Origin of the sequence: Psychrobacter sp. PP-21, assembly GCF_033790785.1 — a bacterium.
Classification (GTDB): Bacteria; Pseudomonadota; Gammaproteobacteria; order Pseudomonadales; family Moraxellaceae; genus Psychrobacter.
This window is the reverse complement of the sequence record NZ_JAMYEB010000016.1, coordinates 1-56,749: the sequence shown is the minus strand read 5'-3', so window position 1 is coordinate 56,749 and position 56,749 is coordinate 1. Positions and strand designations below refer to the sequence as shown.

Genomic DNA, 56,749 nt, shown 5'->3' with positions numbered 1-56,749 from the left:
GATACAGTCAATGTTCAAGGTTACGATTTTGAAGTAACTGAATTTTTTGAAATAAAGGGTAGTAACTTTGATGCAACGCAGGCGCAAGTCGTGGTATCCAAAAACGGTCGTGAAGTGGCGAAACTGAATCCAGAAAAGCGTACTTATATCATTAGCACTATGCCGACCACTGAGGCGGCCATTGATGCTAGCCTAATGCGCGATGTTTATGTCGCACTGGGCGAACCTATTGCCGATGGTAGTAACCAATGGGCATTAAGGATTTATGTAAAACCATTAATTCGTTGGATATGGCTCGGCGCTATTATTATGGCATTGGGTGGTCTGCTGAGTATGCTTGATAGGCGCTATCGTCTCAAAACATCCAAGACCCCTGCACAAATTGCAGCGAGTAAGTCAGGCTTTACGACGGTTACTGATTTAGATGTTAAAAGCACTACTAATAACACGACACTAATAGGGGAGAAGCAAAATGACTAAGTCTAATCATTTTTCCGAGCAACCCCCTGAAACAAAAGGTAATCGAACAATGAAAAAAAGCCAAATTAGAATATGGTTTTTGATCCCGCTGATCATCTTTGCTGCTGTTATGGTTATGCTTTATTTTCGTTTGGGGCAGCCGACTGAAATCGTAACCAATACCGCGCTTGAACGCCCAGTACCAGCGTTTGAGCTGCCATTGTTGTCCGATACCAGTCGGATCATGACCAATGACAACTTACCTGATGAGCCCTTTTTGATGAATATTTGGGGCTCTTGGTGCCCAACTTGCGTTATTGAGCATCCTTTTTTGATGCAGCTAGAGGAGCGTGGTGTCAATCTGGTTGGCGTGAATTATAAAGACGATATCGGTGATGCGCTCAGCTATCTCAACCGAGGCGGTGATCCCTTTTCGATGTCTATTCAGGATTTGTCCGGCCAGTTTGCCTTGGACTTAGGGTTGACGGGTGCGCCTGAGACTTTCACTGTCGATGGTGAAGGCGTTATTCGCCAGCACATTGTTGGTGAGATTAACGAGAGTAACTGGCAAGATCGTATTGAGCCTTGCTTAACGGTACTCAATGATGCCAATGATAATAACGTCAGTCCAGATGCGATTCAGGTTGAAGAGGTGTGCAAATGATAGCCCGTTCAATAAAGGCCGTTACGATAAAAGTAGCGAGCTTAATACTTGCCTGTCTCCTAAGTGTGACCAGCTATGCGGCGATAGAGGTATATGATTTTGACTCTGCACAACAAGAAGCCCAATATCGAGGGCTAATCGAAGAGCTACGTTGCCCGAAATGCCAAAACCAAAACTTGGCAGGTTCTGATGCGCCGATTGCCCAAGACTTAAAGCAAAAAGTCTATGATTTGATTAAAGACAGACGTAGTGATGCGGAAATCCGGGATTATATGCAAGAGCGCTACGGCGATTTTATCAGCTACAAGCCGCCTGTACGTCCATCGACATGGATTTTATGGTTTTTTCCGCCATTGCTACTGATCGTATTATTGATAGGGTGGTTTTGGCAAAGTAAACGCCGCCAAGTTGTCGCCCGTGGCCAAAACGGCGTTACAGTGAACAGTACTGCTGCCTTGACCTCTGCGGAAAAGGCTGAGCTTGATCGTCTATTATCGCAAGCTGAGAATGTCGACCACGATATTACTAGCATAGAGGACAAAAAATGACTCTATTTTCTACTTTTGGCTTATTTGTAGCTCTAAGCTTGCTGATTGCTCTTATATTTGCGCTAATTGCTATTATGCCATGGCTACGAGCACCGCGTTTGCAGTCCAAACCAATAGACAATCAACTGCTAGATATTAATGTTGCAGTATTTCGCGAACGTTTAGCTGAGCTACAAACAGATAAAGACAGCGGTACTATTAATAATAGCCATTATCAAAATCAAAAGCTGGAACTGGAGCGTCAGCTATTGGATGCCCAGCGTGAAGTCACGCCGATGGTCACCCCTGGTATCAAAAGCCGCTTGATCCTCATGGTTTGGGTGCCTGTATTGGCTGCGCTGGCGTATCTGATGGTGGGTGACCGAACGCCTGTGTTTGATCTGTGGACGGCCGAAGACAAGGTCGGAAAAGTCGCTGATGACTTGTTGACTGGCAAAATCGATCAGCCACCTGTATGGGCAATCGAAAACGGCCAGCAGCTTATCAGCGCGATGCAGACCAACGTTTATCGTCATGCCGATGATCCTGATCGCTGGATGCGTTTGTCAGAGCTGTTTTTATCGCTTGAAGCTACCGACTCAGCGATTGAAGCTTTGTCACGCGCTTACCGTCTGTCACCAGACAATGAAGAGATTGCGACCACTTATGCGCAGATTAGCTTTTTTGCCAATAAAGGTCAGCTTGATGCCAGTAGCCGCCGTGTATTACAAGATGTCCTTGCCAAAAATCCACAGCATGAAGGTGCGCAGATGCTAATGGCAATGGGTGAGGCACGTGGTAGTAACTTTGCCCAAGCGCAAGGTTGGATTAAACGCTTACAAGGCAGCATTGTGGCCAAACCAGGTGATCATACTAAAGCTTTAGCAAGCTTAGATGAGTTAAGCAACTACGTTAGCACGCAAGAAAAGCAAGCGCTAGAAGGTATTGACGTGACAGTGAAAATTAACGCTAATTTATTACCGTTAGTGAAAGCTGATGATGTGTTGTTTGTAGCGATACGTGATGTGAAAGGGGGCCCTCCGTTTGCCGCCAAACGTTTACCCATTAGTATTATCAAGCAAGGTGAGGCTAGTATCCGCTTAAGCAATCTTGATGCGATGATGCCAGATCGCACGTTAAATTCAGCTCGTAGTGACAAAACTCAGTTAGCAGTCGTTGCTCGTATTAGTCATAGCGGTAATGCCATAGCAGAATCAGGCGACTTATCGGGTAATCCTATAATGATTAGCGTTGAACAGACTCAGGTTAATGTTGAAATCAATCAACAGATTCCCTAATAAAAAATTATTACCGTAAGTTTCATAATACCAGAGCGGTAAGTGGAGCCGTTTATGAAAGTGGCGCGATTAATAATCGTATACCAAAAACATATACGTTTAACATTGTTCATTGTATAAACATAGATAAAGGAAACAACTATGACTGAATCTACCGACAGATTAGATAGTACTAAATTGAATAGCGTTGAATCGGCTAGTACTAATATTGCTGACAAGAAGGTACCTATAGCTGTGAGTAGTACTCATCAATCGATTGACTCTAAAACCATAAATCATACGCCTAAAGCTATGTACGTGACTTCAGGCAACTCAATAACACCTAAAGATAAGTTGGACAAAATACCAAAAATGGTTGCCAATGGCAGTCGCGCTTTTATCTGGTATTTGTTGGCGATAATGGTATTAATACTTGATCAATGGACTAAGTGGTTGGCCCAAACCACATTAGCGTTCAATGACCCCGTACCGGTCATTGAACCATTTCTCAACTGGACACTCGCTTATAACTATGGGGCAGCATTTAGCTTTTTAGCCAACGCTGGCGGTTGGCAGAAATGGTTTTTCTCAGGCGTAGCTTTTGTAATGGCTATCTTTTTAACGGTTTATTTAATCAAAGCGCCACGTGCAGCCAAGCTATTATCTATGGGGTTGGCCTTAATGCTTGGTGGTGCGATTGGCAACTTAATCGATCGTTTAAGAATTGGTAAAGTGGTTGACTTTATCCATGTGCATTATGCTGATGTCTGGAATTATCCTCTTTTCAATGTTGCAGATATAGGTGTCTGTGTCGGTGTCGCATTGATTATAATTGACATGATATTTTTAGAAAGTAAGCGTAATAAATAAGCACATTGATGCCGATTATCACAAACAAAATGAACTAGCGTCGTATTCACTCTATACGGAAAAATACTTTTTATACTTGAGTATGTTTATAAAATGTGAACTGGAAGGTAATGTTACTTAGACAGGCTGGGCATTTGATGTATAGTGTCATTTGCATTTCACTATTTATCAATTTCTCAGCCTGTTTTTTTTCAGCCTACTTTTTGAACCACCACCCGGATATAAATGTAACTATGAATAAAACAACTTTTAAAATATCGAAGATGGACTGCCCTTCGGAGGAAAACCTAATCCGAATGAAATTAGAGGGCCACTCGAATATTGAACATCTTGAGTTCGACATTCCTAACCGTCAATTAACTGTGTTTCATCATGACAATATAGAAGGGATAGAGACTGCTATTCATGACCTAAAATTAGGAGACACCCTACTCTCGACCGAAACCATTGACCCCTCTGATCCCAACAATAATTTTAAAATTGATGCTGACTCTAGTCACAAAAAAGATGCTGAGCAAAGAAAGCTACTATGGATAGTGCTGGTCATTAACTTTGCTTTCTTTATTATTGAAATGAGCACGGGACTGATTTCTCGTTCGATGGGGTTGGTCGCCGACAGCTTAGATATGTTAGCAGATAGCTTGGTGTACGGAATTAGCTTATTTGCGGTCGGTGGAACGGTCATTAAGAAAAAACGGATTGCTAGAATTGCCGGATATTTTCAAATTACGCTAGCGATTCTTGGTTTTTTAGAAGTACTAAGACGTTTCTTTGGCAATGAGCAGTTACCTGACTTTTCTACCATGATAGTCATATCGATTCTTGCGCTAATTGCAAACTTGATTTGCCTCTATTTACTACAAAAATCGAAAAGCAAAGAAGGAGAAGAAGCCCATATGCAAGCCAGTATGATTTTCACTTCAAACGATGTGATTATCAATTTAGGGGTAATTGTTGCAGGGATTTTGGTTAATTGGTTACACTCTAGTACGCCTGATTTGATTATTGGTAGCATCGTATTTGCTTTAGTTATTCAGGGCGCCTTTAGAATATTGAAGTTGAGTAAGTAGCCAAGCCTAATAACTGAAGCAAATAGCTCAAGTAAGTAGCTTAATTAAACCGCTAAGTGTAAAGTAACTGGGTTTGAAGCAAATAAACATCATAAGGATATGAGACCTCAAGCAATGATTGAACAAACTTTAAATCTAGTCACCACCAAAGACCATCAGCAAGTTGCCGTTTGGCGAATAATAGATGATGAAGTCTTTGATAAGAATCTGGTGGTGGTCAACTAATTTAGGACACTAATAAAATTCAAACCTACATCGCCATTACTTATAACCCTGAGTCGAGAACGGATAATAATTATAAGCGTTGGGGCAACTTTTATGACCGCCAAGATCTGTTAGTAGGTGACGAGTTGTGTCAGGTGGTTAATTTTCAGAGACCTTCCTAAATTTTGTGTAAGTATTTAATCTAAACGTCAGTTACACAGAATCTGGGATGGTCTCTCGTATTCTTTGGTTGCCACCCTACAGCCCTGATCTAAATCCCATTGAAAAGAAGTGGGCACAGGCAAAATTTCTACGTCAAGGCTGGATGGAGAATAATCTACCTAAGCTGTTTCATGATATGGGTTGTATCTCTTTTATTCTAGACTGACTATAGTTAACTATCATATTATTATGAATCGAACAATTTAGACTAGATCCTTAATATCTATATCCAATGCATCGCAAATATCATAGGCCTTTTTGAGAGTGACATTCTTCTCTCCACGCTCGATATTTCCCATATAACTTCGATCAATATCTGCCATCTCTGCCAGCACTTCTTGAGATATTCCTTTGCTTCTGCGCACATCACGGATACGCTTTCCAAAGGCTATCATGCGTTCATCTGTCTTCATCTCACCAACCACTGCTAAAAATAGCAATACTCACAGTGGTGGGCTATAATATCCACGGGATATAGTCGGTATTATGAGGTGAGTATGAAAACAAAACTAGAGTATCAGCCAGATATAACAGAAACTAATAAGCTGATCTGTGAGAGGTACTGGTTAAGAGAAGGCGATAAACGAAGTGGTTTTATATATACCTGTAAAGAAATAGGTCAAGAGTTTGATGTTAAGCATCAGGATATACCTAGTATCGTTAAAATAAATGCTCATCTTGTCGTACTAGACTGCCAATGCATAGACTGCGGTACAACTAAGATTTGCTATACTCGCTCACTGAACCGCCCCGGGATTGTCGGAGACTCAACATTCTGAGAGAATACGACAATGAAAAGACAAACCTACACTCCTGAGATTAAAGAACGCGCCGTTCGCATGCTGATTGAAGCGTCGAGCGACTATCCTTCTACATGGTCAGCCATTCAAGCCATAGCGTCAAAGATTGGCTGTACGCCTGAGACACTGCGATCCTGGCATAAAAAGCACATAGACCAAACCATTCCCGCCTCAGTGCAGGCTCAAAGTGACAAAGAGCGTATCAAAGAGCTTGAACGCGAATGCAGAGAGCTCAAGCAAGCCAATGAGATTATACGTAAGGCTGCTGGTCTTGAAGCCCAGGCGGAGAAGGGCCGTCCACCCAGATAATGGTTCAGTTTATTGATGACTATAGAGGTAGTTATGGGGTCGAGCTGATTTGTAGAGTACTACCGATTGCCCCGTCAACCTATCACCGTGCTAAAGACCTAGAGTGCTGCCCTGAAAGGCGTTCACTGCGCAGTCAGCATGACGACTACTATCTCAGCGAGATTAAACGCATCTGGCAGGACAGCAAATGCCGCTATGGTGCTCGCAAAGTCTGGCGGCAGATGAAGGCAGATGGCATTTATATCGCACGCTGCACCGTCGAGCGTTTAATGAGTCAGCACGGCTTACAAGGTGTCTGGCGCGGTAAGGGTAAGATTACCACCAACAGCCGTGACGACCAAAAGCGTGCTGACGACTTGGTCAATCGTAACTTTAATGCCCATCGTCCTAATCAGCTGTGGGTTGCAGATTTTACTTATATCAAGACATTGAGCGGCTGGGTTTATACCGCTTTTATTATTGATGTATTTGCTCGCGCTATTGTCGGCTGGAAAGTATCGAATCGTATGAACACGGATATGGTAATGGCGGCATTAAATCAAGCGATAACAGATAGAAACAATCCCAAAGATGTCATTCATCACAGTGATCGAGGGGTTCAGTACTTATCTATTCGCTATACCGATAAGATGACGGACTCTGGCGTGATTGCTTCTGTTGGTACAACAGGCGATTCATACGACAATGCATTGGCTGAAACGGTCAATGGGCTTTACAAGTCTGAGGTGATTCATTATTTAAAGCAGAACTGGACTGGTGTGAACGATGTTGAACTGGCAACCCTTGAGTGGGTGGATTGGTTCAACAAGAAGCGTCTACATAGCACGATTGGATATGTGTCACCCTTTGAGTTTGAAAAGCGGTATTATGATAATTTAACCCTGTCAGGCATCGCTGCCTGACTCAAGTAGATCAGCCTCCGATATAGTCGGGGCGGTTCACACAGCTAACTCGATTGGATCTTATTAGATGGCGGTGTGATGATTGCAGGGCGGCGCTTGAAAAAAGAATGGATCAAGAGTACTTAGAGTATCGTCTTAAACAAGACCGTTTAGCAGAAGAAAAGAGACAGACCGCTCTAGAGTACATCAATCAATGCCGAAGCATTCAATTAAGCAGTATTCCTTCAGTCACTGAGCTTAACGATGTGGATAAACTTCTACTCGCAGCGACTGTAGAGAGCCTAGGGGCAGATAATATAAGGAATACAGTCTCTCTACGTGACAATTTATCATTACCTTTATCACCGTTCTCTAAATTAGATGAAGAGATACTACAGCATCTTTTTAACCGAAATCTGCTCATACTCGCTTCTGAAAATAGCTACGAATACGTAACTATCAACGAAGAAAAAGAGCTAGAGATAGATTTCTATCAAGCGATCTTTGAGTTTGCTTATAGTATTGAGAATCTTACTAAAATCTTGATAAACGCTAAATCTCAGAAAAATACCAGTGCTCTAGTAGCGAATGATCAATTTAAGAACTGGTGTGAAAAGTTACAGCTAGGAGAGTGTTTAAGCTACCTGATTACTAGGTCAAGATTGAACTATCTAGCACCGCCTATTGGCGAAAAGCTAATTAGTATTCTCAGATCATGTTTAGCTGAATGCTCTGTATCAACCATGCATTATATCATTTGGAAGTCTGTGGAAAATGCTGCTGCATACGTGCAAAAACCAGGTATTACTCGAAAACATGCTTCAAATTCTGTTTCTGGTAATATAGAGAGAGTATTCAATAAAATATACAGTGGTAGTTGGAGTCACAATAAATCTTTTCGCGATGCTAGCCACCCTCAGTCTGCAATGGCCAAAATATTTTTTGATTATGTATTTGCAGTAGATGATGGTGGTTTTCACCATACTCTTGATGAGCTATTCAGCCCATATAGGTCCCAAAAAACTTTAGAGCAAGTAAGTTACGCAACTCTAGGAGATGCTAGAAGTACGAATTATTCAGTCACAATAGCTCTTGATATTAAACAATCATGATTTACCGATGTCTAAATCACTAATACAATTAAATCAGCCGAATAAGACATAGCAATGAGAGAAAGATTGTCTAGATAGAAGACTATCTGACTTGCTGAACAATTTTATTACTACTGATAGGAGCTAGTATGGAAGATTCTAAATTTGAAGCATCGATTACCGATGATCGTCCTATCCTCGTTAGCAAACAAGAAATAGAAAAGCGCCGCCGCATTAACTTTGATACTTTGGGCAGCTTCGCAGTCGATAATATTCCTATTAACCCAGATACTCAGCACATCTTTCAAGACTTTGAGGAAGGTAAAATTGCAACTAGCAAGGAAGTAAAAGCTTTGCTACATGCTCACTATACTAAGATAGCGCTCGAAGATAATTAGCTCTTATAGTTTGAGCCCGACGTTGCTAAGCTATTATAGTATTGCTTTTCACAGCCAGTATCGAAAGATGAAACATAATTAATTGTGCTATTCAATCATATTTATCAAATCATTTCACCTATGTAAGATTACTAGTCCAGTATCACTAACTCTCGTCCAGCCATCTCCGAAATAAAGAATAACTATTCTGCCCACAAACATAATAATGCTATAGCTAGTCAGCTTATTCGCTTAGTGAATAGATAAGCATTAAGACCTAATATCACCGTGGTGAATTACATCCTTGGGTCTGCTTCTATCTACACTCGCGTGCTTTAATATTACCATCATTATATCCGTGTTCATATGATTCGATATCTTGCAACTGACAATACTATGTGCAAAGACGTTAATGATAAACATGAATAGCAGAAAACTACTTTTACTTCTACCTATCTGACATAGATAAAATCTACTGGATTAGAGGATGGTACGATTGATCAAAAGTAACCATTAATAGATAGACGTAGCGAAGCGCATCATGTCCGCGTTTATAGCTTAGATAGGATGATATTAGAAAGAATGCTTCTGAAGATGTGAAAGATACCTGAAAAACTTAATTGTTATGATACCTAATTGATAGAACGACCATTATCTTTTGGATAGGTAAAAGTGATTTGTTCTGATAGGTTGTAATAATCACCGAAGTGATAGTTTTAATTTAGATGCCTACAAATAATATAGCGATGTACACTATTAGAATAAGAGGTTTCTAGCATGTCAACCTATAAGGAGATGTGTGGATTTCATGCAAAGCACTTGCAAAAAAACCATGGGCGAATTCGATTCTGGCAGGTTGATTACCCTGAATAGGGAAGTATTCAGGCTCACTATTACTACGGACCAACATAACCTGCTGCTCACTGAACAATGTATTGAATAGACTTATCAGCCAATCAGTAGCTGCACGCTCGCTATCAGTCGCTTCTACTGCTTGACGACCGTACTCAAGATTGATGCTAGACAGTTTTTGCCACTGACGTTTCCATTCTTTTAAGCATTTATTACTGTCAGAACATTCTGACTTAGTAGATGTTTTTGCTAGGTCGCTGTTTTGCTGAGTAATGCGCTCGACAAGTACATTAACGTCAATAGAAGAAAGTAAGTTAGAAAAATCAGTTGTGTTGTTAGACAGATCCATAAATAAAATATTGACTCAATAAACACTAAAAAATAGGCACCAAGAACAGAAAGATTATCTGAATGAAAAAGGAGCAAGTATAGAGACTTAGATAGGTTTTCTGTCAAAAAATATTAACATACTACCGCTAGCGTAGCCTGATACTTTCCGTTAGTATGGCAGGCAATATTATACACCGTTTTTATGAATGAGGCCTCGCATGTCAAGCACTTCAGAAACTAAGCCGTCAGCACCTTACGCTGACAATAAAAAAGCGTCCGTATCTACTAGCATGCCTGATCATATTTCATTAGATAAGTGGGCTGACACGGGTTATGAGTGGTCAGGAGAGGTTGATCCAAAACTATTTGATCGTCTTGCTACTACACTAAGTACAGAGCATGAACAATCACATATTCAGTTGAATGCGACGCTTTATCGCCGCAATAATGTTTTGCATCTGGCATTCACTTTGGTAGGTGATGTCTGGTTGACGTGTCAACGTTGTCTACAGCCAATTGCGATAGACTTGTCTGATGACTACGATATTGCGCTACTTGAAAACGATAGCCAAGTACGCTTGGTCAATGATGAGCAAGATTACTTGTTGCTCGATGAAATCGTCACTGAGCAATCTCCTGAGCGATTATTACCATTCAAAAAACTGGTAGAAGATGAGATTTTGCTCAAAACACCAATGGCGCCAAAACATGACGACTGTGAAATGTCAGTTGAGCAGTTCGGCGAGCTACCAGAAGAAGAAGAAACCGAAAATCCTTTTGCAGCTTTGGCTTCATTAAAAGGCAAATTATAAATACAGAATTGACTTGCTAGATGTATTTATTGAGCCTTTTGTCGGCTTTGCACAGAAGAGTGCAAGGCAGGGCTTTATTAATTCAATAAACATGCGTATAATGTCCGGTTTATTGCATTCGAGCAACCTGTTGCGTGCTGATAGAAGCTGACTAGGTAAATTTTTCATAAATTTCAGACATAGTTAGCGCTTTATGTAGGTAACAATTTATTTAACTAATGATGCTTAAGACTTAGGTTGTTATGATTATATAGCCTCTGTCAGTATCGACTAAAGCTGAATTTTAAGCTTATCCCTTTTAAGTATAGGAGCTATATCATGGCTGTTCAAAAAAGTCGTAAAAGCCGTTCTCGTCGTGACATGCGCCGTTCACATCACCGTATGGAAATTGCTGAACTAAGCGTAGACGCTACTACTGGTGAAAAACATCGTCGTCATCACATGACTAAAGATGGTTTCTATCGTGGCCGTCAGCTATTTAAAGTAAGTCAAGACGCCTAAGACATTGACTCTATGATAATTCGAGCAAAGCAGTGATAGTACTGGTGACTGTCATTGTTTTGCCTGATTATTATTAGTCAATAAGCTTCGAGCTAAAAAAGCCAAGTTATTTCGCTATCATATATTATGTGGCTGGATAACTTGGCTTTTTGTTATTTATGACTCTAATCATTACCTAAACGAGCTTCTGTTCCTAGTAGATAATAGAGCATGATAATGTCATTAGTCTTTTGGTTCGCACAGCGCTTCACTATCATCGCTTGATACGCATCCGCTATGATAATGGCTTGCGTCAGTGTATAGTTTACTGACAATCCGTTGTCGTAGACAGGTAGTCGAAGTAGCGGCTTTGTATAACATCTAATAATATAATAAACCCCATTGTTTTTAGGGATATTCTAATCAGATAAGGAATATTGGTTATGGCTTCTGTACCCGATATGGTAAAAAAGCAACCCGCTCGTATCGCGGTTATTTTTCCTGGTCAAGGATCTCAAGCCGTCTCAATGACAAGTGAGCTTGCTGAAACTTACCCAGAGATACGTGATACGTTTACCGAAGCGAGTGAGGCGCTTGGTGAGGATTTGTGGGCAATCTGTCAAGATGAAGATAAACTCAATCAAACTCAATACACTCAGCCAGCGCTATTGACAGCTAGCATTGCTATTTGGCGTGTTTTACAACAACAACTAAAAGAAACGCCTTGTTATTTAGCGGGGCATTCTCTTGGCGAATATAGCGCGTTATGTGCTGCCAATGTGATATCGCTTGGTGATGCCGTGACCTTAGTACATAAGCGTGGTCAGTTGATGCAAGAGGCTGTTGTAGGGGTTGATACTGCTATGGCTGCCGTATTAGGACTTGAAGACAATAGAGTCGAAAACCTATGTGAGCAAGCAACAGAACATGTTGAAGCTGCTGTAGTTGGTGCTGCTAATTTTAATAGTCCAGGGCAAGTGGTTATTTCGGGTAATGCTGCGGGCGTCAACGCTGTTATCGACAAAGTAAAAAATACTGGCAAAAAATCTGTGCCCCTAAAGGTAAGTGTGCCATCTCATTGCGCACTGATGGAACCTGCAAGTAATGCCTTAGCTGAGATATTAGCAGAGATTAAATTTGATCAGGCTACTATCCCTGTGATTCAAAATCGCCATGCGCGTGTTGAGACCAGTGCAGCGGGCATCAAGCAAGCCTTAACTGAACAGCTAAGTGAACCTGTATTGTGGTCAAAAACCATGCAAGAGTTGGCTGACAAACAAATTAATATATTAATCGAGTGTGGCAGTGGTAATGTCCTCAGCAATTTGGCGAAGCGTCAAGCACAGCCGATCGCAAGCTATCCGACTGACAAGCCTGCCCGTCTAGAAAAATTATTAGAGGTGTTATTATGAGCCGTACGATTACATTAGTGACTGGTGCTAGCCGCGGTATTGGAAAGGCAGTTGCTAAACGCTTTGCGAAAGAAGGACATTTCGTCATTGGCACAGCCACTACAGAGAAAGGTGCTGAGCTGATTGATGATTATCTTCACGATACTGGCGGTATTGGCCGTGTTTTAGATGTACGTGATACTGCCCAAATTGATAAACTGTTTGAAGAGATCGAAAGCGTTTACGGTGCGGTACAGGTACTCGTCAACAACGCAGGTATCACCCAAGATGGTCTACTGATGCGTATGAAAGATGAAGACTGGGAAAACGTCATCGATACCAATTTGACATCAGTATACCGTATGAGTAAGCGTGCAGTACGTGGCATGATGAAAGCACGTCGTGGTCGCATTATCAATATAACCTCCGTCGTCGCTCAAATGGGCAATGCAGGTCAATCTAACTATGCTGCGACCAAAGCCGGTGTAGAAGGGTTCAGCCGTACGCTTGCACGTGAAATCGGTTCACGCCAAGTGACTATCAATTGTGTGGCACCAGGTTTGATCGAAACGGATATGACAGATGAGCTTGATGAGCGCCTATTGAACTCTATGCTAGATGCTGTTCCTATCAGCCGTCTTGGCCAGCCAGAAGACATTGCAGCAGCCGTACATTTCTTAGCCAGCGATGAGGCCAGCTATATCACAGGTGCTGTTATTCCTGTCAATGGTGGCATGTATATGTAGGCGTTACACAGTTATAATAAAAAACTGTGTGAACGAGTGTAAACTATAATAAAGGGTGCTATAATGACGGATACTTTTGAGTCAAAGCCCTGTATGATAGCAGGGCTTTATTAGACATCAGACAGACTGTACACTATGTCATAGAGTACTCAGACAGCAATGCTGATCTGGCAAATACATTTTATATACCATGCTATAAAGCTTAGATTAAGCGCTATAGCAGTTTATCAAAAATAATAGATGATAACGGAGTGATCTATATGAGTAATGATATCGAACTAAGAGTAAAAGCAGCAGTAGCTGAGCAATTAGGTATGAATGTTGAAGACATCAACAATGATGCTTCGTTCATGGAAGACTTAGGTGCAGATTCATTGGACCTAGTTGAACTGGTTATGTCTTTTGAAAGTGATTTTGGTATCACTATTCCTGATGAAGATTCTGCAGAATTGACTACTGTTCAAAAAGCAATCGATTACGTACAAGCTCAGCTATAATTTGCTATACAGTTGATAGTTTTGTGATGCCGCTTATCTTATAGATAGGCGGTTTTTTTATGCGTCTGTTCTTCTTTATATGCTGACTATGCTAGATATACTGGTTTTCATATGTATGAACTTTGGACTACTAAGTTGTATTAACATAAGCTACGTCAATCCAACATTACTCAACATACTCTTACTATTTACTTTATTCTCCTTTGTCTATACTCATCATGGTAATTAGGAATAGAGCAAGACAATGCTTTATTACACATCATCAAAAAAACAACGATGAATAATAAAAATTTAAGGAGTAGTTATATGGGTATGTTCAGTTTCGCAAAGGATATCGGTGACAAGATTTTTAACCGTGATGACGAAAAGCATGACGCAAAATCTGAAACCAAAGCAGATGCTAATACACCAGTTCAAAGCAGTGAGCCTTCAGCACAGTCAGTTGCTAACATCTTGCTACGTCGTATTCAGCAGCAAAACCTAAATATCAGCAATCTAAAAATCAAATATAATGGTTCTACAGATACTGCAGAGATTAGTGGTAATGCTAAGACTCAAGCTGATCGCGAAAAAGCCATCATCGCTATTGGTAATGTGCAGAACGTCGCAAAAGTTATTGACAATATCGACATCGAAGAAGATGCGCCTGAATCAACCATGTATACCGTAAAGTCTGGCGATAGTTTATCTAAAATTGCTAAAGATGTTTATGGCGAATCTGGTGATTATATGAAAATATTCGAAGCCAACAAGCCAATGCTATCTGATCCAGACAAAATTTATCCAGGTCAAGTACTACGCATTCCTAAGCCATAATTCTCAAAAGTGCTTAGAGATTGAGTAGAGTCGACTAAATATAAAAAAGCCTCTCATGTTTAAGAGGCTTTTTTTGTGGATTTCTATCAGATCAAATAATGAGTTCACATATTTATTCGTATCTATGAAGTGGTTAGCTCGCTATTAGGATTTAATTTTTTATACTGCTCATCCAATGCCCATTCGATATGTTCGTCGAGCATAGCATTATGTATAGTCAACTTAGATTTCAGTTGCTCAACCACTTCCAAACTAGCATTGGCGTTGCCCAAACCAATCGCGATATTACGCAAAAAATTGATATAGCCTGTGCGTCTAAGGGGACTACCTTGTGTATTTTTTAAAAAGTCCGCTTCCTGCCATTGCCATAATTCAAGCAAACTGCTGTTATCAAGACCATGTCTTGGCGCGAAGTCCTCGACGGTAGTAAGGTTGGCATAACGATTCCATGGGCATATCAGCTGGCAATCGTCACAGCCGAACACCCGATTGCCGATTGCACGTCGGTACTTAGTATCGATAATACCATCGTGTTCAATCGTTAAATAAGAGATACAGGCAGATGCATTGAGCTCATAAGGCGCGATAATCGCTTGGGTGGGGCATATATCAATACAAGCGCTGCAACTACCACAGTGTTCTTTGACAGGCTCATCATCAGGTAACTCAAGGCTCAAAAATAACTCACCCAGTACAAAGAATGAGCCAGCTTGTTTGTTGATCAATAACGTATGCTTGCCTGTCCAGCCAAGACCTGTAGCATCTGCGATAGGTCGCTCAAATATAGGTGCAGAATCGCTAAAAGGTCTAAAAACAAACTCGTTTTCTGCACCGATACCTAGATGTTGCCATTCAGGAAGCATTGCTTCTATATTCAAGGCCAATTGCTTCAAGCGGCTACGCATTGTCTTATGATAGTCACGACCTCTAGCGTACCGCGCGACGATACCTTGATTGGGATGATCGTTGTCCGTAACAGCACGCGGCGTCGGTGCCTGAGTGAGATAATCCATTCGTACACTGATAATGGTCTTTGCACCATCTACTAACTCCTCAGGATGAGCACGCAGATGGTGGTTGTTATGCATGAACTGTAATTGACCCTCATAGCCTTTACCGAGCCATTGCTGTAACTGTTCAATTTGCTTAGTAAACAAAGGGTGGTGGACAGATAGAAATCCACAGTCAGCAAACCCTAGTGCTTGTGCTTGCGCTTTGATCCATTGCTTAACATCTGCTGTGGTTGAAAATACATAGGCGTCGCTAATGGCAATCTTGTTTTTATCAGTATGCATAGATATAGACGCTTATTTGGTTCGATTGGATGTTTTGTGTTTGATCATGAGTGATGGGTATACCGATATGATAAGCCAGTGAGTGACGAGCGCAAGTATAAAAGAAAATAAACCTACAGTCATATCGATACATAAGTCGATATTAGCTTTTGCTAAGCTAGTACGAAATATAAGAAAAGACCAGTAGAGGACATAAAATGAAAAATCAAACCATTATATTACCCATAAAAAACACAAAACCTGTGGCACTGTATAGTAGCAAGCAAGTATACGCGATGGAGCAAGCATGGTTTGCAGAAGGGTATGATAGCTTTGGGCTAATGAAACAAGCCGCTTGGCAGATGACGCAACGGATAGAGCAACTGCATGAGCAAAAATACTTTGAAAACAGTCACCCCAATATTCATATTTATCATCATGATACTTGTCCGCATCGGGCATGCATCTGGGTAGGAAAGGGTAATAATGGCGGGGACGGCTGGCTCATTGCTCATTACTTGCAGCAAGCAGGCTGGCAAGTCAAAGTAATCACTGTCGGTTTTGATAAAAGTGATCTTGCCATAAACAATCAGGCAGTAATTGCTAATCACAAAAATAGTGACACTAGTAGCATAACTGATGCTACCAAAGCGCTACAGATAGCCTTATCTGCCAATTGCAACTATCAACGTTTTGAAGAGATCCATAATCGTCAAGATAGTTCAAACGAGAGTATCTTATCTGCGGATATGCATATCGATGCTCTCTTTGGTATTGGACTTGACCGTGCGCCAGAAGGTATCTACAAAGAAGCGATTAATACTTTTAATGATAGTACGCAACGACATAAAGCATTAGCAGTGGCAGTCGATATTCCAAGTGGGTTGGTGGCCTCTACTGGTGAGGTATTTGACCGCGTTGCGATACAAGCTGATGTGACTTTGTGTCTGATAGCACGCAAGTTCGGTCTGCATACCAAAGATGGTATGGATTATAGTGGAAAAGTCACTGATATACCGCTCATACCTTATGAGTTGACTCGACCACAAGAAGCTAGCAACCATACCATAGCCAATGAAAGCACGAGCCCAGCATCTGAACCCATTGCTATACTGTTAAAGGCTGCACATAGTATGCATGCACGCCGTCAAAACAGTTATAAAGGCAGCTATGGTCATGCGCTTGTCATTGGCGGAAATCGTATCGATGGCTCACAAGGTATGGGCGGTGCCGCGATACTCGCTGCGTCTAGTACAATGGCTACTGGTGCTGGAAAGATAACGGTTGCCTGTCATGAGGCTTTTCATGGTGCATTATTAACCTCGTTGCCAGATGCCATGACCATTAATTTGCACGATGCAGATAGTGTGAAGACCTTAATAAAACAAGCCAGCGTCATTGCTATCGGTATGGGATTAGGCCGTGACGAAAAAGCAAAAGCACTATTCATCGATTATATAAAGGCAGCTATAGAGTATGAAAAATCAATAGTGATTGATGCCGACGGGCTTTATCATTTAGCATCACTGCATATGGACAGTCATGAACTGGTAAAAGAGCTACGAGAATATAGCTCAAATCATCGAGTATGCATGACACCGCATAGTGGCGAAGCGGCTAGGTTACTTGATCAAAAAATCAGCAAGGTAGAGCGTGATAGACTGCAAGCTATAACACAGTGCGCTAAGGTTTATGGTGGTGACTGGGTACTAAAGGGAGCAGGGTCATTAGTGTTGGAGCAAAAATCAGGGCGAAAGCAGGTATACGTCTGCAATGCTGGAAACGCTGGTATGGCAACGGCTGGCATGGGTGATGTATTATCTGGTGTGACTGCTGGATTGTTGGCGCAGCAGGACTTAGTATCAGCGTCGCGCAGCTTGCATCAAGCAGTACTTATACATGGGTTTGCAGGGGATGTGTTGGTCAACCAAACGGGCGATTGTTATAGTAACAATATGCTATTGGTCGGACAGCGAGGGCTACAAGCTCAAGATATGCCAGCAGCCCTTCGCCATGTTATGCAGCTGATGATAGTTGAGTAATCATCGCTACAAAAACTAGGTCGTAGCGCTATCACAGTACTGATTGATTGCTTGTTGTACGCGCTCACGTTTTAGCTCAATTTCACGTCCATCTAAATATTGACGTTTGCCATCTGCATCCATTTCATAGATACGTCCGCCAACATTTAGGTTGGTTAGGTTATTGCGCAGCGATTGACAGCGCTGGGCATTGGCCTGTGCTTCTTGTTCTTTGATACGCGCCTCAAGAGCGGCTACACGCTGCTCTTCTGCCGTTTGGGTATTATTACTTTGGCTGGCATCTGTTTTGCCTGCCATTTCTCCAGCGTTATTTTGTCTGCCGTCACTACGAAACTCAATCAATTCGATGTTTTTGCCATTCTGCGGAGCATGCTGGCTATACTTGACTTCACCATGCGCACCAATGGATTTATATACCTGAATAGCCTGACTGGCATTCATAGACAGCATTAGCATACACGCAGTGCTCGTTAGCAGTTTGGCAGCAGTAGTGATTATAGATGCATATGCCATAGTGGCAATCCTCTTGTTTGGTAGTAACAGATAGGTATAAGGTTAAATATAACATTTGAGTATGTTATTGATAGTAATAACACACCGACTTTTGATTTTAGCAAAAAATACTTATCAATGTATATTATTTAATAACTAATAGTTAGGTATAGGGTTTAGAAGTTTTTCTTGACAATAGGGCCTAAACCATCGAATATAAGAGCAGTTGATTGGTCAGTGAGCGGCTTTTATGATATTGCCGTGGCACTTGTGAATGCAGACTACGGGTTACTTATCGGTAGCTTACGCAGTTTTATTTCCTTTGTGATCATGATTAGCAGACGTAGTGGTCAAGCGACTACTAACCGCTAATCATCGTCTCCGGACTTATCTGTCTACAATGACTAAGATAAACTTATTATTTAAAATGTACTATATGTGATTCTATCAGTTGTGTTAAACGTAAGGTAAGTACAGGGTTTTTAAAATCTATCGTAAGGGTCAATACGCTTGCGAGACAGCCAAATTATTGGCTATAGAATTTATCTTATTTGTTTATACCTATACGGCTGTATCAATGAATTTGTCATCAGTGCTTGCTTGTATTCACTTGCAATAATAAGCCTCTTTTTTAGATGCATTCGTATCTTGTCACTGTATATCGATAAACGTTCATCACAAAGCTGACCTTAAATACATTGCTGTGTTTGAGTGATTTGTTGTTTTTAAAAACAACGTAACTCAATACATTAGGCAAATATTCTTGATATGGACAAGAATTGGCAATCGTTTTACGACTTTAGAAGTAATGCCTACATGGATTCTCTCTCCTCATAAAATACTGCAAATTCTCGCCGCAAAAAAAGGTGATGACAGTGACGCAAACCACGCAAAGTCCGAATATGACGGGACATACCCAAACGGGTAATGCCGCCAAAAATTTTGAAGAAAAGCAACAACGTCTCGCAGAGGGCAGTGCAGAGCCTGTAATGCTATCGGGCGCTGAAATGCTGGTACAAGCGCTGACTGACGAAGGTGTCGAATACATCTTTGGTTATCCAGGTGGTGCTGTTCTACACATTTATGATGCGCTGTTTCAGCAAGAAGCCGTTGAACACATTCTAGTACGCCACGAGCAGGCTGCGGGTCACATGGCAGATGCTTATTCACGAGTGACTGGCAATACTGGTGTGGTGCTCGCAACATCAGGTCCTGGTGCAACCAATACCGTTACTGCAATTGCTACTGCCTTTATGGACTCAGTACCGATGGTAGTGATTTCAGGTCAGGTACCAAGTAGCCTAATTGGCGAAGATGCTTTCCAAGAAACAGATATGGTTGGGGTGTCACGCCCTATCGTTAAGCATAGCTTCCAAGTACGCCATGCTAGCGAAATTCCTATGATTGTCAAAAAGGCATTCCATATTGCGCAGTCTGGACGTCCAGGTCCTGTGGTTATCGATGTGCCAAAAGACATGACCGCCCCTAGCGAAAAACATGCCTATGAGTACCCAGAAGAGGTGTTTATACGTTCGTATCAGCCTTCGCTCAAAGGCCATAGTGGTCAGATCAAAAAGGCGGTTGAGACGTTGCTCGCTGCGCAGCGCCCAGTAGTGTATGCAGGTGGCGGCGTGATCTGGAGTAAAGCGCATGAAGAGTTGACTGACCTTGCTCATCGTCTAAATCTGCCAGTGACCAATACGTTGATGGGTCTGGGCACTTTCCCGGGCTCAGATGAGCAGTTCTTAGGCATGCTCGGTATGCACGGTACCTATGAAGCCAACATGAGTATGCATCATGCGGATGTTATTTTGGCAGTCGGTGCACGTTTTGATGATCGTGTGACCAATAACGTCAAAAAATTCTGTCCTAATGCGACTATTATTCATATTGATATCGATCCCGCTTCGATTTCAAAAACCATTCTGGCGCATATTCCTATCGTAGGCGATGTGAAGTCGGTCTTAACGGACATGCTAGAGATTGTTGGTCAGGACAAGCAGCTAGAGCAACACGCATTGCTAGACTGGTGGTCACAGATTAATGAGTGGCGTAAGCGCCATGGTCTGCGTTATGACACCAGTACAGACAATGGTATCAAGCCACAAAGCGCGGTACAGGCTCTAGATAAAGTGACTAACAGTAACGCTATTATTACCAGTGACGTCGGTCAGCATCAGATGTTTGCAGCACTTTACTACACATACAATGAGCCTCGTCAGTGGTTGAACTCAGGTGGTCTAGGTACCATGGGTGTGGGATTACCATATGCGATGGCAGCAAAGCTTGCTAACCCTGAGCGTGATGTCGTTTGTATCACAGGTGAAGGCTCTATTCAGATGAATATCCAAGAGCTATCAACTTGCCTACAATATAATTTGCCAGTAAAAATCCTAAACCTAAATAACGCCCAGTTAGGCATGGTGAAGCAGTGGCAGGACATGTTGTATGAAGGTCGCCACGCCCAGTCTTACATGAACTCATTACCAGACTTTGTCAAATTGGCTGAAAGTTATGGTCACGTTGGTATCAAGATCACTGACCCTGCGACTATGGAAGCGCAATTGGCAGAAGCCATGGCAATGAAAGACAAACTGGTATTTATCGATATTTATGTCGATCGTAATGAGCATGTATATCCAATGCAAATCGCTGGACAGGCAATGCGTGACATGTGGTTAACAAAAGGGGAGCGTACCTAATGCAACAACAACATCTGATTTCGGTATTGATGGAAAACGAAGCGGGTTCGTTGTCGCGGCTAGTCGGCTTGTTCTCACAGCGTGGCTACAATATCGAAACGCTAAACGTCGCACCTACTGATGATCCAAGCATCTCTCGCCTAACATTGACAACTATTACGTCACCAGAGAGAATCGAGCAGATCACCAAACAATTGCATAAATTGATTGAAGTGGTTAAAGTGCACAATCTAACAGAGAATGTACACGTCGAGCGTGAATTGATGCTGATCAAAGTACGAGCGACTGGTAGTGTGCGCGAAGAGATCAAACGTAGTGCAGATATTTTCCGTGCGCAGATCGTCGACGTCAATGCCAATTTATACACGATTCAAATCGTTGGCGACAAGGCAAAGCTTGACGGCTTTATTGATGTGCTCGGACGTGAGCGCATTATGGAAGTGGTTCGCTCGGGTGTGATTGGTATTGCTCGCGGTGAAAAGACGCTTAGTATTTAATACTCATTACGACCTATTTTAATCAAGCTCTACTTTAATCAAAAACTATTTATCTAAATCAACAAGACGCTTATGCCAGTGACTATATTAATTACAGCATAAGCGTTTACTATCCATGGCAAGCCATGATTGAGACAAGGACTCTATTTATGAACGTTTTTTATGACAAAGATTGTGATTTATCAATTATTCAAGGTAAAAAAGTTGCCATCATCGGTTACGGTTCACAAGGCCATGCGCACGCGCTTAACCTACAAGATTCTGACGTTGATGTGACGGTTGGTCTACGTGCCAACTCAGGCTCATGGAAAAAAGCTGAAAATGCAGGTCTAAAAGTTGCTGAAGTAGAAGAAGCGGTAAAAGCTGCTGACGTTATCATGATTTTGACACCTGATGAGTTTCAAAAAGAGCTTTATAACGACGTCATCGAGCCAAACATCAAAGAAGGCGCGACATTAGCCTTCGCTCATGGTTTTGCTATTCATTACAATCAAGTGGTACCGCGCGGTGATCTAGATGTCATTATGGTTGCGCCAAAAGCACCAGGTCATACTGTACGTTCAGAATTTACTAAAGGCGGCGGTATCCCAGATCTTATCGCCATCTATCAAGATGCTTCTGGTCAAGCCAAACAACTAGCACTATCGTATGCTGCTGGTGTTGGTGGCGGTCGTTCAGGTATCATCGAAACCACGTTCAAAGATGAGACGGAAACGGATCTATTTGGCGAGCAAGCAGTGCTTTGTGGCGGTGCAGTAGAGCTAGTAAAAATGGGCTTTGAGACACTAACAGAAGCAGGCTACGCACCAGAAATGGCTTACTTTGAGTGTCTACATGAGCTAAAGCTAATTGTTGATTTGATGTATGAAGGCGGTATCGCTGACATGAACTATTCAATCAGTAATAACGCTGAGTACGGTGAATACGTTACGGGTCCTGAAGTTATCAATGAGCAGTCACGTGAAGCCATGCGTAATGCGCTAAAACGCATCCAGTCTGGCGAATACGCTAAGATGTTCATCTCTGAAGGTGCAACCAACTATCCATCAATGACAGCACGTCGTCGCAACAACGCTGAGCATCAAATCGAGACAACTGGTGCCAAGCTACGCGGTATGATGCCTTGGATCGGTGGTAACAAGATTATCGATAAAGACAAAAACTAAATCGATATCATTTTAAAATATACTGCTAGATAGTCCTACAACCCGTGTTATCACTCGATAGCACGGGTTTTTTAAGTCATGCTTGGTAGAGACACAAGTTATTATATGTGCTGGTTGAAAAGTAGTAATAACTGCCCAATATAAGCAGTCATCTTTACACTGTCCAAAGTGCTTTTAATACGCTTATTTGTCTTTGAATAACAGATGCAAATGGGTGTCTCATTCTTATTTTCTACAGATTACAGGTTGTATGTTGTGCAAATATCTTATCCAGACTGGCTAACGCCGCAATTCGTGTATGTGACTCTCAGTGCTGTGGTAGCAGTTTTAATTTGGATAGAAGGGGAGATGCTCAAAAAAACAGATGGCAAATTGCCCAAATCTAAATTTTTTCAATTCAGCTCGCTTTTAGATACGATATGGTTCTTCATCTCTGTAGTCGCTCTATATGTGATTGATTTGGCACCGTTAGCGATTGCGGTTCCTGCTGCTTATGGTATCTATACTACCTTCGGTTGGATATATGGCACACGGTTACTAAAGCGCAAAGGAATTCCAGATTCTCCAAAGGATCTTGTGATACCAGCCAAATATATTGCCTATAGCCAATCGTTCTCATTAATCTTTTTTGCGTTATGCTTGTTAGTATTAAGTGCACCATGGCTACCTATATCGCAATAAGTAATGATTAGTATAAAATCCTAGAATGGTTTGATTGTTTGAGTTGTTAATAGATCCACTAACACGTCAGTTAGTATAATAAAGATTAAAAATCATTTAATATTAGCATGATATGTTTATAAATATGTTTTATTCTAGGTCGAAATAATAGATAAAATTTATTTACAAAAATTATTAATTTAGACTGTTACCCACATCGAAAACTGTTATAATCAGGCTGTACCCAAAATATTTTAGGTAAAAATTTTGAATTTTCTTTCAGATTATTTAAAGTTTTTATGATTGCATCAAGCAAAAAATACGCAGGTATATATCAATTAATCGGTGATGACACAAGTCTCGCCAACAGTTAAAGAGTCAGGAAAATTTATGTCAGATAAAGTTGAAGGCACTGTAAAGTGGTTTAATGAAGCTAAAGGTTTTGGTTTTATCGCTCAAGACAACGGCGGACAAGACGTATTTGCTCACTACAGCGCTATCCAAGGTAACGGTTTCAAAACTCTAGCCGAAGGCCAAAAAGTGTCTTTCATCTTAGGTGATGGCAAAAAAGGCCCACAAGCTGAGCAAATCGAAGCTATCTAATTTTATTTATTATTGAGTTGGCTTCTTAAGCAGACTTGATAACAGTAATATGACTAATATGCATTGATTACTTTGTTTGTTAAAACAATAAAAATACTGTATCGACTTTAAAGAAAAGCAACCTCTTATCAGGTTGCTTTTTTTGTATCATCATATTTATAGCAGAACGATTTGTAAGAAATATCGTTGATATTTTCACAAGTATCATCAGTTCGTAATAGATACTGACTAAACTAAAAATAGGGCTCTATGATGAAATGGGAAACTTGGCTTGCAATTGACTGGCAACAGATACTGGGTATTTCTATATCCGCAGTAGGTTTTTATTTGGGTCTAATGCTGTTTACACGCCTCATGGGTTTACGTAGCTTTTCTAAGCTATCAAGTCATGATTTTGCTATGACCGTCGGTATTGGTAGTATATTGGCCTCTACTGTATTGTCTGATGAGCCCTCTCTACTACAAGGGTTGTGTGCTGTTGCGGTGCTGTTCGTGATTCAAGGCGTGGTCTCAGTGGTAAGGCGTAAAATAAAGCCACTCAAAGCGTTAATAGACAATCAAGCTATCATATTGATGGCACATGGTGAGTATTTTCCAGATAATTTGCAAGAAGCTAACCTAAGTACGAGCGATGTCCAAGAAGTACTGCGTAAAAACGGTATCAAATCTAAAACTGAGGTATTTGCTGTCATAATGGAAACAACAGGGGATATGAGTGTTATCAAAAACAGTGAAGTAACTCCTGATCGGTCATTATTTGATGATATACGTGATAGTGAATTGCTGATTGGTTCTAATGTCAGCTCTAACGAAGATAACCAGTAACAAGTGCTGAGTCCCTATCTATTAACGCTAAAGAGATAAATAATAACAAAATGTTAAGTAAGGCTAGGGCTGAGAATGCTATAAAGGTATCAGTAATTACGACTGTCAATTAAAAAAATCGTGGAATAACGTGCTTATAGACCAATTATTTTAGAATGGTGACAAATTTATGACGCATTATTCACGGCGTTGTCTTGACCTTATCTGCATGCTGACGCAAGATACATAGGTCTGATAATAACGGTTGGCTTAGCTTTAGCAGATTTATCGATAAAGTACACATTGCTAATATGATTGTTGAGATTGGCTTGTATTTCTTGAGTAATCATATTCTGTTGATGTAGTAATAACCTTGAGTAGTATTTTGAACGACAATTTGAACCACAACGAAAATTGGGTTCTTAACTGATATTTTTAATTCATAACATTAATAAACGAGGAACGTATGAAAGCATTAGTAGCGGTCAAGCGTGTCATTGATTATAACGTAAAAGTTCGTGTAAAAGCCGACAACTCTGGCGTTGACTTATCAAACACTAAAATGTCAATCAACCCTTTTGATGAAATCGCAGTAGAAGAAGCGGTTCGCCTAAAAGAAGCTGGCGTCATTGATGAGATCATTGTTGCTTCAATCGGTCCAAAAGAATCACAAGAGCAGATTCGTGCAGCTTTAGCACTAGGTGCTGACCGTGGTGTATTGGTAGTAAGTGACGAAAAACCATATCCATTACAAGTTGCTAAGATCTTAAAGAACATCGCTGAAACTGAAAGCACTGATATTATCTTGCTAGGTAAACAGGCGATTGATGATGACAACAACCAAACTGGTCAAATGCTAGCGGCATTGATGGGCATCGGTCAGGGTACGTTTGCATCAGAAGTAAAGGTTGAAGGCGATAAAGTAAACGTAACACGTGAGATCGATGGTGGCCTGCAAACAGTCGCACTTGATTTACCAGCGGTTATCACGACTGATTTACGTTTGAATGAGCCACGTTATGCTAAATTGCCTAACATCATGAAAGCGAAGAAAAAGCCACTTGATGAAAAAACGCCAGCGGATTTTGGTGTTGATATGGCATCTAAGCAAGAAATTATTAAAGTCGTGCCACCTGCTGAACGTAAAGCTGGTATTACAGTAGGGTCAGTTGATGAGTTGGTCGATAAGCTGAAAAACGAAGCAAAAGTTATTTAATATTTTAATGACTGAATGCTTTGTTACGGCATATCTTGTACAAGGCTATGGATTGAGCTGTTCTATATGAACTAATAGCCTCTCAAATAGCATTGTACACAAACAACCGCATGAATAGATAACACGAATAAATAAAGGATTAAAACCATGGCAATTTTGGTATATGCAGAACACGACAATGCCAGTCTAAAAAAGGCAACTTTGAACACTATTGCTGCTGCTAAGCAAATGGGTGATGATATCCATGTGTTGGTTGCAGGTAGTGGCGCTCAAGCGGTGGCTGATGAAGCGGCTAAAGCAGAAGGCGTGACCAAAGTACTATTGGCTGACAACGCGGCTTATGAGCATCAACTAGCAGGCAACGTTGCGTTACTGGTTGCAGATATTGCTAGTAACTATAGCCATGTTTTGGCTGCTGCAACGACTACTGGCAAAAACTTTATGCCACGTGCTGCAGCGTTACTTGACGTTAGCATGTTGTCAGAGATTTCTGGTGTGGTAGACGCACAAACGTTTGAGCGTCCTATCTATGCAGGTAATGCAACAGCGACAGTAAAAACGACAGAAGATAAAGTCGTACTAACCGTACGTACCACTGCATTTGACCCAGTAGCAAGCGAAGGTGGCTCAGCTACTGTTGAAACTATCGACAACGTACAAGAAACTGGTAAAGCAAGCTTTGTGAACGAAGAGATGGCTAAGTCTGACCGTCCAGAGTTAACGTCAGCTGGTATCGTAGTTTCTGGTGGTCGTGCACTAGCGAACGGTGAAAACTTCACTAAGTATATCGAGCCACTAGCAGACAAGCTAGGTGCTGCTGTTGGTGCATCACGTGCTGCTGTTGATGCAGGCTATGTACCAAACGATATGCAGGTTGGTCAAACAGGTAAAATCGTTGCACCGCAGCTATATATCGCCGCTGGTATCTCAGGCGCAATTCAGCATTTGGCTGGTATGAAGGACTCTAAAGTTATTGTTGCTATCAACAATGACCCAGAAGCCCCTATCGCTAGCGTTGCTGACTATTTCTTAGAAGCTGATTTGTTCGAAGCACTGCCTGAGCTAACCAGCAAGGTATAGTATATAGTCACAGAACTACTAAACGGCTACGGCGTTACCCTTCTTGGATGTACTACTTGTATAATCTGCAGTCGGCTGCCTTGTATCCGTTTTAGACTTCTTTGACTATATCAGTAGTAGACAGATAATAAAAAACCCACTATCAAGTGATAGTGGGTTTTTTCATGCTTGATAGATTGGGTTTTAATAGTAGTTATAAATAGACGCTAAGAGTATTGTCTTTGACGTAAGGTCTCATACAGACATAAAGACCCTGCAATGGCTACGTTTAAACTCTCTTGACCATTTGGCTGCGGTAGCGCTATAGGCGTCGCACATTGCATTAGATCGTCACTAACGCCTTGACCTTCATGACCCATAATCCAAGCCACAGGTGCAGATAAGTCGTGATCGTAAATGATAGTATCTGTATGTGAGCTAGTCGCCAATAGCGGTACCTGTACTTGATCCAGGATGTCTTGCGTACTTAAGCCCTCAAAAATAGTCAGTGCAAACTGTGCACCCATACCGGCTCGTAACGTCTTAGGAGACCAAGCCTGAGCTGTCGCACTGGTACATAGGATATTGCGAATACCAACGGCAGCCGCTGTGCGCAGTAGCGTACCGACATTTCCACTATCTTGTACATCATTTAAGATCAGGCAATCCTCATCGATCATCGGCAAGCTATGCGTTGGCACCTTGATGATCGCCATAATATCGATGCCAGTACCTAAGCTACGTATGCTTTCATAAAGCGTGTCTGACAAAACAAGAATAGGCGTATAAGTGGGCAGGCGAGTGAGTACTTGCTGAACCTCGGGATGACTACGCGCTGATTCAGATAGTAAGATTTGAAAAAAGGGGTAGTCACTACGCAGCGCCGCATCTATTAAATGGACGCCTTCTATAACAGTCTGACCGTTCTTTTTGCGTTGGCGCGCTTGTGCTAATAGCGCTTTTACAAGTTTTACGGTTGTGTTCTTATCTGAGGTAATCAGCTCGGTGGGATTGTGTACCATAGTGGATCGCTTAGAGAAGAGTAAAGGAGTCGTTTGGACAACCAGCAAAAGGTCTATTTTTGATTTAGCACTCTGCTGGCTGTTTCTAACATGGGCGTAAACTAATTATTTTTCAGAGTAGTTTAGGTGCAAGTCTTTCACATAATTGACTTCGTTTTTGCTGCCGAGTACCACAGGGACACGCTGATGAATATCGGTCGGTTCGATGTCCAATATGCGATTGACAGCATCCGTCGCACCGCCACCCGCACGTTCTATTAATAGACTCATTGGATTGGCTTCATACATCAAACGCAGCTTACCTGCTTTATGAGCGTATTTGGTATCAAACGGATAAGTGAAGAGACCACCGCGACACAAGATACGATGAACGTCACCAACCATAGCAGCGACCCAGCGTGTATTGAAATCGCGTCCACGTACGCCGGTTTCACCTGCGATTAGCTCATCGATGTACTGTTGCATCGGCGCGCGCCAATAGCGATAGTTTGAGCTATTGATAGCATACTCGCTCGTGTCAGCATCGACTTGGACATTGTCTTCTATCAGCACGTAGTCAGATGTTTCTGGATCTAGGCTGAACATAACAACCTTGTCTGCGATGGTTAACGCCAGTACGGTAGAGGTGCCATACAATAGATAACCTGCGGCTAGCTGCTTATTACCTGCTTGTAGGTAATCGCTGTTTTCGCTGGTTTGACCTTGACGCTCATAAGGCAGAACAGAAAAAATCGTACCCACTGCCATATTGATATCGATATTTGATGAACCATCTAATGGGTCAAAGAGTACCAATAAGCTGCCATCATTATTGGCAGGGGTAGCGTCATCGAGTTCTTCTGATGCAACACCAGCACAATGTGAATTACTTGCTAACGCCTCTAGTAATAAGTCGTTGGCCAGTACATCGAGTTTTTTCTGGTCTTCACCTTGAACGTTTTGGTTGCCAGCTTCGCCTAAAATATCTGCTAGCGCCCCTTTTCTGAGTAGCTGCGAAATTGTCTTACCAACATCAGTGACGGTGGTAATAACATCATTGAGCGCAGTGTTGGTAGCATTTTCGTTGAGATAGTCTGCTAGGGTGGTCATGAGGCTTCCTAATAAATGGTATAGAACGTAAAAAATGGATGGTATCGAAGTAAAGAAGAAGGTGCTATTTGGCACACTCTAACGGGTTAAATGTTTAATTAGCCTGTATGGCATCTTTGTCGTAACTACAAAATCAGCTACACTATATCTATTGTTATTCATTTATAGTTTTGTCAGACTTATTCTCTATGAGAATGCAGTATGTCTGCTTATGCTTCCTGACTGATTGCTGATGCTGTTTTGGTCACATTCGATTACGGTAAATTGTAGCAAATAAGCATCCAAATGTCCTTTGTATCTATGCTTATCAGTGATAAATGATCGAACAAAGATAAATAAGTGATTGCTATAGACTCATATAAACCCACAATGAAGACCTGTCATTATGTCAAATTCTATCGATAGTAGCGCTACCCAAGCAGTTTCGCCAACTGATTATGCAAAATTTGATCCTAATACCATTCACCATAGACTCAATACCTCACTGAGCCGCCCGCAGCTCAATACTGATGGCAGTATCCGGCATTTCTTAGGTGTGGAAGGCCTTAACAAAGCACAGCTCAAAGCAATCATCGCAAAAGCAGAGACTTTCTTTGATGATAATGGTCAATTAATCAACCGTCCTGAGTTGGATGGCTATACCGTAATGAATTTGTTCTTTGAGCCATCGACTCGTACGCGAACGACGTTTGAAGTGGCAGAAAAGCGATTGGGCGCCAATGTACTTAATATCGATATCGAACGCTCCAGTACGAAGAAGGGCGAGAGTCTACGCGATACGCTGTGGAATCTACAGGCAATGACCGCAGATATCTTTGTGGTGCGTCATTCAGCGTCAGGTGCTGCGCATTTTATGGCGACAGAAGTCACCCCTGATATCGCGATCATCAATGGCGGTGATGGCTGGCACGCGCATCCTACCCAAGGGATGCTTGATATGTTGACCATCCACCGTGAGGCACCGCGTCCATTTGAAGCGCTGTCTATCGCAATCGTTGGTGATATCAAGCACTCACGCGTGGCACGCTCTGATATCAGTGCACTGCAAACGCTAGGCGTGACAGATATCCGTGTTTGTGCGCCGCGTACGTTACTGCCCAAAGGTATCGAGCGTTTTGGTGTAACCGTGTATGAAAGTATGGATGAGTGCGTCACGGACTGTGACGTTATTATGGGATTAAGAATACAAAATGAGCGTATCGGCTCACCGCTTTTGGCATCATCCAATGAGTATTACAAGCATTATGGTATTACGCCAGAGCGAGTCGCTCTTGCCAAACCTGATGCATTAGTCATGCATCCAGGTCCAATGAACCGAGGCGTTGAGATTGCTTCTAGCGTGGCAGATGGCGCACAATCTGTCATCTTAAAGCAGGTAAATAATGGTATTGCCATACGTATGGCAGTCTTATCGCTTGCGATGGAAGGCCAGCGCGCTCACCAAGCGGCTGGCAAGTAACAGCCGGCCGCGCGACTTATTCTCATTTATTTCATTTTATTGATACGGTAATAACGTTATGTCTACCATGCTTAATACTGATGCACCTATCCTTGACCATTTACCAGCAGCATTCAGAGATGCGTTACCACAAGCTGCACTAGAAAAGCTATCTACTCTCGAGGCTGGGCAAGAAAAATGGCTACTACCGCCTTTGGTAGATTTATGTGCTCGTTTACGTGAGCCAGGTCAGCAGCAACACGGCACGCTAAAATCAGAAGGCAGCGCTGCTCGTGGTAATGGCTTCTTGCACGTCGTTATCCCGCCAGACACCAATCCTATTTTAGAAAACGGTTCACTCTTAAAGGGTTTGCGTGAGCGTGCGCTTGGCGATGGTGGTATTCATTTACATATTTTGGGTGCGCTGACTGCAGGTTTAGAGGGCGAGCGTCCTTCTAATATAGCAGGGCTAAAAAAAGGCGGCTGTATAGCTGTGTCTAATGCTCGCAGACCGTTTCGCAATGATTTGGTGCTATTACGTACCCTAGAATATGCAGCGACCTTTGGTATGAAGGTGTTCTTTTATCCTGATGAGGCAAGCCTGTCTGGAGATGGGGTTGTTCATGAGGGCTATATTGCCTCTTATCATGGTCTACAAGGGATTCCTTGGATTGCTGAAACCGTTGCACTGTCTACGCAGCTGCTCATGGTTGAAGAGACTGGAATCGCCGCTCACTTTAGTCAGCTATCATGCAAGTCCTCTATTGAGCTCATGCGCTGGGCAAAAGACAAAGGTCTACCTGTTACGTGTGATGTTGCGATGCATCAGCTGTACTTAACCGATGACAATCTTGAAGGCTTCAATGCGCAGGCTTACGTGTTGCCACCACTACGTAGTAATACCGACCAGCAAGCTATCCGCCGTGGACTAAAAGATGGCACTATCGATGCGATCTGTAGTCATCATGAGCCGTTGAACAGTACGGCAAAAAAAGCGCCGTTTGCTGAGAGTACGCCTGGTATCTCAAACTTTGATACTTTTATGGCGCTGGCGTGTCAGTTGGTACATGATGAGGTCTTAACACTCGCACAATTGGTCGATAAGATCTGTCTCAATCCTGCCAAAATCGCTGGCATCAGTGAGCAGTACGAAGCCATTGGTGGCGCTGTATTGGTTGATCCAACTATCGAGTGGCAAGTGACCGCGCAATCTATGTTATCAAATGGCAAGAACACGCCATTCTTTAATCAGCAGTTGCAAGGCCGTGTCGTGGAGACGTTCTTTGGCTAATTGGTCCCGACAGGATGACAGTTTGCCGCCATCCTCAAAGGACAAAGAGGTTGACGTTGACGACCATCTAGACAAACCATACAGCACTGCTAGTGAGTCCATCAAAGCGGTAGCGGTTTATGAAGTGGTTAAAGGCATTGGGGCGATATTGGGGGCGGGCGCACTGTGGTCGTGGCATACGGATCTTGACCATTGGCTAAAGACTGCCACATCCTCTTGGAAGCAAACCTTTGGTCAGCTGCTTGCACCGCAAATCGATAGCGTGGTAAGTATTGCTCAACAGGCGAGCAAAAACTGGTCATTATTTCTATTACTGATATTTGCATATGCTAGCCTACGTTTTCTTGAAGCTTATGGCTTATGGCATGACAAGACATGGGCGTATTGGTTTGGCGTTCTAGGCTATGGCATATTTATTCCTATAGAGGTCTACTATCTGATTGTTAGCCCATTTGATTGGTTTAAGCTTGGCATACTTATCTTTAATCTAATCATTATTATGGTGGTATACCGTAGTATGAAACAAAAGGGTCTGATATAACCCTTGTACGCATGTAAAAAAGCCAGCGCAAGAGTTAATTCTTACGCTGGCTTTTCTATGTCTACTGCACTTAACGATTATACGTCTATGATTTTGTCTTCTGTGCGAATGCTTTTTGCAACTTTGCCGACGCTGAGGCCTTGTACCAGGATAGAAAATATCACGACGGCATAAGTAAGGGCCAATAAGATATCGCGCTCTGTACCAGTGGGCAGTTGTAGGACTAACGCGACAGAAATACCACCGCGTAGTCCGCCCCATGTCAGCACTTTCCAAGCACCAGTAGGTAAGTCCAATTGACGATGAAAAGTTTTGGTCGTCATACCCACCACAATAAACCGAGCAATCAGAGCAATCAAAATGGTCAAGCCCGCTGCAATAAATAAATTGCCAGAATAAGCTATCATCACTACTTCTAGCCCGATGAGCACAAACAAAATCGCGTTTAAAATCTCATCGATTAATTCCCAAAATAGGTCAATGTAGTGACGCGTCTGATCACTCATTGCAAGCTCCCGCCCGCGATTACCAACCATCAATCCCATCATAACCATAGCGAGTGGTCCTGACAAATGCCAGTGGCTGGCAAGCGCGTAGCCGCCAATGACACCAGCTAAAGTCAATAGCACCTCTTCTTGATAGCTATCGATACTCTTGAGTAAATAGTATAAAATTGCGCCAAGGACCAAGCCAAAGATCACACCGCCGCCAGCCTCGACAGCTAGCGTATGTGCCACATAGTTGGCAGTTGGGATATCACCACTGGATAGGATACCAAGCAGCAAGACAAAAATGACCACGCCGATACCATCGTTGAACAATGATTCACCAGCGATGACGGTCTCGATGCTTTTTGGCGCACCAGCTGATGAGAGAATGCCCATCACGGCAATAGGGTCGGTAGGCGATATTAGCGCACCAAATAGCAAGCACCACAGAAACGGCAAACCAAAACCAAATAATGGCAGCATAAAGTAGATGGCGGTGGCAATCAGCAGCGCTGATACAATAGTGCCAATACCAGCTAATATGCCAATGGGTAACTTGTAGCGTCTAAGATCATTAATATTGACGTGTAATGCGCCTGCAAATAGCAGCATCGAGAGCATACCGTCTAACAGTACTTCGGTAAAATCAAGCTGCTCTAACAGACTGACTTCATAATCAATCAGCTGATCGAATCCCAAGAACCCCAAAAATATCGCGCCGATAGACAATAATATAGAGATGACCATCACACCGATGGTGGTGGGTAAGCCAATAAAACGGTGATTGATATAAGTCAGTGATGCAGTAATTGATAAAAATATGGCGCTGATTTCAAGTATAGTCAGGCTGGTTGCAGATGCCATAAAGTAGGTCTCGTATGTATATAAAATTTACCTTAAGCCAAAGACTTATAAGTGCTACGTAACTGTTGTTCTGTCATCTATCAATATTGGCGCACCAAGTCAGCCAGTACTCTATTTCATTGACTGGTTATAGCCTCAACTTGACTGCGATTCTAATGCTTGGCGGATATTGATAGCAAACTCGCTAACGTAATCAAAGTGTTGATGCCGAGCGTCCTCATTGAGGATAAACTGCTCGGCCTGATCACACATAGCGACTAGATCATCTATTAGCTCTTGATAGCTCAAATTTTCTTCACCAGCTCGTTTCACCAGCTTTAGCTCATGCAGTAGTGTCTGCTGCTGTGCACTGTTCACCCGTGCATAGTTCAGATTGACCATGGCTCGACACAGTGCTTTTAACACCATTAAGTCAGCCGCCGCATAACGGCGTATCTCACCAAGTGACACATTGATAAAGTCAGATATTTTTGGCGTATGAGTGACTAGCGCGAGTATGGCCAGTCGCTTTTGTTTGACTGCATTTTCAGAACCATCACTCTCTGGGTGTGGTATATAAAAATGATAAGGACTTGGCGGTTGGCGCCGCATCATGATACTCAAGCAACTGGTCAGAGACTGCACGCAGTTGACAGCTGTCTTTGGATCATTGATACCAGGAGACAATGCCCGTACCGCGATTTCAGTCATTTGACCTAAACTGTAGGCGATGTCATCAGAATGAGCCAGTCGTTGTTCGATTCGCACGCAGCCTGCAAAGCGTTGCCAAAACATACCGTCAGGTGACCGCGGTATCATAGCCAGATGCGCGGTGGCGGTCTTCTGTTGATTATACGGATGGTCTGCTGGACGCTGATAAAAGTACCCAATGACGTTTTTGTCAGTAATATACTCGCCAAGATTGACATGCATCTGTACCACACCGCCATAATCTTGCGACAGTGCTATTATTGACTCAAGATAGATCTGCTGCAAGTAGCCTGAACGTGGTGAGTAGATGGGCATGGCAGGCCAATTGTGAAACTGTTCGACATCATGATGTTCAGCATCACGCTGATGTTGGATATCACACTGATCGGTGTACCAATAGTAAATGTTGGTCAAAGCATCATTACTGGCGTTTTGAATAACATGAGATGCCTGAATGGCATGTACCATATGCTGCACAAAATAAACCAACAACAGCGCACAAACAATAGCCATGATAATGGCAAAGGTGACGGCTAACTGCGGTACACCAAAAGACACATCGTACTTATGAATAGACTTTAGGACGAGTAAGCTATAGCTAAACGTGCCGATAAAGGCGCCAAGGACAAACTGGTTTGGCGTATCTGTCAAAAAGTTACGTAATAACCTAGGACCAAACTGCGATGAGGCCATGGACAGTACAGCAATCGTAATCGAAAACGTCGTGCCAGCCACACCTAATACTGCACCAGCAATAGCGGTCATGATAGCGCGTGCCGCATCATCATCACCTGTAAACGCAAAAGAGATCTCTCGAACCCTTTCACGATCAAAATGCTGATCTATCGTCACTAGTAATGGCGCAAGCAAAATACCGACAATCACACAGGCCGTTGGGATAAACCAGTAAGATCCAATAAGCTGCTGCCACAAGTTTCTTAAGCGATCAGGCAAGTCGGTAAGTGTCTGTAGCGACCATAACTGAGTAAACTGTTTGAGTTTGTTTTGACCGGTACTGATAGTACGGATCCACATGCTTGTGTCATCGTCTTTGTGCGCTGCCATATACTCAAAGTATCCAAAAATAATAGTAAAGTGGCTTGTTGTCGCAGAGTTGCCGGAACATCGCGCTACAAGCTTTTGGGTTCAAATGCTCTTAGATTTAAGTGCCCTTAAATTCAGTGCTCGTTGATGGGTTACGAGTTTGCTTTTGGGTTGTCAGCCTCGGTAATAACAGCATGTTTATAGCCACGTCTGCTTGCTTCCGTCTTATCCGAGTGTTCAGTAGAGCCTATGGGAATAACGGCTTCATTATTGTGATCATCGTAATCAACATTGCTGTCTTTGTCATAGGCAATAGGGTCGAAATGCGGTGATGCTTTACTGTTTGTGTTATTTGAATGCTCTCTATACGCACCGCTTTTATCCAAGTCGTTTCGCGTTAAAGACGCGTCCGCTGCTGCCGTTTTTCTAAATAACTTAGCATGACTTCCTTTTTTGTCAGAAGCAGATTTTTTGCGCGGTTCACTGTTGGCAAAAATAGCATTTAGCGGTAGATGCAGTTGCTGCTTGGCATAGGCTTCGGTATGCTCAAAGCGATCTACTAATAAGCTGAGCCAAGGTTTCTGGTCCTCTAAATTCATTTCATCAAGCTCGTCTTTGATCGGCAGCGGATAGGGCAGCGTACGATAAAAGTCCCATAAGGTCATTGTACTTAAGTCTTTTTTGAGTACATAGTCATCGTCTTCTGTCATGGTGATGAGATTGCTGTCCTGTAGGTAGTTGATATAGGTATACCATTTAGGCAGCTCTTTTCTCCCCAGTACATTGCGCAGCGCTTGTTCGCTGACGGCCTCACCTTTTAGATGATGGGTGTATACCAAGTTCAGCATGTCCAGCAAGCTAAGTAATGGATGTCGAGGATAGACCTCTTCTGTCTCAAAAATAGTCAAGGTATAACTGATTTCAACGCCTAGCAAGATAAGGTTCCACGACAGAAATATCCATAGTAAGAATATAGGAAGCGCTGCAAAGGCTCCATAAATTGCCTCGTAACTGGTAAAGTTGGCCATTACAGTACCAAACAGATGCTTCATCAGCTCAAAAACGATGGCGACAAATACACCAGCAATGGCTGCATTTTTTATGGGTACGCGTGCTTTCGGTATGAACCAGTACATGCCGATAAAGCCTGCAACAGTGATACCAATCGATACAGCCTGTACCCAAAACCCCCAATCAATACCGTAACCTGCGATTTGTCGATTAAGAAAACTCAGACTTTGAACCGTACTAGAAGCAATAAAAGCTGTGCCCAATACCAACGGTCCTAAGGTTACGATCGTCCAATAGCGCATCATACTTTTGAGACCCCCTGAACGGTTTTCTACCCGCCAGATTTGGTTAAAAGCGCGCTCAATAGTGGTCAGTGTCAGAATGGTCGTCAAAAACAAAATCATGGCACCGATGATGGTCAGATTGGATGATTTTTCGGCGAAGTCATTAATATACTCACTAACTTGCAGGCTAGACTGTGGCAATAGATTGCTATAAATCACCTCATATATCTGTGCTCTCACTGAGGCGAGCGCTGGTACGGACGATAGAATCATCAATAATACCGTTAATACAGGCACAATCGAAAGCATGGTGGTATAGGTGAGCGATGCTGCTTTTTGCTGACAGTTGTCTTCAAAAAAATGTCGAACCAAAAATCGCAAAAACTGAAACCAGCGTTGCTGCAAAAACGGGATTTTCTGTGATAGTTTTTCCATGTCGACCAGTTAGCAAAAGTAAGAGTGACAATAGTGTAACAAACATGCGCGGTCATCATCTGCGGTTTAATTGTGTCAAAATGCACAGAGCACACCAATAGAGCACGGCATTCGCTATAATAAGAACTAGGGTTATTTGCTGTCAGTGAATGACTCGGGCATAATGTGCCCATATCCTACAATGCTATAACACAGACGTTTTGGTAGTATCAGACTACTGACAGTGGTTATAAGTGCTAACGTTGATAATTTTATAAGGAAGTGTTGCCAATGAGTCAGACCGCCCCTTATGTTTTGGTGCTCTATTATTCTAACTATGGTACGACGAAGACATTGGCATATGCTATCGCTCAAGGGATCGAAGATGCTGGCATGACAGCCCGTATCCGCACAGTACCGACAGTTGCGCCTGAGACGACGTCGAGCAAGCCTGCGATACCTGATGAAGGCGACCTATACTGTACGATGGATGACCTAAAAGACTGTAGCGGTTTGGCGCTCGGTAGCCCAACGCACTTTGGTAATATGGCAGCGCCCATGAAGTACTTTTGGGACAATACTGTAACGCTTTGGTTAGCAGGAAACCTACAAAATAAGCCAGCGTCCGTATTTACCGCGACAGGCTCTATGCATGGTGGTCAAGAGACCACGTTGCTGACAATGATGTTACCATTGATGCATCACGGTATGATGATTGTGGGCGTCCCTTATGCTGAGCCTGCGCTGAATCGTACTGATCGCGGTGGTACGCCTTATGGTGCCAGTCATGTCAGCGGCGCCTCTCATGATCAGCCAATATCAGCTGATGAGCGCGAGCTCGGGGTTGCACAGGGTCACCGTTTGGCAATTACAGCTACTGCTTTAGCACAAGCGAACTGGGGTCGTTAACCGACTCTTTTATAGTTTGTATTGTCATTTATTTACTGTCATGCAGCGCTTATATAAGAATTGCATGATTAGCGACTTATTGTTGGGCGCTGACAGCCAAATATTAATCTAGGAAATACATACCTCTAATGGCCACAAACCGTTCTGACAGTAAGACCCTAAAAGCTGCCAAGCCTATTGCACCTATTGCAAAACGCTTGACGGTTACTTGGTTGATATGGCTTGTTTATAGAATGATTGGATTACCTGTCTTTATCAGTGTGTTCAATCCAAGTAGTCCTGACATCATTGGCGGTATTGCTTGGCAAGCGTTATGGCTTGTGCCCGCATTTATCTTGACACCATGGATACTGCGTGGGCGCTCGCCTTATGCTCTATTGGTAGGCAGTATGTTTACGCTTGTCTATCTGGGCGCAAGTGGGGTGGTGCTTTTCACTCGTATATACGGCAGTAGCTGGTCTGAGATAGCCGTATATTTGAGCGACTTTGTGCTATTATTTGCTATCAATGTCTGGTTGTTCATTTTGCTAAAACGTCTACCGTCAATGAATAATGTCGTTAAGCAACCGCGCTCTCGCTAGCATTTCTATATTATCCAAGAACCTTTATTTATCGTGAACAGGTTTCATTAAGACACAGACTTGGAACAAAAAAAGCGGCGTCCTACATAGGACGCCGCTTTTTTAATACGATAAAACGATTATTGTGCCTACTGGTATTAGTTGACCTTGGTCAATTCTAAATCCATTTTTTTGCCATCATTAATCTGGCTTACCTTGATAGGCAAGTAGTCTAAGCTGGGGGCTAACCAAAAACTGGTAGAGCGGCTGTCATCATCGTGGACGCGGTCAACACGCACGGTATCAAAGGTACCAGCTGGTACAGTAATCTTGGTATTACCTGATTTCTTAAATGGCGTCTTCTCGACTTTGTTTTTCTTTGCCATGTAGTAATTACCAGAGAACTTGCCATTTAATAGGTCTTGGCGAATTTGTACCTCGAGACTTAAGTCATCAAAGGCTTGCTGCGACATATTCATGGTCGTGGTTTTGCCTTTATAGTTGCTAGTGACTTTTTTGGCACTTGGGTTAAAGTCCAGCTTATGCGTGCGACCAAGACCTAGTAGCTTATAAGTAGTGCTCGCCTGCGTAGGACTGACGTTATTACCATTGATCGTAAAGGTACTGTTTTGCGAAGCACTAGCCACCCCAGCGACGCGTGCCTTTACGTTGTATTTCCACGTGCTACCGGACTTACTTAGCGTACGAGTCGCCGATCCCTTGTATTTGTCTTCAACCGTAAAGCTATAATCGGCAGTCGATGGCTGAACGGTCTTTGCGCTGGCAAGCGTGGGTGCGGTCATACTTAAGGCTCCAATGGTAGAAATACTGATCCCTGTCATTAAGGCAGATAAAAACTTAGATGGTTTGCGTGTCTTATTATTAGACTTGTTGTGCAGTGGTTTTTTGTGCAGTGATGTCAAACTCATAGATACCTCTTTAGTAATATGATGCTGATATAGCAGCATTTATCGATCATTCTTGTTATGTTTACACCGCTTATAATGGTCATACTCTGTTACATTTTCAAGAGCCACAGTGGACTGACGCGTGTAGTGCTTGTAGCGAATGTTGCTACAAGCAGGAATAATTTGGTGAGGCGTAACGTGCTGTAAAGCCAGCAATAGAGGGTAAATAAAACGCATGGTCTCTACTGGGCTTCATTTCTCTTGAGGGCTATTAATAATCAGTAGAATAATCTTGTAAATTTTTGAGCTTTACACTTGAAGCCAACCTATCTTGCCCCCACTTTTTGTTACAAGCTCAAAGCGTATCTTTAGAGCACTGCTACTGATTAGCGACGCTTATAGATACTGGTATTGAGACTATTAATTCAAATAAACCCTTTATTCAAACAACTAATTTTTGGAGTCATATCGATGAACATTCGTCCTTTACATGACCGTATCGTCGTCCGCCGCATAGAAGAAGAAACAAAAACTGCTGGTGGTATCTTATTACCGGGTTCTGCCCAAGAGAAACCTTCACAAGGTGAAGTGATTGCTGTTGGTAATGGTCAAGTTCGTGACAACGGCGAAACTCGTGCATTAGACGTAAAAGCTGGCGACAAAGTATTGTTCGGTCAGTATGCTGGTCAAACCGTAAAAGTTGACGGCGAAGAGTTATTGATCATGAAAGAGTCTGATGTATTAGGTGTGCTGGAAGGTTAATTCCCTTTGAGTGTGGTTTCACATTTAGCGCATATCTAATATCGACTCTCGATAAGAATAAATAATCTCATTGTATTCTCATACTTATAATAGTGGAGTAATTTAACATGGCAAAAGACGTAAAATTCGGCATTGATGCCCGCAAACAAATGATGGACGGCGTAAACGTTCTAGCAAATGCAGTACGTGTCACTCTAGGCCCTAAAGGTCGTAACGTCGTTATCGATAAATCATTTGGCGCACCTACCATCACTAAAGATGGTGTATCGGTTGCCAAAGAAATCGAGCTTGAAAACAAATTCGAAAATATGGGCGCACAGTTGGTTCGTGAAGTGGCTAGCCGCACTAATGATGTCGCTGGTGATGGTACAACGACTGCGACCGTATTGGCTCAGTCAATCTTGCAAGAAGGTATGAAATCAGTAGCTGCTGGCATGAACCCAATGGATCTAAAGCGCGGTATTGATAAAGCTGTTCGTGCTGCAGTGCAAGAAATCCATAACTTATCAACGCCTGCTGATGACGAAAAAGCTATCGCGCAAGTAGGGTCTATCTCTGCTAACTCAGACACCAAAATCGGTGAGTTGATCTCGCAAGCGATGCAAAAAGTGGGTAAGCAAGGCGTTATCACTGTTGAAGAAGGTTCAAGCTTTGAAGATACCCTAGAAGTTGTCGAAGGTATGCAGTTTGACCGTGGTTATATCAGCCCGTACTTTGCCAATAAGCAAGACAGCCTAACTGCTGAATTTGAAAACCCATATATCCTATTGGTTGACAAAAAAATCAGCAATATTCGTGAAATCGTGCCATTACTTGAGCAAGTCATGCAGCAAAGCAAGCCATTGCTTATCATTGCTGAAGACGTAGAAAACGAAGCATTGGCAACCCTAGTTGTAAACAACATGCGTGGCGGCTTGAAAACTTGTGCCGTTAAAGCACCAGGTTTTGGCGATCGTCGTAAAGCCATGCTAGAAGATATCGCAACGCTAACTGGCGGCACCGTAATCTCTGAAGAGATTGGTTTGAGCTTAGAAACTGCGACTCTTGAGCAATTGGGTACGGCGAAAAAAGTCACTGTTGGTAAAGAAAACACTGTAATCGTTGATGGCGCTGGTAACAAAGCTGACATTGAAAACCGTGTTGAGTCTATCAACCGTCAGATCGCTGAATCTACTTCTGATTATGATAAAGAAAAGCTACAAGAGCGTGTTGCTAAATTGGCAGGCGGCGTAGCAGTAATCAAAGTCGGTGCAGCAACTGAAACCGAAATGAAAGAGAAGAAAGACCGTGTTGACGATGCGCTACATGCCACTCGTGCTGCGGTTGAAGAAGGCGTTGTACCTGGCGGCGGTGTTGCATTAGTTCGTGCGATGAACGCATTGTCTGAGCTAAAAGGCGACAACGATGACCAAGACGCAGGTATCAATATTCTACGTCGCGCGATGGAAGCACCATTACGTCAAATCGTAACCAACGCTGGCGAAGAAGCATCAGTGGTGGTTAACGAAGTGAAAAACGGTACGGGTAACTACGGTTACAATGCTGCTTCTGGCGAATACGGCGATATGCTTGAGATGGGTATCCTTGATCCAGCAAAAGTATCACGCTCAGCACTAGAAAACGCTGCCTCTGTTGCTGGTCTCATGCTTACCACTGAAGCCATGATTACTGACCTACCAGAAAAAGATGACGGTATGGCTGGTATGGGCGGTGCTGGTGGAATGGGCGGTATGGGTGGAATGGGCGGTATGATGTAATTCTACTTCTGCTGCAAAGCGGTTTGTCTTTGTCAGACTTGCTCAATGTACAATAAGTACTATTTTCGCTCGTCTTCCTCGACAAACCACTTTTCGCTAAAAGTATGATTTTGTCATAAAGTCTGTTTGACTATCAAAAGCTCTGCTATCGAAAGATAGCAGGGCTTTTTTATGCGCGATAACAAAGCTATGTAAGCATTCAAATTAACGAGTTGTTTATAATAGCTTTCGTTTTCAGTCATTAGTATTAAAAACCTCACACAAAAATAGGTAAAGTCGTTTTCTTAATTACCTTTCTCACTGATAAATGAGTATGTATATCTTTTACGCTAGCAAGCTTATTTAGCTTACGTGTGAAGCGCTCATAGCCATCGAGATTGGGGCTAACCACTTCCAATAAATAATCATAAGAACCCGATACCACATGTCCGTTAATTACCTCATCCATATTGGATAGGGCTTGCTCAAAAGCTGCAATAGAGTCTTCTTGGTGGTTGTTGAGACTGACCTCCACAAAGAAACTCATCATAATGCCTGCTTTGGCTTTATTTATATTCGCTTGATAGTTCTCTATATAACCTTCATCCTCCAGACGTTTTAGACGCCGGGCACAAGGAGACGGCGACAGCCCTACGCGTTCGGACAGCTCCGCCGTAGATAAGCGCGCTTCTTTTTGGAGCACTTCCAAAATATGACGGTCGATTTTGTCCATAACTTATCCTTTGGCTTTTTAAGCCAATAATTTTGATTTAATTGGCATTATCCACCAAATATTTGCAAAATTGCAATGAATAAATAGAGATAAAAGCGCGTATTTTAATCGATAATTGGTCTTTGTATACCAGTATAAGACACGACTATGAATACGATATTTCACCCCTCATCGCGCAAAAATCCTTTGTTCATTATGTCGCCATTAACCAAAGGCTATGTGGCTATGAGCGTCGTATTGTTGATTTGGTCAGGATTTGCATTGACTGTACGAGCGGTTGGGGCATCGTCGCTGAGCATTGCCGATGTCATGCTTATTCGCTTTAGTGTACCGCTGGTCTTATTGACTCCTTGGGTACTCTCTAGTTGGCATGAAATCAAAAACATAAGACTGCCAGATATCATGTTTATTTTACTTGGCGGCGTGCCTTTTCTTTTGTTGGCGGCTTTTGGTGCCAGCACGGTGCCAGCAGCTTACATGGGTACTATTTTGACAGGTACGCCAGTCTTCTTTGCCGCATTATTGTCTTTTGTTTTTTATCGTCAGCGAATATCATTAAGAAAATTTGCCGCATTAATGCTTATTCTCTTTGGTATCGCTACTATGATTGGCGGACACGCACAGGCAATACCAAATAGTCTGCTGTACGGCGTGGGGTTATTATTAACGGCAAGCTTGATTTGGGCAGGTTTTACCTTAGGGTTAAAAAGCACCAAATTGAGTCCAATAGCTATCGCTATCGTGCTCTCTTATACCTCTTTTTTTCTAACATTAATAATAGTTCTATCGGGTATTGTGGAGACCAATATAGGGTCTGTATCTTTTGATGATGCGCTTCCATTTATCCTAGTACAAGGCCTTGGTGTAGGAGTAGTATCAACTATTGCATTCTCTTATGCTGTCAAACAATTGGGCTCCATTCGTACGTTATTATTTGGCTCTTTGTCTCCAGGACTAACCGCTATACTGGCTGCGCTGATACTCAACGAGTCTCTATCAGTCATTATGATAGGCGGCATCGTACTCAGTACTATTGGTGTCATCTTGTCTAATCGAGCGAAATAAACTAATTAAGGAAATATCATGATGTTAGATAATATGCCTGTTATCAATGGTGATCCACTGTGGGCATTGTTAGGTAGGTTTCGCGCTGACCAACGCAAACATAAAATAGATCTATTGGTTGGTGTTTACCGAGACGAGCATGGTGATACGCCTGTGATGAAAACTGTGAAAGAGGCAGAAGTACATCTTGCTCACCAAGCGCATTCAAAGGCTTATGGCATGCTATCGGGTAACGCTAATTTTAATCAACAAATGGCAAAACTTGTACTGGGTGAGAGTGAAAGTCTAAAAAACCAATGCACGATTCAGACGGTTGGGGCATCAGGGGCGCTACGACTCATTGCTGACTTGATCGCCACGCTTGCTCCAGATTCAACCGTTTGGATCAGTGACCCAGGCTATATCAATCATCGTCCGCTGATGCAAGGTGCTGGGTTAACGGTTGAGACGTATCCATGGCAAAATAAAAATGGTCAGTTAGACATTGATGCGTGTTTTACCGCGCTAGAAGAAGCAAAAGAGGGGGACGTGCTGCTATTGCATGCGTGCTGCCACAATCCTACGGGTATAGATCCTTCTTTAGAGCAGTGGCAACTGTTTTCTGATAAGTGTAAACAGAAAAATATTGTCCCGTTTATTGATATGGCATATCAAGGTTTTGGAGATGATCCTGATAGCGATGCTGCAGGGCTTCGTTTAATGATCGAAGACGCTGATTTTGCATTTATCGCTGCCAGCTGTTCAAAAAACATGGGACTATACAATGAGCGTACAGGTATCGCCACGGTGGTAACGACGAATCATGAGCGTCACGCAGACATACAGACACTTTTAGAAACCATCACACGTGCCAATTACTCTATGCCGCCCAATCACGGTGCCGCAGTGGCGTCTTATTTGTTAGACAGCCCAGATGCTTGGCTAGTCGAGCTGGCAAGCTACCGTGATAGGGTCGATACTATTCGCCAAGCGTTAGGCACAGCATTAAAGGATAGGGGTGCACCTGCAGAGTTTTTGGACATCTCGCATCAAAAAGGTATGTTTTCTCTACTACCGTTAACAGAGAGTCAAATGCTCATATTGCAAGATGAGTTCGCGATTTACGGCATGCCAAATGGCAGAATCAATATTGCCGGTTTGAAAATGACGGAAATTCCTCAATTGGCTGATGCTATCATGTCGATTATTTCACGTTAGAGCATAATTTTTATAACTTAGTACAATGGTTTTATTCGATAATCGCCACAGCAAGAAGGACACGACTATTTATACTTTATATTGGGATAAGGGCGGCGCTAACATGGCGACCCATGCTGTCTTTGAAGAGCTAGGCGCGTCTTATGAGATGATAGAAATAGACCTGTCTAAAAACATGCAAAAATCAGCTGAGTATCTAGCCATCAATCCAAATGGTAAAGTACCTACGTTAATCCATCAGGGGCAGATCATTTATGAGTCTGCGGCAATTTTAATGTATGTACTAGATCAGCATCCTGAGTCTGGGCTAGCGCCTGACACAGGATCACCTAAGCGCGGTGTCTATTACCAGTACTTGTTTTGGATGTCTTCTACACTACAAGAAGCCGCTAATCGCTGGGCACATCCCGAACAGTACATCAGCGGTGAGCGCAATTTGCAGCAAGTGAAAGATAAAGCAAATGATACGCTAGCCCACTGCTGGGATATTGTTGAAAAGGAGTTAGCTAATCAGGGTCCATGGTTGTTGGGTGATAAATTAAGTGGGGCTGATTTTCATTTATTTATGATTGCTCACTGGAGTCAGCGATATTCCAGTCGAGCACAAGACTGGACACACCTAAATGCACACTATCAAGCCATGCTAAACCGCGCCTCGGTACAGGAGATGATGGCACAAGAAGGATTGTTGTAATCCGTTCATACGTTTAACTATCCATACGTTTAACTATCCATACGTTTAACTAAGAGATATTTTATGAAGTCACTAGAAGCACTGAACGAAATGCTTTTAGTGACTTCTAGCGACTGTAGTAAATACAATTTTTATATCAAGTTACTGATCCGCCGCATCTCGTCTGAACGTCCACGTCTTATTATCAGATGCTTCTGCACAATAGTAATAGCCTGCCAAATCAAACTGCTTTAGCTGCTCGGCACTGGTCAGCTTATTATCTGCTGCGTACTTGACCATCAAGCCACGTGCCTTTTTGGCATAAAAGCTAATGACCTTGTATTGACCATTTTTCTCATCTTCAAATCGTGGCGTGATGATGTCCGCATTCAGCGCTTTCTTTTTTACCGCTTTAAAATACTCATTCGACGCCAGATTGATCAAGACCTGGTCATCGTTATCTGCCATACGAGCATTGATAACGTCAGTCACTTCCTCGCCCCAAAACTCATATAGGTTATCACCGCGTTCATTTTTAAGCTTGGTACCCATCTCCAAGCGATAAGGCTGGATAAGATCCAATGGTTTTAACACACCGTATAACCCAGACAAAATCCCCAGATGCTCATTGACATAGATGGCGGTATCTTTATCCATATGATACATATCAAGACCAGTATAGACATCACCGTCGAATAAATACCCTGCAGGCTTGGCTGCATTGTTAGCGTCGTCAGTGCTGTTATCAGTAAACGGCTTATCCTTGCTCCAGCTCCATTGCTGATTACGCGCCGCGTTCAGTTGTGCAAGATCATCAGAGATACTCATCAATTCTTGTAAATCGACGGGCTCTTTTGACTTTAGTATTTTCATTAATGACTGGGAATGCTCGATAAGCTCTGGCTGACCATAGTAGTTACCGAGATTCACAGGTACATCGTCTGTCTCATTCAAAGACTTGGCAGGGGAGAGTAAAAAATACATGATTATTCCTTATTATAGTGAGTCGATGACCAACCGCTCTGGGTGTCAAGCGTTCTTATTATACGATACATGGGAGTTTAACTTGACTTAGCCTTGGTTTTTTATGTTTTCTTGATGTTATACGTCAGGTTGTGGGTATATGAAAAGTCGGCTCACTAGCAATGGCAAGCCATATAGTACAAGGTCTAAAGAATTCTGAAAAAGATGATACGTTCAATATAACAACAAAAAGTATGCCAATGGTATAAATCCCAAAATTTTTATTTTACTTGTGGGTCATCATTAGACAATGAAAATTGTTGGGTGTTGTCTCTATAATAAAAAGACATGATGGTAAACAATCCATCATTTATTAAATTGATAGTCTTTATTCTTGATAGTAAATAAGTCATGGAATAAGGGTTTTTTGTCCCCTGTGCTTTTTGAAAATGCGTTGAGGGTATTAAGGGTAAGTCATTATATATAAGTAAGGAGACGATATGAAAATCGGTGTAATCAGTGCAGATATCGCGAGCGAAAGCCGTGTCGCACTAACCCCAGACGCGGTCAAAAAATTGCGTAAACTTGGGTTTGAGGTCGTCATACAGTCAGGTGCCGGTCAAGCAGCATACTATGCTGACGACATGTATCAGGCTGCTGGTGCCGATATTGCCAATAGCAGCACCGAGGTCATTACCCAGTCTCAAATTATTACCACCGTCAATGACTTGACTACGGAGGCTACCCAAAGCCTATCATCGGGTCAGATCGTCATTGGCATGTTGGACCCTTATCGCAATACTCAGCTTGATACCTATGCATCCAAAGGCACAACCGCTTTTGCTATGGAATTGTTGCCACGTACGCTTTCACGTGCCCAAAACATGGACGTCTTGTCATCACAGGCCAACCTCGCCGGCTACAAAGCGGTGCTACTGGCAGCCAATGAATACTCTCGTCCATTTCCAATGTTTATGACCTCAGCGGGTACGGTCAAGCCAGCCAAAGTGGTTATCTTAGGCGTTGGTGTTGCAGGTCTACAGGCGATCGCCACCGCAAAACGTTTAGGTGCCGTCGTAGAAGCCAGTGACTTGCGTCCTGCGGCAAAAGAACAGGTCGAATCATTAGGTGGTAAATGGCTTGATGTACCAATGAGTGAAGACGAAGCGCAAAAAGCCAAAGCAACAGGCGGTTATGCGTGGACACCATCAGAGCAATACATCAAAGATCAAGCCGCTGTCGTTGATAAAGCACTCAGCAATGCTGACATCGTCATCACAACCGCGCAGATTCCTGGTCGTCAAGCACCGCGTTTAGTGCACGGGACAACGCTTGCCAAAATGAAGGCAGGCTCAGTCCTGATCGATATGGCTGCTGGTACCGGTGGTAACGTCGAAGGCAGTCTACCTAACGAGACCGTCACCACAGATAACGGCGTACGTATTGTTGGTGCTGCCAACATCCCATCGATGCTTGCAGCGCAGTCATCAGATCTATATGCCAATAACCTTGTCAACTTTATCACGACGTTGATCAAGCCTGCTAGCGATGACGCGCCAGCAAACGATCTGTCGCTCAACTTAGACATGGAAGACGAAATTCAGGGCGCACTGGCAGTGACACATGACAGTCAGGTACGACTAGCCAAGCGCTAGGTTCGACTGCCTATCACGATATGTTTTGTCACTATACATTTGCCAGTAATGAATAAATTTTTAGGAGGATAAGATGATTGCCACTATTTTAGCTGCAGCGCCAGCTGGTGCGGCCATGAGTAGCACACCATTTGTAGCGATTTTCACCGTATTTGTACTCGCTATTTTTGTCGGATATTACGTCGTTTGGGGCGTTACCCCTGCATTGCATACGCCCTTGATGGCGGTAACCAATGCATTATCAAGTATTGTCATCGTAGGTGCGATGCTGCAGACCGTTCATATTGACGGCTCGATGTTCACACCAACCAGTTTGCTTGGTGCCTTTGCTGTATTTTTGGCCAGTATTAATATTTTTGGTGGCTTTGCCGTGACCGAGCGTATGCTTGCAATGTTTAAACCCAAAGTAAAAAAAGCACCAGTAGCAACCACTGATGTTGGAGGTGACGCATGAATGATTTTTCAACAATGATTGCGGCAAATGCTGATTGGTTCTACCTAGTTGGTGCCATTCTCTTTGTATTAACGCTACGTGGTCTATCTAGCCCAAAAACCGCTATCCGTGGTAATCGTTTCGGTATGGCAGCGATGGCTATCGCTGTTGTGACGACGTTCTTTTTAGCAGAAGGTCCTGTGCTTTGGCTCATTATCGGAGCAATGATTTTAGGTGCGCTCGTTGGTATGTGGAAAGCGAAAACAGTCGCGATGACACAGATGCCAGAAACCGTTGCGTTGATGCATTCATTCGTCGGTTTGGCAGCGGTAGCGATTGCCCTCGCCACAGTATTACATACTGAGCAGCAGCATGGCGCGGTGGCCCGTGTTGAGCTATTTATCGGTTGCTTTATTGGTGCGATCACATTCTCAGCATCTGTTTTTGCCTTTGGTAAACTGGCAGCAAAAAGCTGGGCTAAGACACTGGTCGGCGGCTGGGTAAAACCCGTTCAAGCGCTATTGTTTATTGCTATGATTGGTTTTGGTGGCTTATATTTCGTCACAGACTCATTACCAGCGTTTTATACAATGGCAGTGATTGCGGTTATCTTTGGTTGGATGTGGATTGCGCCAATCGGTGGCGGTGATATGCCAGTGGTGGTATCACTATTGAACTCGTTTTCTGGTTGGGCGGCAGCGGGTATTGGTTTTACCCTTGGCAACTCAATGCTGATCATCGCAGGTTCGCTAGTCGGCTCATCAGGTGCGATTTTGTCTTACATCATGTGTAAAGCTATGAACCGCTCACTGCTCAATGTGTTGTTCGGTGGTATGGGTACAGGCGCTGTTGCAGCAGGCGGTGATGATGGTGCACCCAAGAACTACAAAGCAGGATCAGCAGAAGACGCAGGGTTTCTTATGTCTAATGCCAGCAACGTGGTTATCGTACCGGGTTATGGTATGGCACAGGGCCGTGCACAGAATGCAGTAAAAGAGCTATACGAGCTACTTAAAGAAGAAGGCGTCAATGTTCGTTTTGCGATTCATCCTGTCGCTGGTCGTATGCCAGGTCATATGAACGTACTATTGGCAGAAGCTGACGTGCCTTATGATGATATTCTAGAGATGGATGAGATCAACTCAGACTTCGCGAGTACCGATGTGGTTCTAGTTATCGGTGCAAACGATGTTGTAAACCCATCTGCAAAAGATGATCCGACGTCGCCTATTTTTGGTATGCCTATTTTAGAAGCCAGCAAAGCTCAAACAGTTATGGTTATCAAACGCTCAATGAGTACGGGTTATGCTGGTCTAGACAACAGCTTGTTCTACATGGATAAAACCATGATGATCTTTGGTGATGCCAAGAAAATGGTAGAAGAGATGGTACGTAGTATCAATGGTGGTGGTCACTAATCGCTAAGGCATGTGTTTGATCATAAGCATTTACCTATAAGCCAAACAAAGAAAGTCACTCAGGTGGCTTTTTTTGCGTTAAAGTGGCCTGCGTTTATGGCGGGGTTATAAGCTGGTGTCAATGTCTACTTTCATCAGCAATTATAAATACAATGAAATAAGAGAAAGATTTATGAATATGTTACTGCGTTTTTTTATTATGGTCAGTCTGCTCAAACAACAGCTCAAGCATCAACCGACGAGCGAGACAATTAGCTTAGAGACATTGACCGCGCCGACCGTCCGTCATTATCGCGTATTGCCCCATGATATGGGTTTCCGTGATCATCTGCCCAATTATCGTTATTTGTCATTTATTGAACTAAACGTGACATGTTGGGTAAAGGCATGCTGTCATCAAAAAGGCATCAAACCTTTAAACTGGGTCATTGCTATGCAAGAGATGATTTATCTCAAACAAATTAAATTTTTAGATAAGATGACGCTGAGCAGTACAGTTGCAGGCTGGGATCATAAGTACGTCTATTTTGAGCATCGCTTTTTTGTAAAAAACCAGTTGATGGGCGTTGGTATGACTAAATTTGTATTCACCGATGATACCGGCATGCGTACACCAGAGGTGCTAGATATGACAGGTGAGCAATTGACGGATACCATTAACACATGGAACGAGCACCAAGTCGCTGTCAAATCAGCCAAGTCAGCATAAATGACACCAAAAACAGTACTAAGAAACCGCACCGAAAACAGTGTCGCAAAGCAACTTGGCTATAATCATTTGATAAATTTTGGTAGGATAGAGCCCATCAAGTCGTCGATATCAAGGCGACTGTACTGTGTTTAAAATAATTATTTCAAAACTCTCAAAGAATAAGGTACCGTTATGATCCCGCAAAAATTAAAATGGACAGACAGCTTAGATATCGCAATTGAGCTATATGAAAAGTTTCCTGAGACTGATCCGCAGTACATACGCTTTACCGATTTGCACCGCTGGGTGACTGAGCTTGAAGGCTTCGATGATGATCCACAACGCTCAAATGAAGGCATCTTAGAAGCCATTCAAATGAACTGGATCGATGAAGCAGACTAATCGATTCGGTCTGTAAGCATAACTACAAATAAGAAATTAAACCAACAGATATAAAGGGCCGCATCATGACATCACAAATTAAAGAGCTACCAGAAGCGATAGCGTGTAGCGGTATCAGCGTGCGTACCACCAATAACGCTGAGATTAGCCATGACACTGCCAAACTGGGCAGATTATGGCAAAAGTTCTACCAAAATTATGCGGGTGAATTGCCTGAAGGTGAAGATATCTATGGTATCTATCACAACTACGAAAGCGATGATCTAGCAGGGGCGTTTGATGTTGTTGCCAGCTGGAAAACGGCTACCGAGCAAGAGGACCAATCAGAAAGCTTAGACAGTAAAATTGCGGCTAACATGAGTGATGGGGTAGAAGTAAATATACCTGCAGGAAAATACTTGGTATTTTCCGAAGAAGGGCACATGCCCAACACTGTCATGAATGCTTGGGAGAATACTTGGGAGTATTTTAATACGGCAGACTGTGAGCATACTCGTACATTCAATGTCGACTTTGAGCATTATATCGGTGGTAATCTAGAGTACGGTCAAGTCGATGTGTATATTGGTATTGAGTAGAGCTGTTATATCCTTTATAAAAGCAAGCTAGTATATAAGGACACAAAAAAGCGCCACATTCGCATACGATGTGGCGCTTTTTTACTTTGAATCTCAGTAATTAATCTAACAATAGATTTTCCAATATCCCTTCATAAATCTGCGCCAGTTTACCCAAATCACCAACTTCTACTTTTTCATCTACTTGATGAATCGTCGCATTACGGACACCAAGCTCGACGACTTGTGCCCCTGTTGGCGCGATGAAACGTCCATCAGACGTACCGCCAGAGGTTGATAACGTGGTATCGACATTGGTGACTTTTTTGATGGCGTTTTGGCAAGCTGAGACCAGTTTTCCTTCAGGAGTCAAAAACGGTTGGCCAGATAATTTCCAATGAATATCGTAGTTTGCCTTGCTATCAGCAAAATATTTGTCAAAAATAGCATGCGTTTTTGCCTTTAGTTCATCTTCAGTCGTTTCAGTTGAAAAACGGAAGTTAAAGACAACATTTAGCGTTTCAGGAATGACATTGGTTGCACCTGTGCCGCTGTTGATGTTTGATATTTGCAATGACGTGGCTGGGAAGTAGTCATTGCCATTGTCCCATGCAGTCGACGTCAGTTCAGCAAGGGCAGACATCGCCGCATGAATCGGATTAGATGCCAGATGTGGATAGGCAACGTGACCTTGCTTACCTGTGACCGTAAGCTCTGCACCCAATGAACCACGACGACCGTTCTTGATGATATCGCCTAACGTATCGGTACTTGATGGCTCACCAACGAGACAGTAGGTAATTTTTTCTTGACGCGCCTCTAAGGTTTCGATAACTTTGACCGTGCCATTGATTGACGGCCCTTCTTCATCTGAGGTGATTAAAAAAGCAATTGAACCATTGTGCTCAGGATGATTGGCGACGAAGCGTTCAGCTGCGATAGTAAAGGCAGCAATGCCGGTCTTCATATCAGCGGCACCGCGTGCCCATAGATATCCATCAGCGATAGTTGGGGTAAACGGAGGGTATGTCCAGTTTTTCTCATCACCCGTTGGTACCACATCTGTATGACCAGCAAAACAAATGACGGGATCCGTCGTGCCACGGCGCGCCCACAAATTTTTGACTTCAGCATGCTCGCCCTTTGCTTGTCTATCACCGTAGTACATAAACTCGCAATCAAAGCCTGCTTGCTCCAAACGCTCTGACAATATATCTTGGCAACCATCATCGTCTGGTGTCACTGAAGGGCGCTCTAACAGCGCAATACTCAAATCTAAGGTTGCTTGCTGGTGAGTCGTGTGTTGAGACGTGCTTGTTTGGTTGTGAGAGTCAGACATGAATAAGCCTTTTGTATAATAAGTAAAATATTAAATATAAATGAGTAAAGAAGGGGAGGTGTTAAACTTCTACTTCGACAAACGGGACAAGACCATCACGGCGCATCCAAGTGGCAATAGAGTAGCGTTGGCGATAGGCAGTTTGTACTTGATGACGTAAATCACTGTCAAAGATAATGAGTCTATTGGCAACTGGCATTACTTCATGGTGAACACCATATTTATCCACGACTTCTAGGGCGCCACCATCGGTGGTTTCCCAATCATCATTAAGATAAAACACTGCCGAGATCACTCGTTCATCGCGTCCAGCAGGATTGTCACTATGCCATTGATAACCGAAGCCAGTCGGATAGCACGCATAATGCGCTTCACTATGGCGAATACCCGCGAACAAGCTACGATTAAATAATGAAGCCAGCGCATTGATGCTTTGTAGATAGTAATAGCCTGCAAAGAAGTTTTCGGTAATCCAGCGTATTCTATCACCGCGAATATCACTGATGCGAACGCCAGCGGTCAGCTCTGCATCACGATAGTCAATAAAACCGCTTTCTGCTTGTAGCGCGAGCAATGCGGTACTATCAAAAACCTCATCAATGATCAGCCAGCCATCAGCGACAAAGGTATCAAGTTTTTGGTCCGTTAGCTTTTGTTCCCAGTCCACCGCAAAGTCAGACATTTGCAATACGTGCTGAGTAGGAATTTCTTGGCTATCATTATGAGTGTCTGGCAGCAGTAATGGTGGATTGTCTTGACCTATTGGATGATCAACGACCAGCGCTATCGTGCTCAAGTTGCTAATAATCTGTGTCATTTCATCTCATTATTATCAATCAGCTGTCAATATACCGGCATTCAATGCGTTTTTATTGAAAGTGCTTACTAAAACCACATTATCTTTTACTCTGCCTATGCTACCATAGATGCAATTTTTCTTATTTAAACTTTTGAGATTATGAACTATAAACACGCCTACCACGCTGGTAACTTTGCTGATGTGGTTAAACACATTTTATTGGTACAACTGCTTAACCAACTGGGGCAGAAAAACAAACCGTTTTATGTGCTTGACGCTTATGGCGGCCGTGGACTGTATTCACTGAGCAGTGAAGAATCGCGTAAGACAGGTGAGGCCAAAGGCGGTATTCAAGCTTTTTTGAAAGCAGATACTGAAAAAGCACCAGCTGCTGTCAAAGATTATATGGAAGGCATTAAACAAGCCAAATTCACATATGATAATAAAGTCTACCCTGGTTCGCCATGGTGGGTAGCTCATCACGTCGAAAAAAGCGCGGCTAAAAAGCCTGATGCTGGCGTGCGTGCTGAGGCTTTTGAAGCCAAAGCTACTGAATACGATGCGTTGAACTATCAGCTACATAAGCTGCCAATTGGTATCCAGCATCGTGATGCTTTTGAAGGTATCACCGCTGTTATTCCACCAAAAGAAAAGCGCGGTTTGATTTTCCTTGATCCGCCTTATGAGCAGGAGCACAAAGATTTTACGCGCCTCATCGATTTATTGGTTGCGGCTTATAACAAATGGCCACAAGGCACTTATGCGCTTTGGTTCCCAATTAAGAACATCGAAGCCGTAGAGCTTTTTTATAAAAAGCTCAAACGTACTGAAATGAGACGTCAGCTGGTTTGTGAGCTAAACATTTATCCTAATGATGTTGCGGTTGGTCTGAACGGTACCGGTCTGCTGGTTATCAATCCTCCATGGCAGTTTGATAACCATGCACGTGAGATATTACGTTTCTTGCAGCCAGTACTAAAAGTAGAGGACGCGCCAGACTTGACACCTGATAGCGCGACCAATGTGCGCTGGCTCGTTGGCGAATAAAAGCGTCAGCAAATAACGGTGTCAGTGAATAGCAGTAGCGGCCAATAAGGATACTAAGATGACAAATGTGCAACCACCTACTGGCCAATCCCATAATGAGACAGTGAATGATGGTTTATTACAAGATAATGCAGCCACTCAGCCACCGTTTGTTGATGAGCATGATTTTAATATACGCTTAGCAAACAACGATAACTATGATGGCTTGACCTTTGAAGTCGTTGAAGCTGAAGTGGCTGAAGGTAAGCGGGTCGTCAGTCGCGGTGTCTATTTAGCGCCCAACTTGATTACGACTTTATCGTTGCTATCAGGCTTTTATTCAATTTTGGCAAGTACGCAAGGTGAGTTTTACAAGGCTTCTTTAGCGATCTTCTTATCTGCTATTTTAGACGGGGCAGATGGTCGCGTTGCTCGTATGCTCAATGCGCAAAGCCCATTTGGTGAACAATATGACTCATTAGCCGATATGCTAGCGTTTGGTGTGGCACCTGCTATTTTGATCTATAGTTTTGCACTACAGCCATTGGGACGCATTGGTCTCGGCTGTGCTTTTGTGTTTACCGCTTGCGGTGCCTTTCGTTTGGCGCGATTCAATGTGCAGATTGGTGCTGTGGACAAAAAATATTTTGTCGGATTGGCAAGTCCACTTGCAGCTATCTTAGTAACCTCTGCTGTTATGGTGGCAGTCGATCATAACGAGTGGATTGGGCAATATGATACCGCTGTCATGTTCTTGTTTGCAGCATGGGTAGTGACTTGCGGTTTGCTCATGGTCAGTAATGTCAAATATTATAGCTTCAAGGAATTTGATAAAAAGAAAGTGCCTTTTGTTGTTCTTATCATTGGTGTACTTGTTATGAGTATCGTACTTTATGATATTCCAGTTGGTATCTTAGCTATTGGTATCATATATGCGCTATCAGGCATCGTTACTACGATTAATACAAAAGTAAAAGGCTAACAGTATTTCTAATGTATATATCAAAAGGCACTTACCGTCAGGTAAGTGCCTTTTTTATGCGCTCTATATAATGGATTAGAAAATTTATTGCGATGAAAAGGCCTAGTCTGTAGATATAAAAGCTTACTTAGTGAGCTCTATAGCCATAGAAACAAGTTAGGTGGGTAAAATCCTGCTTATAGAAAGCAACAAAGATTATTTATAGACTTCCCTTGCGTTCTCAATAGATGTGCGTATAATGCCACCCAGTCGAAAGGGAAGTGGTTTACTGATTTGAACGATGTAGATTGTTTGAATTAAATAGAAAATACTTCTTGACTAAATAAATAAAGCGTCTATAATACGCCCTCATCGGACGGACTAGCGGTGACTAATATGTAGATTACATATTAATAACGCAGTTAACCTGGTGAAACAAATTATAAAAAGTCTTGACAAATCAAATCAATATGATAAGATAGTCGGCTCGCTAGATAGCTTAACCGGAGACGGATTGGCTAGATGGCAAAAGAAATACCCTATATATCGATGACTGGACGACAGTGATTGAGACTATTTAAAAGCATAACTAAAGA

58 protein-coding genes, 1 pseudogene and 1 other annotated feature are annotated in these 56,749 nt (G+C 42.8%); of the genes and pseudogenes, 44 read left to right on the top strand and 15 right to left on the bottom strand.

Annotated features, from left to right (window positions below; all coding sequences use genetic code 11):
- The 8 genes from NJD71_RS11405 to NJD71_RS11370 form a co-directional block, all read left to right on the top strand.
- Nucleotides 1-480 (top strand): cytochrome c-type biogenesis CcmF C-terminal domain-containing protein (locus NJD71_RS11405; RefSeq protein ID WP_319052067.1); only part of this gene is annotated, 480 nt, incomplete at its 5' end.
- Entirely contained in the window at nucleotides 473-1,123 is a 651-nt protein-coding gene (locus NJD71_RS11400) for a DsbE family thiol:disulfide interchange protein (RefSeq protein ID WP_058025866.1), read from the top strand. The genes NJD71_RS11405 and NJD71_RS11400, both read left to right, overlap by 8 nt.
- Entirely contained in the window at nucleotides 1,120-1,671 is a 552-nt protein-coding gene (locus tag NJD71_RS11395) for a cytochrome c-type biogenesis protein (protein ID WP_191114791.1), read from the top strand. Before NJD71_RS11400 ends, NJD71_RS11395 begins: the two co-directional genes overlap by 4 nt.
- Entirely contained in the window at nucleotides 1,668-2,948 is a 1,281-nt protein-coding gene (ccmI, locus tag NJD71_RS11390) for a c-type cytochrome biogenesis protein CcmI (RefSeq protein ID WP_191114792.1), read from the top strand. Before NJD71_RS11395 ends, ccmI begins: the two co-directional genes overlap by 4 nt.
- A 141-nt stretch (nucleotides 2,949-3,089) precedes the next feature.
- Nucleotides 3,090-3,797 carry a signal peptidase II gene (gene lspA, locus NJD71_RS11385; protein ID WP_057758795.1) on the top strand — a complete coding sequence of 236 codons (708 nt, stop codon included), beginning with the start codon at nucleotides 3,090-3,092 and terminating at the stop codon, nucleotides 3,795-3,797.
- Nucleotides 3,798-4,030: 233 nt separating this feature from the next.
- Nucleotides 4,031-4,867 carry a cation transporter gene (locus NJD71_RS11380; protein WP_057758797.1) on the top strand — a complete coding sequence of 279 codons (837 nt, stop codon included), beginning with the start codon at nucleotides 4,031-4,033 and terminating at the stop codon, nucleotides 4,865-4,867.
- 99 nt (nucleotides 4,868-4,966) lie between these two features.
- Entirely contained in the window at nucleotides 4,967-5,092 is a 126-nt protein-coding gene (locus NJD71_RS11375; protein ID WP_256713876.1) for a hypothetical protein, read from the top strand.
- A gap of 208 nt (nucleotides 5,093-5,300) precedes the next feature.
- Nucleotides 5,301-5,459, top strand: coding sequence for a transposase (locus tag NJD71_RS11370; RefSeq protein ID WP_224737862.1), 159 nt, complete (start codon nucleotides 5,301-5,303; stop codon nucleotides 5,457-5,459).
- A gap of 37 nt (nucleotides 5,460-5,496) precedes the next feature.
- On the opposite strand, the gene NJD71_RS11365 is transcribed toward NJD71_RS11370, so the two are convergent.
- The gene (locus NJD71_RS11365) at nucleotides 5,497-5,706 is read right to left on the bottom strand and encodes a helix-turn-helix domain-containing protein (protein ID WP_058025361.1); all 210 of its coding nucleotides are present in this window, start codon (nucleotides 5,704-5,706) and stop codon (nucleotides 5,497-5,499) included.
- A gap of 378 nt (nucleotides 5,707-6,084) precedes the next feature.
- Here NJD71_RS11365 and NJD71_RS11360 point away from each other — a divergent pair.
- The 3 genes from NJD71_RS11360 (at nucleotide 6,085) to NJD71_RS11350 (ending at nucleotide 8,772) form a co-directional block, all read left to right on the top strand.
- A protein-coding gene (locus NJD71_RS11360) for an IS3 family transposase (RefSeq protein ID WP_319052066.1) occupies nucleotides 6,085-7,304 on the top strand; the annotation gives its coding sequence in 2 pieces (ribosomal slippage) (nucleotides 6,085-6,367 and nucleotides 6,367-7,304; 1,221 coding nt in all).
- Nucleotides 6,360-6,476: a sequence feature (AL1L pseudoknot), on the top strand. It overlaps the preceding gene by 117 nt.
- A gap of 107 nt (nucleotides 7,305-7,411) precedes the next feature.
- A complete protein-coding gene (locus NJD71_RS11355) occupies nucleotides 7,412-8,395 on the top strand; it encodes a hypothetical protein (protein ID WP_319052065.1) in 984 nt (327 codons plus the stop codon).
- Nucleotides 8,396-8,523: 128 nt separating this feature from the next.
- The gene (locus tag NJD71_RS11350) at nucleotides 8,524-8,772 is read left to right on the top strand and encodes an antitoxin VbhA family protein (RefSeq protein WP_057758803.1); all 249 of its coding nucleotides are present in this window, start codon (nucleotides 8,524-8,526) and stop codon (nucleotides 8,770-8,772) included.
- Nucleotides 8,773-9,553: 781 nt separating this feature from the next.
- On the opposite strand, the pseudogene NJD71_RS11345 reads toward NJD71_RS11350, so the two are convergent.
- Nucleotides 9,554-9,739: pseudogene (locus NJD71_RS11345) on the bottom strand (elongation factor P hydroxylase); the annotation flags it as partial.
- Nucleotides 9,740-10,151: 412 nt separating this feature from the next.
- On the opposite strand from NJD71_RS11345, the gene NJD71_RS11340 reads away from it, so the two are divergent.
- Both NJD71_RS11340 and rpmF read left to right on the top strand, forming a co-directional pair.
- Nucleotides 10,152-10,745: a YceD family protein gene (locus NJD71_RS11340; protein ID WP_319052064.1), complete on the top strand. Its 594-nt coding sequence runs from the start codon at nucleotides 10,152-10,154 to the stop codon at nucleotides 10,743-10,745.
- Between the two features lie 318 nt (nucleotides 10,746-11,063).
- Nucleotides 11,064-11,246, top strand: coding sequence for a 50S ribosomal protein L32 (gene rpmF / locus NJD71_RS11335; protein WP_057758809.1), 183 nt, complete (start codon nucleotides 11,064-11,066; stop codon nucleotides 11,244-11,246).
- A 164-nt stretch (nucleotides 11,247-11,410) separates the two neighbouring features.
- On the opposite strand, the gene NJD71_RS11330 is transcribed toward rpmF, so the two are convergent.
- The gene (locus tag NJD71_RS11330; RefSeq protein ID WP_319052063.1) at nucleotides 11,411-11,560 is read right to left on the bottom strand and encodes a hypothetical protein; all 150 of its coding nucleotides are present in this window, start codon (nucleotides 11,558-11,560) and stop codon (nucleotides 11,411-11,413) included.
- A gap of 108 nt (nucleotides 11,561-11,668) precedes the next feature.
- Here NJD71_RS11330 and fabD point away from each other — a divergent pair, with 108 nt between their 5' ends.
- The 4 genes from fabD to lysM all read left to right on the top strand — a co-directional run bounded on the left by fabD (nucleotide 11,669) and on the right by lysM (nucleotide 14,675).
- A complete protein-coding gene (fabD, locus tag NJD71_RS11325) occupies nucleotides 11,669-12,637 on the top strand; it encodes an ACP S-malonyltransferase (RefSeq protein ID WP_319052062.1) in 969 nt (322 codons plus the stop codon).
- The gene (gene fabG, locus NJD71_RS11320; RefSeq protein ID WP_057758813.1) at nucleotides 12,634-13,362 is read left to right on the top strand and encodes a 3-oxoacyl-ACP reductase FabG; all 729 of its coding nucleotides are present in this window, start codon (nucleotides 12,634-12,636) and stop codon (nucleotides 13,360-13,362) included. Before fabD ends, fabG begins: the two co-directional genes overlap by 4 nt.
- Before the next feature lie 260 nt (nucleotides 13,363-13,622).
- The gene (gene acpP, locus NJD71_RS11315) at nucleotides 13,623-13,859 is read left to right on the top strand and encodes an acyl carrier protein (RefSeq protein ID WP_057758815.1); all 237 of its coding nucleotides are present in this window, start codon (nucleotides 13,623-13,625) and stop codon (nucleotides 13,857-13,859) included.
- A 306-nt stretch (nucleotides 13,860-14,165) separates the two neighbouring features.
- On the top strand, nucleotides 14,166-14,675 hold the full coding sequence (gene lysM, locus NJD71_RS11310; RefSeq protein WP_071003170.1) for a peptidoglycan-binding protein LysM: 510 nt from the start codon (nucleotides 14,166-14,168) through the stop codon (nucleotides 14,673-14,675).
- Between the two features lie 122 nt (nucleotides 14,676-14,797).
- On the opposite strand, the gene queG is transcribed toward lysM, so the two are convergent.
- Nucleotides 14,798-15,970: a tRNA epoxyqueuosine(34) reductase QueG gene (queG, locus tag NJD71_RS11305; protein WP_319052061.1), complete on the bottom strand. Its 1,173-nt coding sequence runs from the start codon at nucleotides 15,968-15,970 to the stop codon at nucleotides 14,798-14,800.
- A gap of 197 nt (nucleotides 15,971-16,167) precedes the next feature.
- Between queG and NJD71_RS11300 the strand changes: the two genes are divergently transcribed.
- Nucleotides 16,168-17,991, top strand: coding sequence for an NAD(P)H-hydrate dehydratase (locus tag NJD71_RS11300; protein ID WP_319052060.1), 1,824 nt, complete (start codon nucleotides 16,168-16,170; stop codon nucleotides 17,989-17,991).
- A gap of 15 nt (nucleotides 17,992-18,006) precedes the next feature.
- On the opposite strand, the gene NJD71_RS11295 is transcribed toward NJD71_RS11300, so the two are convergent.
- A complete protein-coding gene (locus NJD71_RS11295; RefSeq protein WP_319052059.1) occupies nucleotides 18,007-18,504 on the bottom strand; it encodes a DUF4124 domain-containing protein in 498 nt (165 codons plus the stop codon).
- A gap of 968 nt (nucleotides 18,505-19,472) precedes the next feature.
- Here NJD71_RS11295 and NJD71_RS11290 point away from each other — a divergent pair.
- From NJD71_RS11290 to NJD71_RS11255, 8 genes are all read left to right on the top strand, one after another.
- Nucleotides 19,473-21,185 carry an acetolactate synthase 3 large subunit gene (locus tag NJD71_RS11290; protein WP_319052070.1) on the top strand — a complete coding sequence of 571 codons (1,713 nt, stop codon included), beginning with the start codon at nucleotides 19,473-19,475 and terminating at the stop codon, nucleotides 21,183-21,185.
- Nucleotides 21,185-21,682 (top strand): acetolactate synthase small subunit, encoded by a 498-nt coding sequence (gene ilvN, locus NJD71_RS11285; protein WP_319052058.1) that lies wholly within the window; start codon nucleotides 21,185-21,187, stop codon nucleotides 21,680-21,682. The genes NJD71_RS11290 and ilvN overlap by 1 nt, the downstream gene beginning before the upstream one ends.
- Before the next feature lie 149 nt (nucleotides 21,683-21,831).
- A complete protein-coding gene (gene ilvC, locus NJD71_RS11280; RefSeq protein ID WP_238038758.1) occupies nucleotides 21,832-22,848 on the top strand; it encodes a ketol-acid reductoisomerase in 1,017 nt (338 codons plus the stop codon).
- A 255-nt stretch (nucleotides 22,849-23,103) separates the two neighbouring features.
- A complete protein-coding gene (locus NJD71_RS11275; protein ID WP_319052057.1) occupies nucleotides 23,104-23,529 on the top strand; it encodes a hypothetical protein in 426 nt (141 codons plus the stop codon).
- Nucleotides 23,530-23,898: 369 nt separating this feature from the next.
- Entirely contained in the window at nucleotides 23,899-24,111 is a 213-nt protein-coding gene (locus NJD71_RS11270; RefSeq protein WP_057758834.1) for a cold-shock protein, read from the top strand.
- A gap of 252 nt (nucleotides 24,112-24,363) precedes the next feature.
- On the top strand, nucleotides 24,364-24,936 hold the full coding sequence (locus NJD71_RS11265; protein ID WP_319052055.1) for a DUF421 domain-containing protein: 573 nt from the start codon (nucleotides 24,364-24,366) through the stop codon (nucleotides 24,934-24,936).
- A 445-nt stretch (nucleotides 24,937-25,381) separates the two neighbouring features.
- Nucleotides 25,382-26,131, top strand: a complete 750-nt coding sequence (locus NJD71_RS11260) for an electron transfer flavoprotein subunit beta/FixA family protein (protein WP_101204853.1) — start codon at nucleotides 25,382-25,384, stop codon at nucleotides 26,129-26,131.
- 147 nt (nucleotides 26,132-26,278) lie between these two features.
- Nucleotides 26,279-27,211, top strand: a complete 933-nt coding sequence (locus tag NJD71_RS11255; RefSeq protein ID WP_319052054.1) for an electron transfer flavoprotein subunit alpha/FixB family protein — start codon at nucleotides 26,279-26,281, stop codon at nucleotides 27,209-27,211.
- Between the two features lie 206 nt (nucleotides 27,212-27,417).
- On the opposite strand, the gene NJD71_RS11250 is transcribed toward NJD71_RS11255, so the two are convergent.
- Nucleotides 27,418-28,212, bottom strand: coding sequence for a TrmH family RNA methyltransferase (locus NJD71_RS11250; protein WP_319052053.1), 795 nt, complete (start codon nucleotides 28,210-28,212; stop codon nucleotides 27,418-27,420).
- Between the two features lie 105 nt (nucleotides 28,213-28,317).
- The gene (locus NJD71_RS11245; RefSeq protein WP_319052052.1) at nucleotides 28,318-29,301 is read right to left on the bottom strand and encodes a class 1 fructose-bisphosphatase; all 984 of its coding nucleotides are present in this window, start codon (nucleotides 29,299-29,301) and stop codon (nucleotides 28,318-28,320) included.
- A 385-nt stretch (nucleotides 29,302-29,686) separates the two neighbouring features.
- On the opposite strand from NJD71_RS11245, the gene NJD71_RS11240 reads away from it, so the two are divergent.
- From NJD71_RS11240 to NJD71_RS11230, 3 genes are read left to right on the top strand one after another with little or no spacing between them, the layout of a single operon-like run.
- Nucleotides 29,687-30,760 (top strand): aspartate carbamoyltransferase catalytic subunit, encoded by a 1,074-nt coding sequence (locus tag NJD71_RS11240; protein ID WP_319052050.1) that lies wholly within the window; start codon nucleotides 29,687-29,689, stop codon nucleotides 30,758-30,760.
- Nucleotides 30,761-30,818: 58 nt separating this feature from the next.
- Nucleotides 30,819-32,030, top strand: coding sequence for a dihydroorotase (locus tag NJD71_RS11235; RefSeq protein WP_319052048.1), 1,212 nt, complete (start codon nucleotides 30,819-30,821; stop codon nucleotides 32,028-32,030).
- Nucleotides 32,023-32,571, top strand: coding sequence for a DUF2127 domain-containing protein (locus NJD71_RS11230; RefSeq protein WP_319052047.1), 549 nt, complete (start codon nucleotides 32,023-32,025; stop codon nucleotides 32,569-32,571). Before NJD71_RS11235 ends, NJD71_RS11230 begins: the two co-directional genes overlap by 8 nt.
- A gap of 77 nt (nucleotides 32,572-32,648) precedes the next feature.
- On the opposite strand, the gene NJD71_RS11225 is transcribed toward NJD71_RS11230, so the two are convergent.
- From NJD71_RS11225 to NJD71_RS11215, 3 genes are all read right to left on the bottom strand, one after another.
- Nucleotides 32,649-33,923 carry a cation:proton antiporter gene (locus NJD71_RS11225; RefSeq protein ID WP_319052046.1) on the bottom strand — a complete coding sequence of 425 codons (1,275 nt, stop codon included), beginning with the start codon at nucleotides 33,921-33,923 and terminating at the stop codon, nucleotides 32,649-32,651.
- A gap of 135 nt (nucleotides 33,924-34,058) precedes the next feature.
- Nucleotides 34,059-35,678: a DUF2254 domain-containing protein gene (locus NJD71_RS11220; protein WP_319052045.1), complete on the bottom strand. Its 1,620-nt coding sequence runs from the start codon at nucleotides 35,676-35,678 to the stop codon at nucleotides 34,059-34,061.
- 131 nt (nucleotides 35,679-35,809) lie between these two features.
- Complete coding sequence (locus NJD71_RS11215; RefSeq protein ID WP_319052044.1) at nucleotides 35,810-37,387, bottom strand: YihY/virulence factor BrkB family protein; 1,578 nt, start codon at nucleotides 37,385-37,387, stop codon at nucleotides 35,810-35,812.
- Nucleotides 37,388-37,657: 270 nt separating this feature from the next.
- Between NJD71_RS11215 and wrbA the strand changes: the two genes are divergently transcribed.
- Both wrbA and NJD71_RS11205 read left to right on the top strand, forming a co-directional pair.
- Nucleotides 37,658-38,275 carry an NAD(P)H:quinone oxidoreductase gene (wrbA, locus tag NJD71_RS11210; protein WP_319052043.1) on the top strand — a complete coding sequence of 206 codons (618 nt, stop codon included), beginning with the start codon at nucleotides 37,658-37,660 and terminating at the stop codon, nucleotides 38,273-38,275.
- Between the two features lie 128 nt (nucleotides 38,276-38,403).
- Nucleotides 38,404-38,856, top strand: coding sequence for a hypothetical protein (locus tag NJD71_RS11205; protein WP_319052042.1), 453 nt, complete (start codon nucleotides 38,404-38,406; stop codon nucleotides 38,854-38,856).
- A 137-nt stretch (nucleotides 38,857-38,993) separates the two neighbouring features.
- On the opposite strand, the gene NJD71_RS11200 is transcribed toward NJD71_RS11205, so the two are convergent.
- Nucleotides 38,994-39,764, bottom strand: coding sequence for a DUF3108 domain-containing protein (locus NJD71_RS11200; RefSeq protein ID WP_319052041.1), 771 nt, complete (start codon nucleotides 39,762-39,764; stop codon nucleotides 38,994-38,996).
- A gap of 450 nt (nucleotides 39,765-40,214) precedes the next feature.
- Between NJD71_RS11200 and groES the strand changes: the two genes are divergently transcribed.
- Both groES and groL read left to right on the top strand, forming a co-directional pair.
- Nucleotides 40,215-40,505, top strand: coding sequence for a co-chaperone GroES (gene groES / locus NJD71_RS11195; RefSeq protein ID WP_058024926.1), 291 nt, complete (start codon nucleotides 40,215-40,217; stop codon nucleotides 40,503-40,505).
- A gap of 107 nt (nucleotides 40,506-40,612) precedes the next feature.
- Nucleotides 40,613-42,262 (top strand): chaperonin GroEL, encoded by a 1,650-nt coding sequence (groL, locus tag NJD71_RS11190; protein WP_087040787.1) that lies wholly within the window; start codon nucleotides 40,613-40,615, stop codon nucleotides 42,260-42,262.
- A 256-nt stretch (nucleotides 42,263-42,518) separates the two neighbouring features.
- Here groL and NJD71_RS11185 read toward each other — a convergent pair whose 3' ends face one another.
- The gene (locus NJD71_RS11185; protein ID WP_319052040.1) at nucleotides 42,519-42,974 is read right to left on the bottom strand and encodes an Lrp/AsnC family transcriptional regulator; all 456 of its coding nucleotides are present in this window, start codon (nucleotides 42,972-42,974) and stop codon (nucleotides 42,519-42,521) included.
- Nucleotides 42,975-43,121: 147 nt separating this feature from the next.
- Between NJD71_RS11185 and NJD71_RS11180 the strand changes: the two genes are divergently transcribed.
- Genes NJD71_RS11180 through NJD71_RS11170 form a run of 3 tightly spaced genes read left to right on the top strand, consistent with a single transcriptional unit; the run spans nucleotide 43,122 to nucleotide 45,930 of the window.
- A complete protein-coding gene (locus NJD71_RS11180) occupies nucleotides 43,122-44,039 on the top strand; it encodes a DMT family transporter (RefSeq protein ID WP_319052039.1) in 918 nt (305 codons plus the stop codon).
- Between the two features lie 18 nt (nucleotides 44,040-44,057).
- Nucleotides 44,058-45,236, top strand: a complete 1,179-nt coding sequence (locus NJD71_RS11175) for an aromatic amino acid transaminase (protein WP_319052038.1) — start codon at nucleotides 44,058-44,060, stop codon at nucleotides 45,234-45,236.
- Nucleotides 45,237-45,261: 25 nt separating this feature from the next.
- Nucleotides 45,262-45,930: a glutathione S-transferase family protein gene (locus tag NJD71_RS11170; RefSeq protein ID WP_319052037.1), complete on the top strand. Its 669-nt coding sequence runs from the start codon at nucleotides 45,262-45,264 to the stop codon at nucleotides 45,928-45,930.
- A 141-nt stretch (nucleotides 45,931-46,071) separates the two neighbouring features.
- Here the strand turns inward: NJD71_RS11170 and yaaA are convergent, their stop codons facing one another.
- A complete protein-coding gene (gene yaaA / locus NJD71_RS11165) occupies nucleotides 46,072-46,893 on the bottom strand; it encodes a peroxide stress protein YaaA (protein WP_319052035.1) in 822 nt (273 codons plus the stop codon).
- Nucleotides 46,894-47,372: 479 nt separating this feature from the next.
- Between yaaA and NJD71_RS11160 the strand changes: the two genes are divergently transcribed.
- The 6 genes from NJD71_RS11160 to NJD71_RS11135 all read left to right on the top strand — a co-directional run bounded on the left by NJD71_RS11160 (nucleotide 47,373) and on the right by NJD71_RS11135 (nucleotide 52,049).
- Nucleotides 47,373-48,527, top strand: a complete 1,155-nt coding sequence (locus NJD71_RS11160) for a Re/Si-specific NAD(P)(+) transhydrogenase subunit alpha (protein ID WP_319052034.1) — start codon at nucleotides 47,373-47,375, stop codon at nucleotides 48,525-48,527.
- A 115-nt stretch (nucleotides 48,528-48,642) separates the two neighbouring features.
- The gene (locus tag NJD71_RS11155; protein WP_319052069.1) at nucleotides 48,643-48,981 is read left to right on the top strand and encodes a proton-translocating transhydrogenase family protein; all 339 of its coding nucleotides are present in this window, start codon (nucleotides 48,643-48,645) and stop codon (nucleotides 48,979-48,981) included.
- On the top strand, nucleotides 48,978-50,378 hold the full coding sequence (locus NJD71_RS11150; protein ID WP_442967678.1) for an NAD(P)(+) transhydrogenase (Re/Si-specific) subunit beta: 1,401 nt from the start codon (nucleotides 48,978-48,980) through the stop codon (nucleotides 50,376-50,378). Before NJD71_RS11155 ends, NJD71_RS11150 begins: the two co-directional genes overlap by 4 nt.
- 172 nt (nucleotides 50,379-50,550) lie before the next feature.
- A complete protein-coding gene (locus NJD71_RS11145; RefSeq protein WP_319052033.1) occupies nucleotides 50,551-51,087 on the top strand; it encodes an acyl-CoA thioesterase in 537 nt (178 codons plus the stop codon).
- A 174-nt stretch (nucleotides 51,088-51,261) separates the two neighbouring features.
- The gene (gene iscX, locus NJD71_RS11140; protein WP_201572234.1) at nucleotides 51,262-51,471 is read left to right on the top strand and encodes a Fe-S cluster assembly protein IscX; all 210 of its coding nucleotides are present in this window, start codon (nucleotides 51,262-51,264) and stop codon (nucleotides 51,469-51,471) included.
- 65 nt (nucleotides 51,472-51,536) lie between these two features.
- Nucleotides 51,537-52,049: a GyrI-like domain-containing protein gene (locus NJD71_RS11135; protein ID WP_319052032.1), complete on the top strand. Its 513-nt coding sequence runs from the start codon at nucleotides 51,537-51,539 to the stop codon at nucleotides 52,047-52,049.
- Nucleotides 52,050-52,149: 100 nt separating this feature from the next.
- Here NJD71_RS11135 and dapE read toward each other — a convergent pair whose 3' ends face one another.
- A complete protein-coding gene (gene dapE, locus NJD71_RS11130) occupies nucleotides 52,150-53,367 on the bottom strand; it encodes a succinyl-diaminopimelate desuccinylase (RefSeq protein ID WP_319052031.1) in 1,218 nt (405 codons plus the stop codon).
- Between the two features lie 61 nt (nucleotides 53,368-53,428).
- Nucleotides 53,429-54,184 (bottom strand): 2OG-Fe(II) oxygenase, encoded by a 756-nt coding sequence (locus tag NJD71_RS11125; RefSeq protein ID WP_319052030.1) that lies wholly within the window; start codon nucleotides 54,182-54,184, stop codon nucleotides 53,429-53,431.
- Nucleotides 54,185-54,325: 141 nt separating this feature from the next.
- On the opposite strand from NJD71_RS11125, the gene NJD71_RS11120 reads away from it, so the two are divergent.
- Nucleotides 54,326-55,213: a 23S rRNA (adenine(2030)-N(6))-methyltransferase RlmJ gene (locus tag NJD71_RS11120; protein WP_319052029.1), complete on the top strand. Its 888-nt coding sequence runs from the start codon at nucleotides 54,326-54,328 to the stop codon at nucleotides 55,211-55,213.
- Nucleotides 55,214-55,271: 58 nt separating this feature from the next.
- Nucleotides 55,272-56,174 carry a CDP-diacylglycerol--serine O-phosphatidyltransferase gene (pssA, locus tag NJD71_RS11115; protein ID WP_319052028.1) on the top strand — a complete coding sequence of 301 codons (903 nt, stop codon included), beginning with the start codon at nucleotides 55,272-55,274 and terminating at the stop codon, nucleotides 56,172-56,174.
- The last annotated feature ends 575 nt before the right edge of the window (nucleotides 56,175-56,749 follow it).

Coding starts and splice junctions, on each gene's coding strand:
- NJD71_RS11245 (WP_319052052.1), bottom strand. CDS start 29,301: ATGACCACCCTAGCAGACTATCTCAACGAAAATGCTACCAACACTGCG.
- NJD71_RS11235 (WP_319052048.1), top strand. CDS start 30,819: ATGTCTACCATGCTTAATACTGATGCACCTATCCTTGACCATTTACCA.
- NJD71_RS11260 (WP_101204853.1), top strand. CDS start 25,382: ATGAAAGCATTAGTAGCGGTCAAGCGTGTCATTGATTATAACGTAAAA.
- rpmF (WP_057758809.1), top strand. CDS start 11,064: ATGGCTGTTCAAAAAAGTCGTAAAAGCCGTTCTCGTCGTGACATGCGC.
- NJD71_RS11215 (WP_319052044.1), bottom strand. CDS start 37,387: ATGGAAAAACTATCACAGAAAATCCCGTTTTTGCAGCAACGCTGGTTT.
- NJD71_RS11200 (WP_319052041.1), bottom strand. CDS start 39,764: ATGAGTTTGACATCACTGCACAAAAAACCACTGCACAACAAGTCTAAT.
- NJD71_RS11295 (WP_319052059.1), bottom strand. CDS start 18,504: ATGGCATATGCATCTATAATCACTACTGCTGCCAAACTGCTAACGAGC.
- NJD71_RS11270 (WP_057758834.1), top strand. CDS start 23,899: ATGTCAGATAAAGTTGAAGGCACTGTAAAGTGGTTTAATGAAGCTAAA.
- NJD71_RS11185 (WP_319052040.1), bottom strand. CDS start 42,974: ATGGACAAAATCGACCGTCATATTTTGGAAGTGCTCCAAAAAGAAGCG.
- NJD71_RS11250 (WP_319052053.1), bottom strand. CDS start 28,212: ATGGTACACAATCCCACCGAGCTGATTACCTCAGATAAGAACACAACC.
- NJD71_RS11120 (WP_319052029.1), top strand. CDS start 54,326: ATGAACTATAAACACGCCTACCACGCTGGTAACTTTGCTGATGTGGTT.
- NJD71_RS11265 (WP_319052055.1), top strand. CDS start 24,364: ATGAAATGGGAAACTTGGCTTGCAATTGACTGGCAACAGATACTGGGT.
- NJD71_RS11135 (WP_319052032.1), top strand. CDS start 51,537: ATGACATCACAAATTAAAGAGCTACCAGAAGCGATAGCGTGTAGCGGT.
- wrbA (WP_319052043.1), top strand. CDS start 37,658: ATGAGTCAGACCGCCCCTTATGTTTTGGTGCTCTATTATTCTAACTAT.
- groL (WP_087040787.1), top strand. CDS start 40,613: ATGGCAAAAGACGTAAAATTCGGCATTGATGCCCGCAAACAAATGATG.
- pssA (WP_319052028.1), top strand. CDS start 55,272: ATGACAAATGTGCAACCACCTACTGGCCAATCCCATAATGAGACAGTG.
- NJD71_RS11225 (WP_319052046.1), bottom strand. CDS start 33,923: ATGGCATCTGCAACCAGCCTGACTATACTTGAAATCAGCGCCATATTT.
- NJD71_RS11155 (WP_319052069.1), top strand. CDS start 48,643: ATGAGTAGCACACCATTTGTAGCGATTTTCACCGTATTTGTACTCGCT.
- NJD71_RS11300 (WP_319052060.1), top strand. CDS start 16,168: ATGAAAAATCAAACCATTATATTACCCATAAAAAACACAAAACCTGTG.
- acpP (WP_057758815.1), top strand. CDS start 13,623: ATGAGTAATGATATCGAACTAAGAGTAAAAGCAGCAGTAGCTGAGCAA.
- queG (WP_319052061.1), bottom strand. CDS start 15,970: ATGCATACTGATAAAAACAAGATTGCCATTAGCGACGCCTATGTATTT.
- NJD71_RS11175 (WP_319052038.1), top strand. CDS start 44,058: ATGATGTTAGATAATATGCCTGTTATCAATGGTGATCCACTGTGGGCA.
- NJD71_RS11180 (WP_319052039.1), top strand. CDS start 43,122: ATGAATACGATATTTCACCCCTCATCGCGCAAAAATCCTTTGTTCATT.
- NJD71_RS11150 (WP_442967678.1), top strand. CDS start 48,978: ATGAATGATTTTTCAACAATGATTGCGGCAAATGCTGATTGGTTCTAC.
- ilvN (WP_319052058.1), top strand. CDS start 21,185: ATGCAACAACAACATCTGATTTCGGTATTGATGGAAAACGAAGCGGGT.
- NJD71_RS11365 (WP_058025361.1), bottom strand. CDS start 5,706: ATGAAGACAGATGAACGCATGATAGCCTTTGGAAAGCGTATCCGTGAT.
- fabG (WP_057758813.1), top strand. CDS start 12,634: ATGAGCCGTACGATTACATTAGTGACTGGTGCTAGCCGCGGTATTGGA.
- NJD71_RS11240 (WP_319052050.1), top strand. CDS start 29,687: ATGTCAAATTCTATCGATAGTAGCGCTACCCAAGCAGTTTCGCCAACT.
- NJD71_RS11205 (WP_319052042.1), top strand. CDS start 38,404: ATGGCCACAAACCGTTCTGACAGTAAGACCCTAAAAGCTGCCAAGCCT.
- NJD71_RS11170 (WP_319052037.1), top strand. CDS start 45,262: ATGGTTTTATTCGATAATCGCCACAGCAAGAAGGACACGACTATTTAT.
- NJD71_RS11395 (WP_191114791.1), top strand. CDS start 1,120: ATGATAGCCCGTTCAATAAAGGCCGTTACGATAAAAGTAGCGAGCTTA.
- NJD71_RS11375 (WP_256713876.1), top strand. CDS start 4,967: ATGAGACCTCAAGCAATGATTGAACAAACTTTAAATCTAGTCACCACC.
- NJD71_RS11125 (WP_319052030.1), bottom strand. CDS start 54,184: ATGACACAGATTATTAGCAACTTGAGCACGATAGCGCTGGTCGTTGAT.
- lspA (WP_057758795.1), top strand. CDS start 3,090: ATGACTGAATCTACCGACAGATTAGATAGTACTAAATTGAATAGCGTT.
- NJD71_RS11220 (WP_319052045.1), bottom strand. CDS start 35,678: ATGGCAGCGCACAAAGACGATGACACAAGCATGTGGATCCGTACTATC.
- iscX (WP_201572234.1), top strand. CDS start 51,262: ATGATCCCGCAAAAATTAAAATGGACAGACAGCTTAGATATCGCAATT.
- NJD71_RS11145 (WP_319052033.1), top strand. CDS start 50,551: ATGAATATGTTACTGCGTTTTTTTATTATGGTCAGTCTGCTCAAACAA.
- dapE (WP_319052031.1), bottom strand. CDS start 53,367: ATGTCTGACTCTCACAACCAAACAAGCACGTCTCAACACACGACTCAC.
- fabD (WP_319052062.1), top strand. CDS start 11,669: ATGGCTTCTGTACCCGATATGGTAAAAAAGCAACCCGCTCGTATCGCG.
- NJD71_RS11255 (WP_319052054.1), top strand. CDS start 26,279: ATGGCAATTTTGGTATATGCAGAACACGACAATGCCAGTCTAAAAAAG.
- NJD71_RS11340 (WP_319052064.1), top strand. CDS start 10,152: ATGTCAAGCACTTCAGAAACTAAGCCGTCAGCACCTTACGCTGACAAT.
- ilvC (WP_238038758.1), top strand. CDS start 21,832: ATGAACGTTTTTTATGACAAAGATTGTGATTTATCAATTATTCAAGGT.
- NJD71_RS11160 (WP_319052034.1), top strand. CDS start 47,373: ATGAAAATCGGTGTAATCAGTGCAGATATCGCGAGCGAAAGCCGTGTC.
- groES (WP_058024926.1), top strand. CDS start 40,215: ATGAACATTCGTCCTTTACATGACCGTATCGTCGTCCGCCGCATAGAA.
- NJD71_RS11400 (WP_058025866.1), top strand. CDS start 473: ATGACTAAGTCTAATCATTTTTCCGAGCAACCCCCTGAAACAAAAGGT.
- NJD71_RS11380 (WP_057758797.1), top strand. CDS start 4,031: ATGAATAAAACAACTTTTAAAATATCGAAGATGGACTGCCCTTCGGAG.
- lysM (WP_071003170.1), top strand. CDS start 14,166: ATGGGTATGTTCAGTTTCGCAAAGGATATCGGTGACAAGATTTTTAAC.
- NJD71_RS11370 (WP_224737862.1), top strand. CDS start 5,301: ATGGTCTCTCGTATTCTTTGGTTGCCACCCTACAGCCCTGATCTAAAT.
- NJD71_RS11290 (WP_319052070.1), top strand. CDS start 19,473: ATGCTATCGGGCGCTGAAATGCTGGTACAAGCGCTGACTGACGAAGGT.
- yaaA (WP_319052035.1), bottom strand. CDS start 46,893: ATGTATTTTTTACTCTCCCCTGCCAAGTCTTTGAATGAGACAGACGAT.
- NJD71_RS11355 (WP_319052065.1), top strand. CDS start 7,412: ATGGATCAAGAGTACTTAGAGTATCGTCTTAAACAAGACCGTTTAGCA.
- ccmI (WP_191114792.1), top strand. CDS start 1,668: ATGACTCTATTTTCTACTTTTGGCTTATTTGTAGCTCTAAGCTTGCTG.
- NJD71_RS11350 (WP_057758803.1), top strand. CDS start 8,524: ATGGAAGATTCTAAATTTGAAGCATCGATTACCGATGATCGTCCTATC.